The sequence below is a fragment of the Streptomyces sp. PKU-EA00015 genome, assembly GCF_013387495.1.
Taxonomy (GTDB): Bacteria; Actinomycetota; Actinomycetes; order Streptomycetales; family Streptomycetaceae; genus Streptomyces.
This window is the reverse complement of record NZ_JABZEE010000001.1, coordinates 1-57,297: the sequence shown is the minus strand read 5'-3', so window position 1 is coordinate 57,297 and position 57,297 is coordinate 1. Positions and strand designations below refer to the sequence as shown.

Below are 57,297 nucleotides of genomic sequence, written 5' to 3'. Positions count from 1 at the left end.
CAGATTGGCGTGCACCGGCTCCGGGTCGGCATCGCCCCACGGGTAGCGCCGGGAGCGTCCCGACCCCGGATCGTGCCGGGCCGCCTTCTCCCACTCCTCCTCGGTCGGCAGCCTGCGGCCGGCCCAGCGGGCGTACGCGTCGGCCTCGTACCAGCTCACGTGCAGCACCGGCTCGTCCGCCGGCACCTCCTCGGTGACACCGAAGCGCCGCCGCAGCCACACCCCGCCCTCGCGCCGCCAGAACAGCGGTGCCGCGATGTCATGGGCCCGGATCTGGTCCCAGCCCTCCTCGGCCCACCAGCGCCGTTCCGTGTAGCCGCCGTCGTCGATGAACGCCTGGTACGCGCCGCACGTCACCGGCACCGTGTCGATCCAGAAGGCGGGCACGTCCCGCCGGTGCGCGGGCCGCTCGTTGTCCAGCGCCCACGGTTCCGTCGAGGTTCCCATGGTGAAAGGTCCGCCGGGCACCAGGACCTCGGCCGCAAGAGGCTCCACGGGGTGGGCGGGCGGCTCCGGCGCGGTGAGCGCCGCGGGACCCTTGCGGAGCTGATGGGTGATCAGCATCGTCTCGTCGTGCTGCTGTTCGTGCTGCGCGATCATGCCGAAAGCGAAGGCGGCGTCGACCAGCGGAGCCCCCTCCAGCGGGGTGCGCTCCAGGATCTCCAGCACCCGGCCGCGTACGTCGGCGGCGTACACCCGCGCCTCGGCCGGAGCCAGCAGCGGCAGCGACGGGCGGGACGCCCGGGGGTGCTCGAAGGCGTCGTACAGGGAGTCGATGTCCGGTCGCAGCGCCTCACGGCCGCCGACAGCGCGGACCAGCCACTGCTCCTCCTGGTTGCCGATGTGCGCCAGGTCCCACACCAGTGGGGACATCAACGGCGAGTGCTGGGCCGTCAGTTCGCTGTCGTCGACGCACGAGGTGAGGACGGCGGTACGGGAACGGGCACGGGTCAGCGCGTCGAGTGCGTCGCGCCGCAGTTCGTCGGTCATGAGACAGGCTCCCAGGGCACGGAGGAATCGAGCTGGTCGTCGGCGGGGCACCGGCCCGGCAGGACGTGGCGCTCGTGGAATGCGGCGACGCTTCCGCGCACGGCCTCGGACGCGTCCATGCGGTCCAGGGCCTCCAGCGCGGCGGCGAAGCAGGTGAGGGCCGCGGCGTGCAGCTCGGGGTCGGCGAGCCCGTGCCGGGCGGCGGCCACCCACAGCGGGTTGCGCGGTGCCGGCAGCGAACCGGCGTACTCCGCCAGCGGTTTGACCGCCCGGTACACCGTCTCCGCGGCCTCCGGATCGTCGAACAGCGCGGTGGTGACGGCGAGCGGCACCATCCAGCCGTCCTCGCCCGGCTGGGCGTCGATCATGCGCAGCTCGAGGTGCCCGCGCGGCCGGACCGGCGGGAAGAGGGTGGTCAGGTGGTAGTCGAGGTCCTCTGCCGTCGGCGGCCGCGGCGCTCGTGAGCGCAGCCACTGCCGGAACGTGAGCCCTTCCGGGGAGTCCCAGTCGCCCTCCTCCCGGCGCAGGCACATCACCGGCGCGTCCAGGACGTGCGCGGCCCAGGCGGAGCGCGGTTCCCGCAGCGGGTCCGGGGCCATCGGGCGCACGGGGTCGAGGGCGTCCCACACGGCCTGCCGGGCCGAACGCCAACCGGTGCGGCGTCCGGCGCGAACGGAGGAGTTGGCGAAGGCGGCCACGAGAACCGCGCCCAGCAGATGGGCCAGCAGCCAGCGTCTGGCGTGTCCGAGCGGGCCGGGTTCCTCCTCGCCCGCGTCCAGGCAGACCTGCACGGAAGCGGAACTGCACATCATCGTGCGCCCGGCCGGACCGGAACGGTCCAGATGCCGTTCCATCGCGTCGTAGCGCGGATCGTGGAGGAGGCGGCGGGGCGGGTGCCAGGGATCGAGACCGTATCCGGTCGTGGCCAGACCCGCGGTGCGCAGCACGGCCCGTACGGCGCGCAGGTCGGCGGCGGTGGAGTCGATGCACTCCGTCAGGCTCGCGGCGGGGCGGGAGCTGAGCTCCAACTGGCCGCCCGGCTCGAAGGTCAGAGCCGAGTCCAGCGTCAGGGCACGTACCTCGTCGAACGCCGCCGCGAGGCGTCCGGACGGTACGGGTGTGCGGGGTCGGTCGAGATCATGGACCAGCCACTCGACCTCCACGCCCACGGTGCGGGGCGGGCCGGTCTTGAAGCAGATACATCGGAGCAGGTCCTCGGCTTCGTCCTCCGATATCGGATGCCCGAAGTCGCCGGTATCCGGTGGATGCATGAATCCACTCCTCCCGTCGCAGGCCCTCGGCAGGGCCTGAAGCTTCAACCTAAGGCCACCGCCGCCGGTTCGCACAAGAGTGCCCTTGAGGAGCGGAAATACGGTTGCCGGTGTCCTCACTGGTCACGGAGCATGCCGCCATGAGCGCACGACTGCGGGGGATCGCGAAACAGAACGAGGAGATCGTCGCGACGGGGGGATACCGCCTGCCGGACGGCCGTGAGATACGCCTGGGGGAGGCCGTCGCCGCCGCCGTCGAGGGAACGCGGCTGTACGGCCCCGAGCCCGTCGAGGTCACGCCCGACACCGGTCGCGTGACCGTCGTCGAGGTCACCGGCGAGAGCAGCACCCAGGCGGCCCGGCGGCTGACCGCCGCGGCGCCCGGACCCTCCTCAAGCCCTCGGCCCGGGGGATCCCCCTGTCCCGCTTCCGTCGCCGTGCTCAACTTCGCCTCCGCGCGCAATCCCGGAGGCGGCTACGTGAACGGCGCACAGGCGCAGGAAGAGGCCCTGTGCCGCGCCTCCGCGCTGTACACGACGCTGCTGCGCGCTCCCGCGTACTACGAGCACCATCGCGCGGACCGCAGCCCGTTCTACTCGGACCGCGTCATCCACTCCCCAGGCGTCCCCGTCTTCCGTGACGACCGGGGACAGTTCCTCGAAGCCCCGTACCCGGTCGGATTCCTCACCTCGCCCGCCCCGAACGCCGGAGTGATCACCCGCCGTACGCCGGAGGAGGCGCACCGCATCCCCGCCGCTCTCGCCGCCCGTGCGGAACGCGTCCTGGAGGTCGCCGCCGTCAACAGCTACCGCCGCCTCGTGCTCGGCGCCTGGGGCTGCGGGGTCTTCCGCAACGACCCCGCCGAGGTCGCCGGTGCGTTCCGTGCGCTGCTGGGCCCCGGCGGCCGGTTCGCGGGCCACTTCGACGAGGTCGTGTTCGCCGTCCTGGACCGCACGGCGGGCGAGAGAACCCTCGGGGCGTTCCGCCGCGTCCTCGGCGGCGAGTCCGCGTAGCGCCGCCTCCGGCGTGCCGGCGTGAGATCCGGCCCTCCGGCGCCGACGGGCCGCGGGCGCCCGGCGCGTGGTGACGACATGCGAGCGAGGCGGGGGGTGTCTAGCGTCGCCTGCATGAGTACTCAACCGCAGCGCTTCGGGATCCTGATCCTGCCCGAGCACGTCGAGGGCGACGACCCGGTCACCGCGGCCGACAGCGCGATCCGCTCGGCCGTCGTCGACGCCACCGGCGAGCTGGGCGCCTCCGGCTACCCGCGCTACGTCGGCGACGGGGTCGAGGCCGACATCGACCCGCTGACCCGCACGGTGGAGGCGCTGCTGGTCGACGGGGCCGAGCTCGGCTACGGGCTCACCGTACGGGTGGTGGACGCCGCGGACGCCTGAGCGGCTGCCGGCTCCCCGGTGCTGGTGGTGCAGGCGGTGCAGCGGGCGCCGGCGAAGGCGGACCGGCCGTTCGCCCGCGCGGACCCTGACGCGCACGAGACGCGGGCCGACGGCGGGAACGCCCGCGGGGCCCTGCCACGCACGAGACGCGGACGGCCGGGGTGCCGCGAGGGACGAGCCCTCGCGGCACCCCGGCCGTAACCGTGTGTGCCGGGCGCCGCTCCCGCCGGCCGGACCGCGCCGGGTCAGCCGGCTTCCGGTGCGCCGCCGTTCTTCTGCGCCTCCTCGATCGACTTGCGCACCTCGTCCATGTCCAGCGCGCGAGCCTGCCCGATCACGTCCTCCAGCGTGGCCTCCGGCAGCGCACCGGGCTGAGCGAACACGGCCACGTTGTCGCGGACGATCATCAGCGTCGGGATGGAACGGATCTCGAAGGCCGCGGCCAGCTCCTGCTGCGCCTCCGTGTCGACCTTGGCGAAGACCAGATCGGGGTGCCGCTCCGAGGCGCCCTCGAAGACAGGGGCGAACTGACGGCAGGGTCCGCACCAGGAAGCCCAGAAGTCGATCAGGATGAAGTCGTTGTCGGTCACGACCTGATCGAAGTTTTCCTTGGTGAGCTCGAGTGTGCTCATCGCCTGTCTACCTCTTCCTGGTGTCCGGTGGACTCGCCCCGCACAACGGCGCCCGGGGCCGTGCTATTCCTGCCCCTGCCCATGTGGCCAGGACGCACACCCGGCAGCAGACTGACCCTATGACCCAAGCTGTGGAGTACGACGTCGTAGTGCTCGGTGCGGGCCCCGTGGGGGAGAACGTGGCGGACCGGACCAGAGCGGCGGGCCTGAGCACCGCGGTCGTGGAGAGTGAGCTGCTCGGGGGTGACTGCTCGTACTGGGCCTGTATCCCCAGCAAGGCGCTGCTGCGGCCGGTGATCGCCCGCGCGGACGCCCGACGGCTCCCGGGACTGAGCGACGCGGTCCAGGGCCCCCTCGACACCCGGGCCGTCCTGGCCCGCCGCGACGAGCAGGTCTCCCACTGGAAGGACGACGGCCAGGTCGGCTGGCTCGACTCGATCGGCGCCCGCGTCTACCGCGGTCGCGGCAGGCTGCACGGCCCCAGAAAGGTCGTCGTCGACGGACCCGAGGGCGAGCACCACGTGCTGACCGCCCGGCACGCCGTCGCCGTCTGCACGGGCAGCCGCGCCGTCGTGCCCGACCTGCCCGGCCTCAGGGGCGCGCACCCGTGGACGAGCCGGGAGGCCACCAGCGCGCGCAAGGCGCCCGGGCGGCTCGCGATCGTGGGCGGGGGAGTCGTCGGCGTCGAGATGGCCACCGCCTGGCAGGCCCTGGGCTCCCAGGTGGCGCTGTTCGCACGCGGTGACGGGCTGCTGCCCCGCATGGAGCCGTTCGTCGGCGAACACGTCGCGGCGGCGCTCAAGGAGGCGGGAGCGGACGTGCGGCTCGGCACCTCCGTCGCGGCCGTCGACCGCCCCGGCGGCCGCACCGGGCCCGTGACACTGGTCCTGGAGGACGGCAGCAGGGCGGAGGCGGACGAGATCCTGTTCGCCACCGGACGCGCCCCGCGCACCGACGGCATCGGACTGGACTCCGTCGGCCTGGAGGACGGCTCCTGGCTGACCGTCGACGACAGCTGCCTGGTCGACGGAACCGACTGGCTCTACGCGGTCGGGGACGTCAACCGCCGCGCCCTGCTGACCCATCAGGGCAAGTACCAGGCGCGGGTCGCCGGGGCGGCCATCGCGGCCAGGGCCCGGCACGTACCCGTGCTGGAGAACGACCGCTGGGGAGCGCACACCGCGTCCGCCGACCATTTCGCCGTGCCCCAGGTCGTCTTCAGCGACCCCGAGGCGGCGGCCGTCGGCCTCTCGCTCGCCGAGGCCGAGAAGGCGGGCCACCGTGTACGCGCCGTCGACTACGACCTCGGCTCGGTCTCGGGAGCGGCGCTGTACGCGGAGGGCTACCGCGGCCAGGCGCGCATGGTCGTCGACCTGGACCGCGAGGTGCTGCTCGGCGTCACCTTCGTCGGCCCGGGCGTCGGCGAGCTGCTGCACTCGGCGACCGTCGCCGTCGCGGGCGAGGTGCCGATCAACCGTCTGTGGCACGCCGTTCCGGCGTTCCCGACGATCAGCGAGATCTGGCTGCGGCTGCTGGAGACATATCGGGGCTGATGCCGCGTCACGACTGCCCGGTCCGGTGCGTCCGGACCGGGCACCGCCGTGTCCGGGCCCGGAAATCCTTGTCCGGCACCTTGACGGGCGGCTCCTCGCCCCCGAGTCTGAGAGCGCTCTCACGGAGATGGCCGACCCCCACCGACATCGACGCCGAGGAGGTGGAACATGCGTGTTCCACGGAAATCGCTCGCACTCGCGGCCGCCGCCCTGCTGTGCGCCGCGGGCTTCACCGCCGCCGGGCCGACGGCCCCGGCCGACGCCACGAGCCCGGCCGACGCCCGGGCCGGCGCCGCGGTTCCCGAGACCGTGTCGCTGACCATCACCAACAACTCGGGCCGCAGCGAACCGGTCCACGTCTACAACCTCGGCACCCAGCTGAGCAGTGGCCGTCAGGGCTGGGCCGACGCCTCCGGCACGTTCCACGCCTGGCCGGCCGGCGGCAACCCGCCCACTCCCGCACCCGACGCCTCGATCGCCGGTCCGGCCAACGGCCGTTCGCTCACCATCCGCGTCCCCAAGTTCTCCGGCCGGATCTACTTCTCGTTCGGGCAGAAGCTGGTCTTCAAACTCACCACCGGCGGCCTCGTTCAGCCCGCCGTGCAGAACCCGTCGGACCCCAACCGCAACATCCTCTTCAACTGGTCGGAGTACACGCTCAACGACGCCGGCCTCTGGCTCAACAGCACCCAGGTCGACATGTTCTCCGCCCCGTACGCGGTCGGCGTGAAGGCGGCAGACGGCACGGTGAGGAACACCGGCCGGCTGAAGCCCGGCGGCTACCGCGGGTTCTACAACGCGCTGCGCGGCCAGCCCGGCGGCTGGGCGAACCTCATCCAGACCCGCTCCGACGGAACCGTCCTGCGCGCCCTCGCCCCCGGCCACGGCATGGCGGCCGGCGCCCTGCCCGCGGGCGTCATGGACGACTACGTCAACCGCGTCTGGAACAAGTACGCCGGCTCGACGCTCACGGTCACCCCGTTCGCCGACCGTCCGGGCACCAAGTACTACGGACGCGTCTCGGGCGGCGTCATGAACTTCACCGACGCCTCCGGTGCCGTGGTCACCTCGTTCCAGAAGCCCGACGCGGACAGCGTCTTCGGCTGCTACAAGAAACTGGACGCGCCCAACGACCAGGTGCGCGGCCCCATTTCGCGCACCCTGTGCGCCGGATTCAACCGCTCCACACTGCTGGTCAACCCCAACCAGCCCGACAGCAGCAACGCGAACTTCTACCGGGACGCGGTCACCAACCACTACGCCCGCAAGATCCACGCGCAGATGGCGGACGGCAAGGCGTACGCCTTCGCCTTCGACGACGTCGGCGCCCACGAATCGCTGGTGCACGACGGCAACCCGCAGCACGCCTACATCACGTTGGACCCGTTCGACTGACGGCCGCCGGCGCCCCGCCGGCCGGCGCAGCGGCCGCCCCGGGGCCGTGGTCCCGGGGCGGCCGCAGGATCTTGATCACGTTCAGGGGCGTGAGCCGGCCCGGACGCCGCCGCGGACAGCGGGCCGGGCGCCGACGGGAGCCGACGCGTCAGACCGGCTGCTCACCCGCCATCGCCGCCGCCATCCGCAGGTGCGGCGCCGCCTCGTCCGGCCTGCCCTGCCGTTCCAGCGTGCGGCCGAGCATCAGCCGCGCGTAGTGCTCGACCGGGTCGCGCTCCAGGACGGCACGCAGCTCGGTCTCGGCCCTGCCCAGCTGCGCCGAGTGGTAGTAGGCACGGGCCAGCAGCAGCCGGGGCGCCACCTGCTCGGGCACCTCCTCGACCAGACCGCGCAGGATGCGGACCGCCGTCATGTACTCCTTGGCGTCGAAGAACAGCTGTGCCCGGTTCCACCGCTCCGCGGCCGTCCCGAACTCGTAGTAGCTCTCGCTCACGTGCTCTCCTTCCCCGGTCACGCGCTTGCCGACCCCGTCAACAGCACGGCCGGTCCTTCCATTCCACCTCAGGAAGTCGGGCCCATGACCGGACCGGGACACCGGACAGGAACTAGGTTGGGCCCATGAGCAATCTCGATCGTCAGGCCGCCCCGTCCGTGTGCGGCGGCCGGGGCTTCGTCGTTGCCGAGCCCGTCCGCGAGCTCCTGAGCCCCCGCCGAGTCCGGCTCGGCGAGTCCACCGAGGTCCGCCGGCTGCTGCCCAACCTCGGCCGCCGCATGGTGGGCGCCTGGGCCTTCGTCGACCACTACGGCCCCGACGACATCGCCGACGAACCCGGCATGCAGGTCCCGCCGCATCCGCACATGGGCCTGCAGACCGTCAGCTGGCTGCACGAGGGCGAGGTGCTGCACCGCGACAGCACGGGCTCGCTGGCGACCATCCGCCCGAGGGAACTGGGACTCATGACCTCGGGACGGGCGATCAGCCACTCGGAGGAGAGCCCCCAGCAACACGCCCGCTACCTGCACGGCGCCCAGCTGTGGGTGGCGCTGCCGGACGCGCACCGGACGGTCGAGCCGCACTTCCAGCACCACGCCGAGCTTCCGCAGGTCACCGCCCCGGGCCTGACCGCGACGGTCGTGCTCGGCACCCTCGACGGAGCGACGTCGCCGGGCACGACGTACACCCCGATCGTCGGCGCGGACCTCGCCCTGGCCGGCGGCGCGGAGGCGATGCTGCCCCTCGACCCGGACTTCGAGTACGCGGTGCTGTCCATGTCGGGCGAGGCCCACGTGGACGGGGTCCCGGTGCTCCCCGGCTCGATGCTCTACCTCGGCTGCGGCCGCTCCGAACTCCCGCTGCGCGCAGAGTCGGACGCCGGCCTGATGCTGCTCGGAGGGGAGCCGTTCGAGGAGGAGATCGTGATGTGGTGGAACTTCATCGGCCGGTCCCACGAGGAGATCGAGGCGGCCCGTACGGACTGGATGGAGAGCTCCCGTTTCGGCGAGGTCCACGGTTACGACGGGGGCCGCCTCCCGGCCCCGGCACTGCCGCCGGTGGCGCTTAAGCCACGGGGGCGTGTGCGGTGACCTGGGGTTGCCGGTAGCGGTCTCGTCGCCCGAGGTGCGAGAGCAGGCCCTCTTCGTCGGTCGTGAGGAGCGGGCCTGCGGCACGAAGCGTAGGGAAGGGAGCAGCCGACCATGGGCCCGCCTGCGATGGGAAACCGACGAGTTCGCCGAATCTCATAGGACTCTGCTTGGGAACCGGCGGCGATTCTTCGCTGTTGCGGAGAGTCTGGCGTGGGTTCGGCTCGGGTGTCTGGGCGAGGCTGGCGACCGCAAGCACTGCTTGGTTCAGGGAACGGGGCGCAGGCCGTCGAGGGTGACGACGACCAGGCGGGTCACAGCCGCCTGGGACGTCAGGGCGGCCGCTGCGGTTAGGGCGTGAAGGCAGTACTGGGCGAGCTCGGCCGGCGGAACATCCGAGCGTAGGTCACCGGCGCCGGCTGCTTCGGCGAGGAGGTGCTGGAGCATGTCGTGCAGGTGCCGCTCTGCGTGGGTGACGTGCTCGCCCTGGTGCAGGAGGGCGGCGAGTTCGCCGCCGTGCCGCTGCCTGGCGATGCCCGCGTACGCCTCCAGCACCGCCGTCAGGCGCTCCACGGCCGTGCCATCCTGGTCGCGGATGCCCGCGAGCTGCTGAAGGTGTCCGGCAACCTGGCGCTCATGCCAGGCCAGCAGGACCGCTTCGACGTCGGAGAAGTACTTGTAGAGCGTCGCGCGGCCGATGCCGGTCCGCTCGGCGATCTGAGACATGGTCACCGACCGCAGCCCGCCCTCGGATACCAGCATCGCGGTGGTGTCCAGGATCGCCTCACGCACGGCGGCGCGGTGCGCGTCGATCGTCTCGCTCCACAGCTTCGGCACTCACCCAGGATACGGGCGTCCATAGGAGATACACTCGGTTTCAAGTAGAGACATACTGTCTCGTAAAAAATCCCGCAGCCGGATCCGTGGAGGGCGTCATGGCAGGCTCACCGAACCGTCCCGACGACGAGGGAGCGCCGCGCTGGGTGAAGGTCTCTGCGGCGATCGCTATCGTCCTGGTCGCGGTGTTCCTCATCGTGCACCTGGCGGGCGGCGGCATGACTGGGCATACGCCTTGACCCTGTTCCCGCCGCGGCTGCGCAAGTTGACGCTCACGCTTCACGTCGCCTGCTCGGTCGGCTGGCTGGGCGCGGTCGCAGCCTTCCTCGCCCTCGCCGTCACCGGGCTGACCAGCAACGCGCCCCAGACCGTGCGGGGCGCCTACCTGGCCATGGACGTGATCGGCTGGTACGTGATCGTCCCGTTCAGCGCCGCCTCCCTGCTGACCGGCCTGGTGCAGTCCCTGGGCACGGTGTGGGGGCTGCTGCGGCACTACTGGGTCATCGCGAAACTTCTGATCACCGTGGTCGCGACCCTTCTGCTGCTGGTCCACATGCAGCCGGTCGGCCACCTCGCTGACGCGGCAGCCCAGGCTGCGCTTGCGGGCGGCGAGCTGGAGGGCATGCGCATCCAGCTGATCGCCGACGCCGCCGCCCTGCTGGTGCTCCTGATGGCGGCCGCCCTGTCGGTGTTCAAGCCGCGGGGGGTAACCCGCTACGGGCGTCGCCGCCAGCGCGAGCAGATCCCACAGCCACGCTGACCCCCGCCGCCAGGGGCCGGCGTGCGCAGGCAATGCGGGCGCCGAGAGGGCCGCATCAGGTCTGGCAGCGGATCGATCCAGTCACCGACTGGTCAGACACTCGGGCCGCGCTGCTTCAGACTGCCGGATTTCGCTCTGGCTGTCCGCTCACGATCGGAGGCATATCGGCTCAGTGCTGGTGGCCGTCATCGTGCCCGGGCCCCTTGCTGGAGTGGGTGGCGTTCGGAGAGGCGGTGGGCTGGGAGGGTGGAATGGCCCTTCGTCACTTCCCTTCTCGGGCACGACATCGCTGTGACTGTGTCCCCCTCCGGACTCGGCCATGGTGGGGGCGATGTGGTGAAGCCCCAGGAAGGTGAGGGCGGTCACGACCAATGCCCAGCGGTATCAGCACGGCACAGCGTTCTGGGAGATCTGCGAAGTGCTGCATACCGCCGCTGAGCAGGCCGAGGCCGAACGAGAGCATCGTTGACCGAGCACGCGCAGTATGTGTGAAGGGGCTGCCTCTCGGTCGCGAGGACGATGTCGTTGAGGACAGTCGCGAGCAGGAAGACCGGTACGCCGGACGCGGCGATCATCGAGTAGCGGGTGGGGGCCATGGAGTGGTGGACGACCGCACCGCTGATGAGGTCGGCTCCCACGTAGCCGAGGTAGCGCCACGGCAGGGAGGCGCCTTCCCGTCTGCTGTGGGAGCGGCGTTGCGATTTCGGCTTCCGGCGGGGACGGATGATGGGGCGAGCGTCAGCCGAGGGCCGAGAACAGTTCGTTGCATGCCTGCTCGCAGCTTCGGCAGGCTTCGGCGCAGATACGGCAGTGCTCGTGCATGTCCGCGTGCCGTTCGCATTCGTCGCCGCAGGCCTTGCAGGCCATGGCGCACGCACGAAGGATGGCCGCCGTGATGTTGGCGTCGTAGCCGGTGTGCCGCGAGAGGACCGCGGCCGTGGCGGTGCAGATGTCGGCGCAGTCCATGTCGGTACGGATGCACTTGGCCAGGTCCGCCACCATGCCCTCGGACAGGCAGGCGTCTGCACATGCCGTACACGCCTGCGCGCAGGCGATGCACTCCTCGATGCAGCGGGTGAGCTTGGCCTGGTCGATGTCGCCGAGGTCGGCCGGGTAGGTGGCGAGCATGTCCTTGACGGTGCTGGACATCGTGCCTCCCTCTCCGCAGGGCCGGCGGAACCGGGACGGCCGCCTGGAAGCCCCGGGTACATCTCCAGCTAACGCCCCTGACCACGAACGTGCCCGGCCGCACCGTGAAGGTGCGGCCGGGGGGGCGATGTCGAGCGGGCTGTGGTCAGTGGTAGGCGTGGACGACGGCGTGGCCCTTGCCGCGGCCGATCATCCACTTGTTCACGGGGGTCGTGATGAAGAAGGCGACGACGAAGCCGCCCAGCAGCGCCGACCAGAACAGCCCGTCGGACAGGTGCGCGTCCATCGCGCCCGGCGTGAGAGCGATGATCGCGTTGTCGACGAACTCCATCACCGCGATCGAGACGGTGTCCGCGGCGAGGGCGACCTTGATCGCGGACTTGAGGTCCAGGCCCGCCCGCAGGACCGCGAAGAGGGTGAAGGAATACCCGAAGAGGAACGCGAGCGCGATCGCCAGGACCATGGTGGGCACGTTGCCCCACAGCAGGGCGGTGCCGATGACCATGCCGAGGATCTCGCCGATCGCGCATCCGGTCAGGCAGTGCAGCGTCGCCTTCGCCGCTGTCCCCCAGGAAGCGCCCCCGTGCATGTGCGCATCGTGGCCGCCGACCGTCTGGTGCGCGGCGTGGTCGTGAGCGGTGCTGGTGTGGTGTGCGCTGTGGTCCATGACCGTCATCCCCAATCCCGTCCAGTGTGACCCGACTCCGCGGACCCACACCACCCAACTGTATACCCACTGGGGGTATACACAAGAGGCTTTTCGGGTCACCGCATCCGGGCCTCTGACGCGCCGCACACTCCCGGTTGTGTCACCGGAAGGAGTTCGCGGGGGCATGAGAGACCTACGGTCGGTACGGACGCGCGGGTGTCGCCCGAGGACAGACACCGGGAGTCGCCAGGCACCCGACCAGGCCATGTCCTTGGTCTAGGGCCGCACCCGCCGCGGCGAGCTGGGGAAGATCATCAGCGAGGAGAACCGGCTGGAGGAACGCCTCGCCGAGCTGCGCGCCCGCAAGAGCGCGCCGCGTCCCGAGCCCGCCGGCGGCAAGCGCAAGCGCCATGAGCGGGACTACGAGCCCAGCGTGGTCCACGCGTGGCCCGCGAGAACGGCTACGAGGTGCCGGCCCGGGTCAGTGGCTATGGGACGTATGGCCATCCTCTGCCGGCTTGGCGGGTGCCTCGGCCGGGTGGTCCTGCTCAGCGGGAGCCTGGTCCTGCTCTGCAGGGGTCTGGTCCGGCTCTGCGGGGGTCTGGGTCGTGGAGCCGTGGTCGTGGCCACCGGAGCTAATGGTGCCGGCGAGGGAGATCATGCCCAGCCACGTGAGGGCCGAGATGACGACGACGACGGCCGCGAACGGGCTGACGAGGTGCCGCCAGCGGCCCTTGGAGTCTTTGGCGACGAACGCGACGTACGACATGAGCAGGCCGATGGGAGTCATCCAGGCGCTGCGCTCGGGGAACTGCTCGAAATGCTGGATGCCGCCGCCGACCATGCCTACACCAAAGGACAGCAGCAGGGAGAACGCGACCAGCGAGAACGCCTGGCTCACCGCCGGACGCTCATCGGCCAGCACGAACTCGTTGACGATGGTGCCGAGGAGGAACACTACGGCGCCGACCGCGCAGATGATCGCGTACAGCGAGGGATCGATCGGGTAGTGGACGACGGCGCCGGCAATGAGGGCGGCGCCCATGAAGTAGAGCATCTGCCCGCTGTAGCGAGCCGGGAGTGACTTCTTGTCGAAGGTGGGGCGGCGATGTTTCGAGGCGTGAGTCTGGTGGCGCTCGGGCTCGAGAACGGTGGTCATGCGGGTAAGGCCTTTCAGATCTTGCTGTGGGTGAGAGCAGGCAGAAGCCGCGCCGGCACCAGTGGTGCGGCGTCACGCTGGTGCAGCTCTCAGCAGCGCAGGATCGAAAGTCGGTGCAGGCACGGTGGGTCGCCGGTGCGGCTGATCCAGCGGTGCGTGGGTGCCGTCCATCGGCGGAGCACATAGACGCGGTTGGAGCCCCCGCGGGCGAACGCGAGCAGGGCGGCGGCGATGCACAGCAGCGCCAGGCAGATCTCTCCGGCTCCGCCGTGGTCGCAGGGGGATTCGCCGTCCGGGCTGTCCGGTGTTTTGGCGGCGTCCCCCGGGGCGACGTCAGAGTGAGCGTGCTGAGTCTTGCCCCCTGCGTCGATGAGCGGCAACGCGGCGGCGTGCCCGCTGTGGGCTTGCAGCAGATGTGAGGTCACGGCGTGCATCGCGAATACGGCAAGCACCACCGCGAAGACCGTTGCCAGCAGCAACGCTCCCCTGTGGTGGCCGCGACGGACCTTGCCTGAGATCACGCTTGACGACCATAGGCGGGCTTGAAAGCGAAATTGCCAACAGGAGGCGTCCCCACCCCACGATGAGAGGAAGATCACATCATCCTTCTGTGTCGCTACGCACCGCCATGGGGAAGGCCCGCCGATGGGTATCGGCGGGCCCTCTCGCTTTCCTTCTGGTCAGTTGCCGGCGTGCTGAGGCTGTGCGGCCCCCTCCGTGGTGGCGGTTTCGGCCGGCGGGCTCTGCGGCTTGCCGCGCATGAGGGCCAGGGTGGCCAGGGCGCCCGCGGCGGCGATGCCGGCGGCGGCGAGGAAGGCTGCGCTGAACCCGTCGGTGAGGGCGGGCAGGTCACCGAGTGCGCCCGCGCCCTGGGAGGTGGCGAGCGCGGTCAGGGCGGCGAGGCCGAGGGCGGAGCCGACCTGGTAGGTGGTGTTGACGATTCCCGAGGCGAGGCCGGCCTGCTCCTGCGGGGCGGCGGACATGGCCGCCATCAGGGTCGGGATGTAGGCGAGCGCCATGCCCAGGGCTGCCACCAGCGAGGCGGGCAGGACGTCGATGACGAAGGATCCACTCGGGCGGGCCGCCGACAGCCACACCAGGCCCGCGGCCAGGACCAGCAGGCCTCCGGCGATGAGCGGCTTGGGGCCGAAGCGGCCGAGCAGGCGGGCGCTGGCGGTGGTCATGAAGACCATCAGCAGGCCGGTCATCGGCAGCAGCGCAGCGCCCGAGGCGAAGGCGCCGTAGCCCAGGACCTGCTGGAGGTAGAGGTTGAGGAAGTACCACATCGGGATCCAGGCCGCCCCCAGCAGTGCCATCGCCAGGTTGGAGACGCCGAGTCCCGGAGTGCGCCAGATGCCGAGCGGCATCAGGGGCGACTTCGCGGACCGCTGGATGAGGACGAACACGACCAGCAGGGCGGCGCCTGCGATCAGCTGAAGGACTGTCTGCGGTGCTCCCCAGCCGGTCTCGGGGGCGCGGACCACGGTGAAGACGGTGAGCGCGAGCCCGGCGGTGACGGCCGCCGCGCCCAGGACGTCCACACCGCCGCCGCGGCGGGCGGCGACGGCCGGCAGCAGGCCGGTGGCGAGCAGGGTGGCGAGGCCGATCGGGATGTAGATGATGAACACCCACGGCCAGCTGGCCCACTCGGTGAACACCCCGCCGAGGAAGACACCGGCGGTGCCGCCGGCCGGAGCGGCCGCGCCGTACACGGCCAGGGCCTTGCCCAGCTCCTTGGGGCTGTGGCCGAAGAGCATCATCAGCAGGGTCATCGAGGCGGGTGCGATCAGCGCGCCGCCCACCCCCTGCACGGCCCGGCCGGCGACCTCCACCCACGCGCTCTGCGCGGCCGCGGCGACGACGGAGCCGGCGATCAGGACGCTCCAGCCGGCCACGAACACCTTCCGGGCACCCAGCAGGTCCGACAGGCGGCCGCCCAGCAGGAGCAGTCCGCCGAAGGCGATGACGTAGGCGTTGAACACCCACTGCAGATCACCCTGGGAAAACCCCAGGTCGCGCTGCATCTCGGGCAGCGCCACGCCGATGATCGACGTGTCCATGATCACCATGAACTGTGCGGCGGCGAGCACCCCTAGGGCCCACCAGCGACGCGGATTGACGGCTTCCATGACCGCTCCCCAAAGACAGTAGTCTTGACCTTCATACCCCCTGGGGGTATGACTTCGATTGCCCGAACGTTATACCCCCGAGGGGTATTCCTCAATAGGGGTCGTCGTTTCGGCCTTGCCTCGCCACCCGCCAAGGGGGCCGCTTACGATGCGGACATGGACGGCCAGGTGGTGCGAGCGGTGAAGCCCTTCGGGCTGCGCTCCTACCTGCTCCTTGTCCTGGCCGTACTGGCGGGGCTGACGGCCATGCACGGCCTGGGGCCAGCACCCGCGCCCGCAGCCGCACACGCGGCGGCCGCGTCCCACCACGCGCCTGCCGCCGGCCACGATGAGGCGATCGCCGGCGATGCCGCGTGCCAGGACGGGTGCGTCCATGCCGGCGATCCGGCCGGCAGCAGAGGCGGCGGACACGCCGAGCACGCCGATGCGACCTGCGCCGCCACCGGCACAGTCGGCGCCCCCGCTCTGCCTGCCCCCGCGGTCCTGCCCGGCCACGCCGAAGTCGAGGCGGTCCTCGCGCACGGGGTCACCCCCGGCGCCGGCGCCTGCGGACGGGCACCACCGTCATTGAGCGAAGTGCAACTCCTGCGCATATAGAGCGGCCCCGGCCTGCCCGGCCCCGCAGGGCCGGCCAGCCTTCGGTCCCGCCCTACTTCCGCACGCCCGCTGACACGCGCGTGCCCCACAGCAGGAGTTGCATCATGACCAGCAAGCGTTCCCTGATCCGCCGCGCCACCGCCGTGGCCGCGGCCGCCACCGCCGCTCTCGTCCTCGCCGCCTGCGGCGGCAATGGCAATGACAGCGGCGCGGCCCACAACGGGCGCGACACCGCTTCGCCGTCCGCCTCCGCCCCCGCGCAGCAGGGCGACCACAACGCCGCCGACATCGCGTTCGCGCAGGGGATGATCCCCCATCACCGTCAGGCCATCGAGATGGCCGACCTCGCCGCGACGCGCGCCGAGTCGGCCGAGGTGAAGAAGCTGGCCGACGAGATCAAGAAGGCCCAGGACCCGGAGATCAAGACCCTCTCCGGCTGGCTGACGTCCTGGGGCGAGCAGGTCCCGGCCGAGGGCGCCGGCCACGGCGGGCACGACATGTCCGGGATGATGACGGCCGAGGAGATGAAGCAGCTGGAATCCTCCTCCGGCAAGGCGTTCGACACCGCCTTCCTGACGATGATGGTCAAGCACCACGAAGGCGCCGTGGCCATGGCCAAGACCGAGCAGGCCGACGGCACGTACCAGCCCGCCAAGGACATGGCCGGTCAGATCATCACCTCCCAGAGCGCCGAGATCGCCCGGATGAACACCCTCCTCGGCAAGAGCTGAGCTGCATCAGCACACCCAGGGGCGGGCAGCCGTGCCAGCTGCCCGCCCCCTGAGCCGACGAGCTTCCTCCCCCCTCGAGCGTTCTGGACCTCACACATGACCATCCGCTTCCGCATGTCCGCGTTCGCGTCCGCCGGGGTGGCCGGCGCCCTGCTGCTGACTGCCTGCTCGACCACCGACACCGCGCCCGCGCAGGCCAAGACCGGCGCGACCAAGGCCGGTGATGCCGACCCGGGAACCGGGCACCTGCACGGTCTCGGCGTGGACCCGGCCGACGGCACTCTCTACGCCGCCGGGCACCACGGCGTCTTCCGCCTCACCCCCGCCGGTGCCGTACGGATCGCCGACCGCTATCAGGACACGATGGGCTTCACCATCAGCGGCCCGCGTTCCTTCCTCGCCAGCGGCCACCCCTCACCCACCGACCCCGCCGCGACCTCACCTCATCTGGGCCTGATCCGCAGCACCGACGCCGGAGCGACCTGGACCACCGTCTCCGCCGCAGGTGAAGCCGACTTCCACTCCCTCCAGCAGGCCGGCCCGATGCTTTACGGCCTCGACAGCCAGACCTCGCAGGTCTGGGCCAGCAAGGACGTCGGCGCCACGTGGGAGCGGCGCGCGAAGATCCCAGCCGGCGACCTCGCCGCCCACGCCGGGACCCCGCACGAGGTGTGGGCGACCAGCCGCGACGGGCTGCTGCACAGCACCGACAGCGGCGCCACCTTCCGGCCGGTTCCCGGCACACCGGCCCTGGCCGCCGTGGAGCAGCCGGTCCCCGGCCAGCTGATCGCCCTCACCGCGGACGGCAAGGTCCTCACTGGTGGCGACGGGACCTCCTGGACCGAACGGGGCCGCCTCCCGGCCGGCGTGCAGGGCGCCGTACTGACTGCGGCCGGCCCCGACCACCTCCTGGCCGCCGACAGCAACAACGCCGTCCACGAGTCCAAGGACGGCGGCCGCACCTGGACCACCGTGCACCAGGGGGGCCACACGAACACCGGACACTGACCCGCCCGCGCTGACCGCCGCCCCGACACCCTGCGGTGGTTCAGGAGCGGACCATGCGAGCGATCGCCTGGGACGCTTCGGCGATCTTGTCCTGGGCCTGGTCGCCGCCCTGCGCGATGGCGTCGGCCACGCAGGACTGGAGGTGGTCGTCCATCATCGTCAGGGCGAAGGACTGCAGCGCCTTGGTGGTGGCGCTGACCTGTGTGAGGACGTCGATACAGTACGTGTCCTCCTCGACCAGGCGCTGAAGACCCCGCACCTGGCCCTCGATGCGGCGCAGTCGCTTGAGGACGTCGTCCTTGTTGGCGGTGTAGCCGTGCACGGCGATCCCTTCCCTTCACTCTATACCCTGGAGGGGTATAGACGTAACGACGGGGTGCGGTGATGTGTTCCGCCGGCGCCGGGCCGGATATCGGCCTTGGGGAACATCGGTACAGCCGTTGGCGCTGAGAATGATCATGGGATCTAGCTGCGGATCTCCGCGTTCGGATGGGGCTGGGCCTGGAGGCGTTCTCGCAGGTCGATCTCTTCGGGAGTGAGCGGCTCCTCGGGTCGACGGATGCGTAGGGGCTTGGGCCGCAGCGGCAGGCCGTCGTCCACCTCGGCGTCCTCGTCCTCGGCGAGCGCCCGGTAGAGCGAGGCCACCGAGGGGTGCTTGCCCGCGTTCTTCCCGGCCTTGATGGTCAGCTTCTTCGCGATCTCGGGGACGGGGACGCCCTTGTTCTTCAGCGCGACGGCGAAGGTGAGCATGTCGTCGTCGATGACCCCCGGCCACGGCGAGCACGGCGAAGAACATGGCGCCCATGCCGTTGGGGTCTGCCGGCCAGCAGGTTGACCGCTACGGGCCAGCGTGCGGCCACCTCGGCGGCCGGGACCGCCGCCAGGCGGGCGGGCAGCGCGATGAGGACCACGACCAGGCTCATCGCCTTGTTCAGGATGACGGCCGAGAGCGCGGCGAACCCGAAGAGGCCGATCAGCAGCGGCAGACGGAACTCCGCGCCGCCCAGCCCGATCATCCCCCCGAGAACACCGATGGCCGCTCCGGCGCCGAACACCAGAGGAAGGGAGCCAGCGGGACGAGCGGTGATGAGGTTCTGGTCGGTGGCCATGGCTGGCATCCTTGCTGGCAGCGGCTCCACCCCGCTACGACAGGGCCCCATTTTGGGGAGAAGGCACCGGCTTCATCAGCCCGACTCGTCCAAACCTCCGAGCAGTGGCGCCGCGCCGTCCCGGGCGGTGATCAGGCGGGTTCGCGGCCCAGGGCGGCGGCGCGCTGGTAGTACTCGTAGAGCCCGTCGAAGACGGGGTTGGCGATGGCCATCGTGTGGCTGTCGTCGCCGGTCATGGACAGGCCCCGCAGGACGACGTCGAGGCCGGGGGCTTCGGGCGCGTGGAAGCGCTCGTCATCGATGTCGGCTTCGTGGACGATCTGCGCGATGCGTTGCAGGGCGGGGTCGTCGGTGAGGCGGTGGACGCGCAGGATGGTCTCGAAGCTGCAGTCGCCATGGTGATGGCCGAGTTCGGCGCCGCGCATGTCGAAGGGTGTTGCGTCGGCGGGGACGTGGGCGGGGTCGGTGACGAAGACGAACTCGGCTTCGGAGTCGATGAAGCGGCCGATCAGCCAGGCGCAGGCAGCGCGGTCGATGTGGATGCCGGCGCGGGTGGCCCACTTCATGGGGTGCTCTCTTCCGTGGTGTTGGCGGGATGCAGGGCCTCGACGGCCCTCTCGGCGGCGTGGCGGTCGGACGGTGGGAAGTAGTCGCGCCGCTGGATGCGCCGCAGTTCGGCGCGCAGTTTGGCCAGTACGCGCCGACGTTCGGCGTCGTCCGTGTCGCGTGCATATTCGGCCTGGGCGAGGACCTGCCGGTACTCGGCGGCCCGGGCCTGGGTCATGTCCTCCACGAGCTGCTGCTCGTGGCCGGCGGCGGCCGGGTGGGCGATCCACACGGTGGCGGTGCCGCCGGAGTCGGTGACCTCCTCGGCGATCCACTCCAGCTGCTCCTGGGTGCGGGCGCCTGCGGGCAGAGCGACCAGGCCGTCGCTGATTTGTCCGACTCCGAGGCGCTTGAGCTTGCGCCAAACGGTGATCCGCGGGGTGGAGGGCTCGCGCGGCAGGCGGTAGGAGAGCAGCGCCCACTGCCGCTCGGGCCCATTCACGCGCGGCTTCCCGGCCGGTCTGCTGCGGCCGCGGTCCGAGGCTGCAACGAGCTGTTCATGTCCATCCCTCGAGGCCTCCCTTCCGACGACCCGAAATCTGATGTAACCATGGTTACACAGCAGTGGGCGGGGTGACGGAACCCGGTCGCGTACGCCCGGGCCGTCCAGGCCACCGCCGTCCCGTACGGCTTCATCAGGACGAAAGAGAGTGCCGGTGACCGCCACCGACCAGCCCCCGAGCCCCCCGGGCGAAGCCGATCAAGCCCGTGCCGGTGGCGATGTCATTGCGCTGCGGCAGGCGACCCGGGCATGGTTCGCGATCTCCTGGCAGACCTTCGGCGGCCCGGCCGGGCAGATCGCGGTGATGCAGCGGGCCCTGGTGGAGGACAAACGCTGGATCGGCCAGCAGCGGTTCAACCACGCCCTGAGCTACTGCATGCTCCTGCCGGGTCCCGAGGCCCAGCAGCTCGCCATCTACACCGGATGGCTCCTCAACGGCACCCGCGGCGGCCTGATCGCCGGCACCCTGTTCGTCCTGCCCGGCGTCCTGGCCCTGCTCGCCCTGTCCGCCCTCTACGTCGCCTTCGGCTCGACCACGGCCCTCGTCGGTGTCTTCGCCGGCCTTGCGCCCGCGGTGGTCGCCATCGTCGTCCAGGCCGTCTCCCGGGTCGCCAAGCGCTCCCTGACCCACCCGCTCCTGATCGCCCTCGCCGCCGTTTCCTTCGCGGCCCTGGCGCTGTTCTCGGTGCCGTTCCCCATCGTCATCGCCGCCGCCGCCCTCGCCGGATGGCTCATCGGCCGCTACAAGCCGGACGCCCTCAAGCCTGCGGCCGCTCACGGAGCCGGTGACGGGCCTGCGCCGCTGATCCCGGACGACGCACTCCACCACGAGCAGCCCAGCCGTGGCCGCACCTGGCGCATCCTGGGAGCCGGTCTGCTGCTGTGGGCCGTCCCGGTGGCCGCCGTCGCCCTGCTGACTGGCACTGGGAGCGTGTTCACCACCCAGGGACTGTTCTTCTCCGGCACCGCCCTGGTCACCTTCGGGGGCGCCTACGCGGTTCTGGCCTTCGTCGCCCAGCAGGCCGTGCAGACCTACGGCTGGCTCAGCGCGAAGGAGATGGTCAGCGGCCTGGCCCTGGCCGAGACCACTCCCGGTCCGCTGATCATGGTGGTTCAGTTCGTCGCGTTCCTCGGCGCCTACCGCGACCCCGGCACCCTCGACCCGTGGGCCGCGGCCCTGCTCACCACCTGGGTCACCTTCGTGCCGTGCTTCCTGTTCATCTTCCTCGGCGCCCCCTACATCGAGCGCCTACGCGGCAACCGCAGGATCTCCGCCGCCCTGACCGGCATCACCGCCGCCGTCGTCGGCGTCATTGCCAACCTCGCCCTCTACTTCGCCGAACACGCCCTCTTCACAGACGTGGACGAGAAGAGCTTCGGCCCGCTGCGCATCGCCCTGCCCGACCTGACCACTCTGCGCCCCGCGGCCCTGGCGATCACCGTGATAGCGGCGCTGCTGATCTTCAAACTCCGCTGGAGCGTCCTGCGCACTCTCGGTATCTGCGCCGCCCTCGGGCTGGGCGCGGCCCTGACCGGGCTCCCCGGCATCTGAGCCGCCGATGAGGCAGGCAGCGTCGGCCCCGGTTTCGGCGCCAACGGCTGTACCGATGTTCCCCAAGGCCGGATATGCCGACGCCCCGCCCGGGTCGCCGGGCGGGGTGTCGGCAGGCGGGGCGGCTCAGCTGCCGGCGCGGAAGGAGCGCAGGCGCAGGCTGTTGCCGACGACGAAGACCGAGGAGAAGGCCATGGCGGCTCCGGCGATCATCGGGTTGAGCAGGCCGGCCGCGGCCAGCGGGAGGGCGGCGACGTTGTAGCCGAAGGCCCAGAAGAGGTTGGACTTGATGGTGCCCAGCGTCTTGCGGGACAGGCGGATCGCGTCGGCCGCCGCCCGCAGGTCACCGCGGACCAGGGTCAGGTCGCCGGCCTCGATCGCGGCGTCGGTGCCGGTGCCCATCGCCAGGCCGAGGTCGGCCTGGGCGAGGGCGGCCGCGTCGTTGACCCCGTCGCCGACCATGGCCACGCTGCGGCCCTCACGCTGGAGGCGCTTGACGACGTCGACCTTGTCCTCGGGCATGACCTCGGCGATGACCTGCTCGATGCCGACCTCGGCGGCGACCGCTTCGGCGACGGCCCGGTTGTCGCCGGTCAGCAGGATCGGTGTCAGCCCGAGGGCCTTGAGCCGGGTGATGGCTTCGGCGCTGGTGTCCTTGACTGCGTCGGCGACCTCCAGGACCGCTCGGGCGTGGCCGTCCCAGGCCACCGCGATCACGGTCCGCCCCGCCGCCTCGGCCTGGTCCTTGGCTTCCTTCAAAACGTCGGGCAGTTCGATCGCCCATTCGGCCAGGAGCTTCTCGCGGCCGACGAGGACGGCGTGGCCGTCGACGATCCCCTGGACGCCGAGACCGGGGATGTTGGCGAAGTCCTCCGGGGTCGGGAGTCCGCCCACCTTGTCGGCGGCCCCGGTTGCGACGGCCTGGGCGATGGGGTGCTCGGAGGCGTGCTCCAGCGCGCCCGCCAGACGCAGGACCTCGGTCTCGTCCGTGCCGTCGGCAGTGTGGACGGCCAGGAGGGTCATCTTGCCGGTGGTGACGGTGCCGGTCTTGTCCAGGACGATGGTGTCGACCTTGCGGGTGGACTCCAGGACCTCGGGGCCCTTGATGAGGATGCCGAGCTGGGCTCCGCGTCCGGTGCCGACCATCAGCGCGGTCGGAGTGGCAAGGCCCAGGGCGCAGGGGCAGGCGATGATCAGTACGGCGACCGCGGCGGTGAACGCGGCGGTCCAGCCCGCGCCGTTGCCCAGCCAGAAGCCCAGGGTGCCGAGCGCGAGTGCGATGACGACGGGCACGAAGACGGCGGAGATCTTGTCCGCGAGGCGCTGGGCGGCGGCCTTGCCGTTCTGCGCGTCCTCGACCAGCTTCGCCATCCGGGCCAGCTGGGTGTCGGAGCCGACCCGGGTCGCTTCGATGACGAGGCGGCCCCCGGCGTTCAGGGTGGCGCCGGTGACAGTGTCGCCGACCGAGACTTCGACGGGTACGGACTCGCCGGTCAGCATGGAGGCGTCGACCGCGGAGGAGCCCTCGATGACGGTGCCGTCGGTGGCGATCTTCTCTCCCGGCCGGACCACGAAGCGGTCACCGACCCGCAGTTCGCCGGTCGGGATGCGCTCTTCACGGCCGCCGCGCAGCATGGTGACGTCCTTCGCTCCGAGCTCCAGCAGCGCCTTCAGTGCGGCGCCGGCCTTCCGCTTGGACCGTGCCTCGAAGTAACGGCCCGCCAGGATGAACGCCGTCACACCGGCGGCGGCCTCCAGGTAGTTGTTCCCCGACCCGTCGGAGCGGGCGATGGTCAGCTCGAACGGGTGCGTCATCCCGGGCATGCCCGCCGTGCCGAAGAACAGCGCCCACAGCGACCACAGGAACGCCGCCGACGTGCCGAGAGAGATCAGCGTGTCCATGGTCGCGGCGCCGTGCCGGGCATTGGTGAACGCAGCCTTGTGGAACGGCCAGGCCGCGTAGGTGACCACGGGCGCGGCCAGGGTCAGGGAAAGCCACTGCCAGTAGTCGAACTGCAGGGCCGGAACCATCGCCATCGCGATGACCGGCACGGACAGCAGCACCGCGGCCACCAGCCGCTGGCGCAGCGGCCGCAGCCCGTCGTCCTCACCGGGCCCATCGTCGCTCGCACCCGTGCTCGCGCCGGAATCCGGCCGGGGCGGTTCGGGTTCACGGGCGGTGTAGCCGGTGGCCTCGACCGTGCCGATCAGATCCGCGACCGAGACCGAGGCGCCGAAGGTGACCTTGGCCTTCTCGGTGGCGTAGTTGACCGTCGCGCTCACCCCGTCCATGCGGTTGAGCTTCTTCTCGATCCGGGCCGCGCACGAGGCGCAGGTCATGCCGCCGATGGCGAGCTCGACCTCGGCGGCGCCGGCGGTGGCGACGGGGGTGGTGGCGGTACTCATGCGTGCTCCTGGTGGCGGCGGACGGCTGGGGCCTTTTGCGGGCTCCGGCGGCCCGGAACGGAAAGAGTAAGGGGGAAGGCGGGTCAGGTCGCGCGGCCGGTGACCTCGTAGCCGGCGTCGTCCACGGCGGCGGCGATCACCCGGTCGTCGAGGTCGGCGGCACTGATCACGGTGACCTGGCCGGAGGCGAGGTCCACCTCGACGCTGCTGACGCCGTCCACGGCGCCGACCGCCTTGGTGATCGCGTCCTTGCAGTGACCGCAGGTCATGCCCGCCACCGCGTACACGGTGCGGACGCCGTCCACGGCCACCGGCGAAGCGGCGGCGGTGGAGCAGGTGTTGTTCGGGGAGCAGCAGGACGAAGACATGAGGTCCTCCAACCAGAGAAAGTAGGGTACCCCTAGGGGGTATATGACTGACTCAGGTATACCCCCGGCTGGCATTGAAAGCAAACGACCTTCATTCCGTTGGATTAATACCCCCAGGGGGTATCCTCGGATCCGTCGAACCCTCCAGCGCGCCGCTCCGGCCCATGCACCACACGGGAGACCACCATGAACACCACAGCCAAGATCGGCCTCTACGGCGCAGCCCTCGCCCTGACCTTCACCAGCGCCTACGGCATAGGAGCGGTAGCCGACCCGCTCACCGGCAAGACCCCCAGCGCCCCGCACGCCGCACATCAGGAGAGCAACGCGATGAACCACGGAAACCGGCACACCGGAGCGACGCCGCCCCTCCCCGGCGGGCTGCAGATCTCGCAGGACGGTTACACCCTGAACCTGCTGACCCCGCGCCTGGCCGCCGGCCAGGAAGCCCCACTGCGCTTCGCCATCAAGGACGAGGCCGGCAAAGCCGTCACCGACTACGCCAGGGCGCACGACAAGGAACTGCACCTCATCGTCGCCTCACGCGACTTGAACACCTTCCGCCATCTACACCCCTCCCTCGGGACGGACGGGATCTGGAGCACCCCCGTCGACCTGCCCGCGGCAGGCGACTACCGTGTCTTCGCCGACTTCTCCCCCGCCAAGCAGGGCGCCAAGCCCCTCACCCTGGGCGCAGACCTCGCCGTCGCTGGCCCTTACCAGCCGCGAGAGCTGCCGCCCCAGAAGGCCACGGCCGAAGTCGACGGCTACGCCGTCACTCTCGACGGCACCCTCGCGGCAGGCAAGATGACCGGCCTGACGCTGAGCGTGGCGAAGGACGGCAAGCCGGTCACCGACCTCGAGCCCTACCTCGGCGCCTACGGCCACCTCGTCGCCCTGCGCGCCGGAGACCTCGCCTACCTCCACGTCCACCCCGAAGGCGAACCCGGCGACGGCACCACCCAGCCCGGCCCCTCCATCTCCTTCATGGCCACCGCCCCCACCAACGGCGCCTACCGCCTCTTCCTCGACTTCAAGCACCAAGGCAACGTCCACACCGCCGCCTTCACCCTCCCCACCACCAACCGCACCACCCCCGACGCCACCACCACACAGCACGAAGAGCACACCAGCACCGAACACCACTGACCTCAGTAGCTGCGGCTCCGTGGAGGACGACGTCGAGGAACTGGTCGGCGCCACTCGGATTCACCACCGTCCGCAAGGGGCGGACTCTGGTCGACACCGCAGCAAGCGCCACCTGCTCTACGGGGCGAGGGGGCCGCTCTGCCTCTCCGGGTGCGCGGACAGCACGTATCGGGTGGCGGAGAGGTTGGACAGGCCGAAGAGCTCCATCAGCCGTACGGGATCAGCGCTGTGGCGCGCCTCGTCGACGATTCGATCCACGCGCAGGCGGCCGGCAGGCAGGCCGACTCGCTGGAAGAGCTGCTGGACCACGCCGGCGCTGATGGGCGGGCCGCAGTCGTCGACGGCGGTGTTGCGGGTGACGAAGAGGTGCGGGTTGGAGCTGTCGGGCCAGCGTCGGTGGCGCTGGAGTTCCCACGCTGTGGCCAGGCGCAGGGTGAGGGCGTCGAGGTAGATGAAGTGGTCCATACGCCCCGCCCGGCGCAGCCGAAGCTGGCCCCGGCTGCGGTCGAGGTCGGTTCGCTGGAGGTGGACGAGTTGTCCGGGCAGGAGAGCGTAGATCGCGACGAGCGCGACCATGAGGCGGTCGCGGGGGTCGTCGAGACGGTCGAGGAGGCCGGCGACGCGGTCGGAGGGAAGCGCGGTAGGCACCGATCGGCTGCTGGTGAGGGAGATGCCGCGGGCCGGATCGCGGAAGACGAGGCGTTCGCGCTTGAGGGCCCTGAACAGGGAACGCAGTGCTGTGTGCAGGCGGCGGGCCTGGTCGCCGCGGAGCGGTTCCAGGGCGTCCTCGATGTGCTTCTTGGTGATCTCGCGGGGATCGGTGAGCCCGTCCGCGATCCAAGCTTCGAGCGTGTCGAGAATGGCGGCCACGTAGTTCTCGCCGGTCTTGGGCTGCGGGCCCGGCTGGGGGTGCTGCCCTGGCCGAGGAGTACGTCGATGAAGGTGTGCACCGCGGCGGCGAAGGCCGGTTGGCTGATGGTGCAGGCATGGTGTCGGGCGCGGGCGATGCAGGGGTCGCTGGGCGGTTGGACACCAAGGAGGCCGCGCAGGCGGAGGTAGTTGACAACACGGGCGCCTTGGAGATTGGCGCGTACGGAGGCCAGAGCCCGGATGTCGCTCTCCTGGATGGGAACGTCCGTGCCGAGGTGTCCCGTCACGATGCGCAGGGTGCGGATGCTGCCGCTGAAGGAGTCGGTGTTCCATCCGCGGCCGCGCATGTAATCGGTGAAGTCGGCGACCAGGCTGGCGGCCGCCGTGGTGAGGGCGGGTGGTTGGGCGGTGTCCAGGCGGGTCCAGTCCCGGGGCGCGGCCGGGAAGAGCTCCAGCTGGGCGGGATCGAGGAGATGCTCGGACAGTCGGCGCGCGGACCTCGCCCGGGCGCGGGCGCGGCGGCGTTTGAGGGCGAAGCGGCCTTTGAGCGCCGCGGTGCCGGGCAGCAGGCGCCCGACTGCCAATCCCGCGGCGTGGGGGCGGGCGAACCACAGCTGGTCGCCGTTCTCCATCGCGATCTGGGCGGTGTCAACCTCGGTTTCCGCGACGACGATCCGGCACATGCGGCACATCCCGCCGCTGAGCATCAGCGTGCGGTGGCAGCGGTCGCACTCGGCATCGCTGCCGCCGCGCTTGCGGAGCTCGTAGCACCAGCTGGTGCACGGCACACACAGGGTCCGGCGGTCGTTCGCCCAGGCCAGACAGTGCGCGCACTGCCCCCGCAGCTCAGGGTCGCGCTGGCCGCCCTGCCGGGTGGGGCCGGTGCCGCGCGGCGCGACTACCCGGCGAGGTGGAGGCGGTGCGAGAAGACCGGCCCTCTCCAGGGCCTGTCCGAGGATCGGGCCGTTGTAGAGGAGGTCCCTCAGGGCCTCGGCGGCAACCTGGTGCTGATCGGGGTCCCGCGCCGCCAGGGCCAGGCGGGCGAAGCCCTCCAGCCGCCAGATCCACACGGTCCTGGCCCGTATCCGGCGCTGGTCCGCCATCTGCCGCAGTTGCTCGGAGACGGCCTCGAAGCCGGGGATGTGCCGGTCGCTGATGCGGGCCGCGTGGGTGCGGGAGAACTGGCGGGCCGGGGTGGCAAAGAGTCCAAGTTGCCCGGGAACCTGGGGCGTACAGATCCGGGGATCGTCCTGGACCGGCTCGGGAAACCGGGCCCGTAACCACGAGGGGATGTTGTAGCGCCGCCCCGGTTTGCTCTGTGGCATCCGTACCGGCCTCGCCTCGGGCAGGGCGATTCCCTCGATGTCCAGGGCAAGCTGTCGCGGCCGGCCCGGGGCGAGGGGGTCATCGTGGAGCTCGCCCCAGACCCAGGGATCGTCCTCGCCAAGGCGGGCAGCCAGGAGACAGGGCGCGCACACGCCCGCCCGCGTCACCGGCACGGTGCAGGCGCAGCGGCGGCACGGAGCTTCGCTCCAGCCGTCCCGCCCCGAGGGCACGCGGATCCACGCCCACGCGCACCTCGGGCACATGGCGTTCCCGTTCACCGCGCCCCAGCCCGCGCACGTCCCGCACGAACCGAGCAGCCCAAAGCCCCTTATCACCGTTCACCCCGTTTCAGTTCGGAGGCAGCGGGCGCCGGGCGCCGCCGCTGCCACGCCGGGGAATCGGGCGTGCAGGCCCGCTCTCGCCGACGGCCCGCTGCTCGGTCTCCGGGCGTCCCTCGGCCGCCGCCACCGGCTCGGCTTCCATCAGGTCCGCGACCGTGCACTGCAGGGCGGCGCAGATCATGTCCAGGTCCTCCAGCCGAACGGTGACCGGCTTGTTCGACCACAGCGCGGCCACCTTGCTCAGGGACGGGGTGAACCCCACTTCCCGAAAGGCCGCCTGCAACTGGGTCGGGCGCCAGATGTCGCGCTTGGCCGCGGCCCAGCGCAGGTTCCACTTCAGCGGATCACGCCTCCGTGCTCAGCCGGCGAACCGCTCGCCGGGAAGACTCCAGGCTCTCCCGCTCCGGGTCGCCCTTCGCGGTCGCGAGATAGCCAACCGTGGTAGATGCCCAGACATGGCCGAGCAAGACCTGCACGTCCCACAACGGCATCCCCGCCTCATAGTTGTGGGTCGCGCACGCGTGTCGCAGCAGATGCGGAAAGAGCTCGCTGACCGGCCCCCGCAGATGCTCGCGCGAGGCCATCTTCAGCGCGCGTCGGAACGTGTCGGGCACGACCGGCGGCGCGAGCAATCCCTCCATGCCGGCCAGCGACTTCGCCAGCCGCTCGGAAGGGAACAGCGGCGCCCGCGGGTCGCAGGGGTCATCGGGGAATTCGCCCCGCACCTGTTCGACGTACCACCACAAGAGCGCGCGACCCTCCTGAAAGAGGAAGGCTTCTCGGTCCCGGGGGCCAGAGCCGCCGGCCCCCTTGCCATGGACCAGAAACCGTCCCCACTGGCCGTTCTCCCAGTGCACGTCCCCGAGCTGCACCTGACACAGCTCCGCCGCCCGGACACCGGAGATGTACGTGAGCTGCGACATCACGTAGTTCCGGACCGCCACCGGGTACTTCCGCGCCCGCGGCAGAGCCTCCCGCCACGCGGCGAAGAACTCCTTCGTCGCCCGCGCCGACGGCGGGATCCGCAGCCCGAAGTCCCCGCGGTGCACCGGCCGGTTGAACGCATCGACCGGCGACTGGACCACCGCGCCGAACCGGCGGTGGATCTCACCGGCGTACCGCTGTTCCAGGAAGGCGTAGTAAAGATCAATCCGATTGATCTTCGACCGGATCGTGGTGTGCCGCGCCCGCTTGCCCGGACCCGCAAAGTACTTGTCCAATTGCCGCGAGCTCAGATGCCAAGGCATGACGTCGTAGTACGAGCAGATCTCCAGAACCGGCTGAACCAGCGACTCCAGAGTCCGCGGTGACAACCCCGCAACATCCCGGGCCCACACGTACTCGGCGAGGGAATCCTGGTAGAGCGCCCGCTCGGCTTCCGCCGATGCCAATGCCGCGGTCTGCCGTTGGAGCGTCAGAACGTCGGCCAGGCCCGGCTCCGGCGCCTCTTGCCCGCCAGGCCGGTCCTTCACAGCTACGTCGCCACCCGTGATGAGGGAGAAGCGGCGGGTCCCGGAATCCGTCACAGGCAAGAAAATTACGGAGAGAACTCCTGAAATCTGCGAGGAATCGTCAGATCCCCACACGATCGAGTGAAGCGTCTACCCGCAGCTCCGACCTGTATGAACAGCCGCAACTCCCGCACGGAGCAGCGGAACGAACCCGTCGGCGCTCCAGTTACCGGCAGGCAGTACGTGGCTGCAGGCCCGCGGGGACCGGCTTGCCGGACCCGGTCCCTGCGTCCCGCGCCGCCGAGGGCCCGGGCCGTGGTGGCGAGACCTGTGTCGGGCATCCGCACGGGTCCCCGCCCCCCGGCCGCTACGGGTACGTCACCAATGTGCCGAGGAATTCGCCTCGCCCCCGTCCCACGGCCCGGTCAGGCCCCCGCCCGGTCGAGGAAGTGGAAGCCGGGCCGGGGGTGCATGAGGAAGTCGTGGTGCGAGATGTTCCACGCGTAGGCACCCGCGAGGGCGAACGCCACCCGGTCCCCGGCGCGCAGACCCGGTGCCGGGACGTGACGGGCCAGGAGGTCCTTGGGGGTGCACAGCTGGCCGGTCAGCGTGACCCGGTCCTGCCGGGCAGCCGGACGGGGCCAGGGGTGGGGCCAGGTGTCCACCGGGAGGACGGAGCAGGGCTGGTCGTGACCCTTGGTCGCCGGGGTGCGCAGGTGGTGCGTGCCGCCGCGGACGACGGCGAACTCCTCACCGTGGCTGTGCTTCACGTCCAGCACCTCGGTGGCGTACCAACCGCAGTACGCGGTCAGGGAACGGCCCGGCTCGATGCGCAGGGTGAGGGCGGGGTGGGCGGCCGCGAGGCGGGCGAGCCCGGCGCCGTACGCCGTCCAGTCGAAGCGCTGGTCGGGCGCGGCGTAGTCGACGGTCATGCCGCCGCCGACATTCACCTCGGCGAGGCGGACGCGGTGGCGGGCGGCCAGTTCCGTCGCCCACGTCACGATGGATTCGGCGACCGCGAGCTGTTCGGGGGCGCGCAGGCCGCTGGCCAGGTGGGCGTGGACGCCGCGCAGCCGCAGATGCGGGTAGGTGCCGTCGCTGAGCAGGCGGACGACCGTGTCGGCGTCGGCCGGGTCGAGGCCGAACGGGGTGGGCCGGCCGCCCATCGCCAGCGAACTGTCCGCCAGCGAGCCGTCGGACACCGCGAGGTTGAAGCGGAGCAGGACCCCGGCCTTCGCGTCCGCCCGCCGGGCCAGCTGCGCCAGCATGTGCAGCTCGTACACGCTCTCGACGTGGAAGCGTTCCACGCCCAGTTCCAGGGCAGAGGCGATCTCGGCCGGCGTCTTGCCGGGGCCGCCGATGGCCAGCGGGCGGCCCGGTACCGCCTTGCGGACGTGGGCGAGCTCCCCGCCCGAGGCGACCTCGTAGCCGTCGACGTACGGGCCCAGCGCGGCGAGGATCTCCGGCTCCGGGTTGGCCTTCGCGGCGTAGTACAGCTCGACGTGTTCGGGCAGGGCTGTCCGTACGGCGGCTGCGTGCTCGCGCAGCGCCGCCAGGTCGTAGACGTACGCCGGGAGCTCGTCGGCGGCCAGGGAGATGACGCGGTCACGCACCGCGGCGGTCAGGGCGGTCATCGGGCGTTGCTCCAGGTGTCGTGGTCATGGACCGTTTCGGACAGCACGTTCTCGGCGAGCGGGGAGGGCAGGCGGACGTAACCGGCTTCGCGGTCGGCCTTGCGTTCCCAGCGCGTCAGCAGGTTGGCCTTGGCGGGCAGCGGTACGCCCGCGAGCAGCGCGGCGAGCCTCGGCGGGCAGCCGTACCGGTCCGCGTACGCCTGGAGGGTGGCCCGGACCTCGGCCCACAGGGCGCGCTCGGTCTGCGGGTGCAGGTCGGCGACGGCGGCGAGCATTTCGGCGACGTGGTTGACCAGCAGGCAGTAGACGACCCGGTCCCAGCCGCGCTCGGCGTCGTACGTCATGGGGCCGGCGACCGCGGCGGGCAGCCCGGCGAGGGCGTCGGCGTGGTGCTCGGGGACGAGCTTGGTGCCCTCCAGGTCGCGGAAGAGGACCTGGGCGGGCATGCCCTCTACGTCGACGCAGACGAGGACGTTCTGCAGGTGCGGCTCCAGGACCAGGCCGTGGTCGAAGTACGCGGCCAGGACGGGTGGGACGAGCAGCTTCAGGTACGCCGACCACCAGTCGAGGGCGGCCCCCGGCCCTGCCCCTTCGAGGAGCCGGGAGATGTGGCCGGGTCCGGTCGGGTACTCGTCGGCGACGGCCGCCGCGAGCAGCGGCGTGGTGCCGGGCAACAGTCTCGCCGCAAGGCCCTCGCGGACGATCACGCCGAAGCCTTCGAGCAGGGCGCGGTCCGGGGCGCCGTCGGGCCCCGGCAGAAGCAGGCTTCGGTAGGCGGGCTCGCGGAGCACGGCGCTGCCGGGGAAGCGGGTGGCCATGGCGTTCAGGACCGGCTCCAGCAGTCTGGTCATGGCCACCGCGCCGGACAGCTCGTAACTGGCGTTCTTGCGCAGGCAGTTGGTGATGCGGACGTTCAGGCTGAACTTCAGGAACGTGTCGCCGTCGTACAGGGTGCGTACGGACGCGGTGGCGGCGAACCGCTTCCCGGCCAGGGGCAGTTCGAGGATGTCGCCCCGTTCGACGGCCTCGCGCAGCCCGGGGTGTCCGCTCAGCATCTCGTACTGCCACGGGTGGGCGGGCAGCAGCCGGTAGCCGGCCGGGACGTCGGAACGCAGCCGGTCGAGCACGTCGGCCGAGCCGCGCTCGGCGGTCTCCTGCGCGATGAGATGCTCGCGCACCGCGAGGTGGCGGAGGGGGAAGGAGGCCCCGGTCTCGGGCGCGTACGACAGCCATGAGGCGGTGTCGCCGCTGCGTGCCTTGGGGGTGGGGTGGAAGCGATGGCCGAACAGCAGCGACTGCTCGGAAGCCAGATAGGTGGCGAGCCCGTCCGGGACGCCGGCGCGCGGCTTCGGCCGTGCGGCGCGTACGCCGAGGGCGGCCGTGACCGCCTGGTGGCTGGAGGCGATCTGGTCCGGGAACTCCTCGTTGCGCACGCCCGTGCGCGATGTCAGCTCGTCCTGGGTGTACGCGGCGAGGCGCCGCCAGTCGATCTCCGTCCAGTCGCCGTCGCGCTGCTCCCGCACCGGCCCCGTGAAGCGGTGCGCGCCCAGCAGCGACGTACGGCGCAGGGCGACGCGCAGCAGTACGCCGCGGCGGGGCAGACGCAACAGCAGGTGGCCGTCGGTGACGGCGGTCTGGTGCTCAGTGCCGGGCATCTCCCGCAACAGGCAGTTGAGGAGGGTGTGGGCCACGACGTCGTCTGCGGTGGGAAGCCCGCTGGGGGTGGCGGAAACGGAGGTGGCACCGATCGAATCGGTCAGCGGCATAAACGGCTCCAGCGGATGCGGAGAGAGCGGAGGTTCAGGGACGGAGGGCGGCGATTCCCGTGGTCGGCCGGGGGCTTGGGGGCGCGGGGGCGCTCATCGTGCCATCGCCGCCCGTAGGAGGTAGTTGGGGCCGGTGGTGTAGTGCTTGTTGATGTCCGCTGCCCCCGAACGCTCCTTGGTGAGCAGCGTTCCCGCGGTGACCATCGCCTTGACCGGCAGCTCGTGGGCGTCGAGCACATGGGCGCGCAGGATCCCGCCGGGCTCCCCAGCCCCGGTACCGAGCCGGTCGACGGCCTCGGTGAGCCGGTCGCGTACGAGGTCCAGCAGCGTTTCCAGCGGGGCGCGGCCCTGCCGGGCGAGCCCGAAGGCGTAGGCCCCGGTGCACAGGTGGACGGTGATGGTGGTGAACAGGTCGGTGACCGGCCTGTCGTCCTCGGCGAAGATCCGGGCGTCGTCGAAGTCGGACGGCTCCGGGGCGTCGGCTCCGAGCGTCTCTCGCATGCGGGCGGTGTTGATCCGCGGCCCGTCGTTGTCCTTGAGCAGCAGCCGTAGACGGGTTCGGCCGTTCCCGTCCCGGTCCAGGACGACGGAGATGTTCTGCTGGTGGGACTCCAGCGCGATGCCGTAGCCGAAGAGCGTGGTCTGCCAGTCGAAGAGCAGGGTGAGGCAGGCGTCGAGCAGCGCGATCGGGTCGCCGCCGTAGAAGCGGTCGGCGAGGTGGTCGATCACCATTGCGCCGCTCGGTGCCTCGCTCAGCAGGGCGGCCATGGGCGTGACGACGGCGGCGTCGAGTCCGGCGGGGTAGCGGCGGGCGAGTACGGCGAGGAGTTCGTGCCCGGCGTGGGCGTACACCGTCTCGTCGGCGTGCAGAATCGTGTCGCAAAAGCGCGGCTCGCGGGCGACCACCGTTCCCAGGAGGCGCTGGCAGGCGGCGCCGTCGACGAGGGTGCCCGGCTTGATGGTGCGGCGGTTGCGCAGGCCCAGGGTGGCGGTGGTGAGCGGCAGCTTGAGGTGGAGGGCCGGGTCGGCGGCGAGAGCCACCGTACGCATCGACAGGGTCGGCACGGCCTCGAGATACGGGTGGTCGGCGAGCACGGCGCGGTCCTGGAGGCCCGTCGCCCGCAGTGCCTCGCGCAGGGGCGCTCCGACGGTGAGCGGGTGGACGGGGAGGGCGATATGGCTGTGGAAGAGCTCCGGGAGGCCGAGGACCGCCGGCGTGGGCCACCGGTCGGGAAGCCGGGCGGTGCCACCCGGGACGGTGAGGGCCTCGCGCGGCACGGCGATCCAGCGCAGCGCGAAGCGCGGGTGGAACTCGGGGGCATAGGCGCGCAGTTGCTCCTCGTCCAGGCCGGAGCGTCCGCGCGCGGTGGGGTAGACCGGGTGGTCATGGCGGGCAGCGAGGGTGTCGTGGGCGAGTCCGCCGGCAAGGCCTGTCCAGTCTGCGGGGTCGGCGCCGTGACGGTCGGTGATCCGGCCGGTGACCTCCTCGCGGGTGCGGGCGTGCAGCCGCATGGTGGCCAGGGTCTGGCGGCACTCCTCGGCGAAGGCGCCGAAGCCGGCCCGGTCGGCGGGGTGCGCGTGCGTGCTCAAGGCGGCGAGGACGTCGTCGTGGGAGGCGAGCTCACGGCCGTCCGACTCCCGTACGAGCAGCGGCAGTCGCGCGGTGTACCTGCTCTGGAAGCCGTCCTCGACGACCGGGAGCAGCAGGGCGTCACCGTCCGCGTCGTGGGCGAGCCGCAGCCAGAGCCCGTCCTCCCGCTCCACCGGCGTGGAGCGGGTGCGCAGGCCCGCGACGTCCTCGCGCAGCAGCGCACCGAGCACCCGCAGCAGCAGGTCCGCCTCCGTGCCGGCGGCTGTCAGGGTCACCGTCATGGGGTGAACTCCCAGCGCTGAGCGGCGAGGAAGCCGGCCACGACCCGGTCGACGGTTTCCTGATCGGTGCCGATGGCTCGGACCACGCCGAGGTAGTCGCGGTTCGTGTGGTACAGACCGTGCCGCTCACCGACCTCGCGCAGCGGCCGGTACGTCAGGTTCACACCGTCCACGACGAGATCGGCGGCCGCCGGGGCTGATGTCAGCGTGCCGGCCCTGTCGACGCAAGGGCATGCGAGCCGGGCTGCGCCGTCGGTACGGGCGCCCAGGTCGGCGGGCAGCGGCTCGCCCAGGTGCGTACGGAGTATGTGCTCGAAGAGCGGGATGTCCAGCAGTTGGGCCAGCAGCAGGTCGCACTGGTCGCCGATGGCACGGTAGTTGACCTCGATGATGCGGGCGCGGCCCTCGTGGACCACGAACTCGGTGTGGCACGCGCCGAAGCCGACGCCGAGCGCGTCGAGCTGGGCGAGGATCTGCTCCACGACCGGCTCGGGGTGGGCGGCCACGAAGGCCAGCCGCTCCTCGATGAAGTACGGCGGGGCGGACAGCTCGGTGTGGAAGCCGCCCAGGACGTGGCGTACGCGACCGTCGCCGAGTGTTTCGAGGGTGTACAGCTCACCGGCGAGGTACTCCTCGACGACCAGCGCCGCTTCCGGGCGCCGCTCCTGGATCTCCTTGCAGCGCAGCAGGAGATCCTCGGGGCCGTCGGCGAGCACCACGTCCTCGCTGGCCACGCCCTCGCGGGGCTTGACGACGCACGGGAACGGTACGTCGAGGCCGGTGAGTACGGCCGGGTCCTGGCCGGCGGCCAGCTCGGTCGACCACACCGTGTCGGCCCCGGTCGCGGCGAGGTGGCGGCGCATGTGCGCCTTGTCCTTGGTACGCAGCGCGGCCTGCCAGGGCTTGGCGGGGAGCCCGAAGTAGTCGGCGGCGAGGGCGGCCTGGGTCTGCAGGTGGTCGCTGTTGGTGAAGACCGCGTCGGGTGTGTGGTGGGTCGCGAGCCGGGTGATGACCGCGCGGAAGTCGCGTACGTCGCACTCCAGGACCTCGATGTCCGGGTACGTGCGGCGGTGGGCCCGGGGCTGGTCGGTGAGCACGGTGACGTCGAGCCCGAGCCGGGCTGCGGCCGGGAGGAAGCCGTCGGTGACCGAGTCGGTGGGGTTCAGTGCGAGCAGGTACAACCGCATGGGCGGTGGCCCCTTCCGAGTCGAGGACGTGGGGACGGCGGCGTGGGGAGAGGTCGGCGGCGGCGCAGGCGCCGACCGGCCTTCGCCCTCGGCGCGGCAGCCGAAGTTAGGCAACCCTAAGTTATCAACTTCCGTGCGACTCGCGGAAATCGCCCCCCTTGATCGCCGGGGTGGGCGCTCGACTAAGGTAAGGCTTACCTTTTCGTCTTGTGACACCCGAGCTACCGTGCCGCTCCATGAAGGACTGCCGATGACCATGGCCACAGGGACCGCGACAGCCGGCCCCGGCGTGACCCCGGCCGCCGCGCTCGCCCGCACCTACCTCGAACTCGTGGCCTCATGCGAAGCACTGGACGTGCGGATCGCTTCCACGGCAACCGAAGCGCTCCTCGACGGGGCCGAACTGACGCGGAGCGAGAAAGCGCTGGACGCCTTCGTCGACGCCGAGTCCGCCCGCATCCGGGAACAGCACGGACATGCGCCCCGCAGGGACGTCGCCGCCTCCCGCGCACTGCACGACTACCTCTGGTCCGTCGGTCTGCTGATGAGCGGCCCCTGGTACTTGGAGCGGCGCGTTCCGCGCATCGCCCCGCAGGATGTCCGCATCGACGTCGCGGCGGCGGCGTTCGAGATCGTCCCGGGCTCCGACTTCGCCTGCCTGCCCGACGACCCGGCGGCCGGGATGCCCGGTGTCCGGGTGGTGGCACACGAAGAGGCGCTGCGCGCCGAACTGCGCGCCGCCGTCGCCGACCACGCAGGACCTCTGCTGGCGGCTGTCGGGCCCCATGCGCGCCGCAGGCCAAGGGCCTTGTGGGGCATGGCCGCCGACGACCTGGTCTCCGGGATCTGGTACCTCGGCCGCATGCTCGACCAGGAGGACCGGGCGATCCGGGCCGCGACCGAGCTGCTTCCGACCGCCGTCCCGCCCTTCCCGGGCGGCGCCGACTTCCGCCGGCTGGCAGGTCAGGACGGGCGGCGGCACCCGACCCGCACACGTCTCGGCTGCTGCATGTACTACACCTTCGCGGCCGCCCAGGCGTGCTCGACGTGTCCCCGGACCTGTGACTCGGAGCGCTTGCGGAGGCTGGAGGACGGGGGCTGACCGCGGCGGAGTGGGCAGCGTGACGAGCCGTGGCGCCGGTGTGCGATCACGGCCCGTCACATAGCGGCGAGGCCGGCAGTCGGCGGGCCTTTCCGACCCGCCGCGGTGTCAGGTGGACCAGACGGCTTTGCCGTTGTGAAGAATGACGACCTTGCCGTCCGCCCGCAGGACCAACTGGGCGTTCTCGTGGCCGTGGCTCCTGGAGGCCCAGATGGGGCGGTCGTCGGCGTTGTGGATGACGAGGTTGCCGTCCTGCTGGAAGATTGCCCGGTGGTTGGCGCCGAACGTCATGGCCGCCCAGATGGGCTTGCCCTCCTCGTTGTAGACGACGAGGTTGCCGTCGCTCTGCATGATCATGCGGATGCGGTTGGTGGACCAGGCCTGTCCGACCTGCAGGACACTCGTCGCGTAGACGGTCTTGGTGCCCCAGTCCGGCTTCGGGGTCGTCTTGGGCTCGGGCTTCGCCTGGACCTTCTTCTCGGGCGAGCTGCTCGCCCTGGGGCTCGGCGAGGGCGCGGCAGGCTGGACGACGACCTTCGGAGCCTCGCTCTTCTTCGGCTTCGCCTTGCTCGGGGACGAACTGGGCTTCTCGGTCACGTAGTCGTCGAGCACGGCGGGGGCGGAGCTCGCGTTCAGGACGGTGTCGGAGTCCGCGGCCGGCCCCTTGGCGGAGTCGGGTCGCTCGTCGCTCGCACTCCCCGCCAGCAGCAGGGGTATGGCGACCAGGACGGCGCCGGCGATCGCGGCCCCCGCCAGGATCGGCTTGCGGGGGCGTCCTGTGTCGGTACCGGTGTCGGCCTTGACGTCCGGCGGCGCCGTTCCGACGGCCGCCGCCACGGCGACGCCCTCCTCGGGCTCCTCGGCGGGCTTGGCGGCGGTCGCGGGCGGGACGGCGGCGGTGGTGGCCGCGGCAGCGGTCTCCCCGCTCGGGGCAGTGCCTGATTCCGCCTTGGGGGCCGCGGCGGGGCTCGGGGCCTGCTCGTCCGGTGCCGAGGACGGGGGTGGCGAACCCGCCTCCTCTGTGCGGGCGGCGGCCGCCTCCGCGTTCGCGCCGGGGGTGTGGTGCTGGGGGGACATGCGGTACTCCTCCTCGGTGGCGGAGCTGTCGGTGGTGGGCACGGGCCCGCACAGCGGCCGGGCCGCACGAACGCCGGTCAGCGCGGCGGGATTTGGGCAAGCGGCGTCGAGTGAGCCGGTTCGGCTCTCGGTCCTGGTCGTCGAGTTCCGCGTGCCCCTCCGCGGCGGCGGCCGCGGACCGGTCCGGGCTCTTCCGGGCCGCGAACCTTCCCGAGCCGCGAAGTCCTCCCGTACAGCCCTGGCTTGGACGTCCGGGCGGAAGGCATGTGTACGTCGACGGGTCCGATGGCACACCCAACTTAGCCCGTCACAGGGGCGACAGCAGCATCCTCAGCCCCAACCGCCCCCACCGCTTTGTCCACCCACGCCTCACTGGTCCCCAAAAGTTCACCACCCGGGCAGCAAACAGGCACACCGGCCCCTGATACGGACATGACCCGGTCGCCCACGGGCGGGGCGCGTGTGGCATCCTGTTGGCTCCCCGATCTGTTCAACGTCGAGGTGCGCGCATGGCGCACCACACCCAAGAATTCGTACAGACCGAAGAGTTCAGGTGAAAATGCGGCCCGGAGAACGGCAAGAGGGCAGGCATGATGCCTTGTCCGTGGTGCCCGACGGCTCCGGCCCGACCGCCGCTTCCGAGCCAGTCGTTGCCGACGTCACCGAGACCACCGAATTCGCGGACACGCCCGAGATACCCGAGGCCGTGCGGGCCGCCGCCCGCCGGGCGCCGGGGCACTGGATCGGCGTGGTCGACCCGGAGTGGACCGAGGAGCGAACGCCGCCGGAGTGGGCGGTGCTGGGGGAGTGGCAGTCGGACGAGGACGGGGGCGTGGGGAACTACCGCGCCAACCCGGCGTACCGGCCCTCGGCCCGGGTGCTCGGCTGGCCGGAGCCCAGCGACCCGGTGGACGCGGCGGCGCAGCGTGCCGCCACCGGTTACGGCTCGGTGGACGAGGCGCTCGCGGCGCTCGCGGAGGCGGAGATCACAGTGGTGCGCGGGCCGGACGGCGGGCCGCTCACGGCCACCGGCCTGGACGGGGCACCGGTGGTGCTGTTGTTCACCTCGCCGGTGCACGAGTTCATGTCCGCGGCACTTCGACATGACACGCTTCCCGCACGCGAGTTGGCCCGTTCACTGAGTGATTCGGGCACCCGGTTGCTGGCGAACGCCGGAGCCGCGGCCCCCTTGCTCGTCCCGGCGGACAGTCTTCTCGATCCCGTACGTGCGCCGGGTGCCGAGGGCGTGCCCGCAGCAGAGGCCGTGACGGTGGAGAACTCCGGCGGGCTCTCCGGCTCGGCTGACCGTACCGGCCCTGCGGCCGCGACCCGGACCGACAGCTCTCCTGAACCCTGGCCCCACACCACAGGGAGGACCACGTGACACGTTCGGCCCCGCAACCCCCCATCTCCCCGGGTGCCGAGCCCGGTCCCGACGGCGAGGAGACGGCCGCGACCGCAGCCGCCGCCGAGCCCGCACCCGCACCCGCACCCAGGACCGAGCCCAACTCTGAGCCCGCGGAGGCGAAGAGCGGAGCCGAGGCCGGTACGAGACGTGCCGCGGCCGAGGAGACGGCCGCACAGGGCAGCACCACAGAGCCCGAAGGCGGCGCCGGCTCCGAGACCGGCGCCGGCTCCGGGACCGGCGCCAACTCCGAGAGCGGGGCGGCCTCCGGCAGTCAGTCCGAAGCCGAAGGCGACCCCGGTGCCGCCGCGGCCGCCAAGAGCCGGCTGCCGGCGCTCGTACGGACCCTGACCGTGACCGCGATCGACCGGCCGCAGCAGCAGGCCGGACCGGTGGGGCGGCCGGGTAGGGCGGTGCTGGCCGGGGCCGCGGTCGCGGGGGCGCTGCTCGTATCGGTGCCGTTCATGATGCTCGGCGGGAACGACGACAAGGACGGCAGCGGGCCGGCGTCGGCGGGAACGGTGCTCGGCGGGAACGCGCAGGAAGCACCGGGCGAGTTCGCTGCGACCACGCCCGACACGGGTTCCTCCGGCGACGGCAAGAAGGACCCCGACCAGCAGGGCAAGCAGAAGGAGCCGGTGAAAGAGGCTTCCTCGTCCGCCCCGGTGAAGGGCGGGGACAAGGTCGAGGGCCGGCCGAAGGACGCCGGTGAGAAGGACGAGCCGGAGAAACAGAGCGGCGGGGAGCAGTCCGACGACCGCAACGACGAGCCCGCGAAGGCGCCTTCCGGCGTGACTCTCAGTGCCCCCGTCTCCCTGCGCAGTCACCTCTCGGGCCGTTGCATCGACGTACCGGGCGGCGACTTCAGCGACGGCAAGCAGCTGTTCGTGTGGGACTGCAACAACGGCCCCGCGCAGAAGTGGCAGTTCGCCTCCGACGGCACCGTCCGCATCGGGGGCAAGTGCCTGGACGTGGCCAACGCGAACTACAACGACGGCACCCCCATCCAGATCGCCTGGTGCAGTGGCAACGCCGCCCAGAAGTTCGTCCTGAACGCCAGCCACGACCTGGTCAACACCGTTGTCGGCAAGTGCGTCGACATCAAGGACAACAACCCGGGCAGCGGGGCCTGGCTGCAGCTGTGGAGCTGCGCGGGGACCGACAACCAGAAGTGGAGCGTCTGACAGCACGCCCACAGACCGAGAACACCGCTCTCGGCACTCGCCCGCCCCCAGGGCGAGGCATGATGGCACCGTCGGCTCGCCGACACGCGCCCCCGGACGAGGGGGCGCCCGCTGCAGACGCCCCCGTGGCAAGGAGGTTGGTGCGTGTCGCGCCAGGTACTGACCGTCGGACCGGGGGACCGGGACCGCTACCGGACGATCGGTGAGGCACTCGCGGCCGCCCGTACCGGCGCACTCATCAGCGTCCGGCCCGGGACATACGCGGAGAACCTGGTGATCAACACCAGGGTCACCCTCACCGCCGCCGAAGGGCGGGGGACGGTGGAGATCCGCCCGCGCTCGGGCAGCGTGGTCGCGCTGCGCGCCGACGCCGTGATGCTCTCCGAACTGACTCTGCGCGGCGGCGACGCCGAACTGCCGGCCGTCGACGTGCGGCGCGGGCAGGCCGCCCTCGACGCCTGCGAGGTCGTCGGCGCCGCCTGGACCGCGATGCTGGCCGGCGGAACGGGTTCACTCGCACTGCGGGAGTGCCGGGTGAGCAACCCGCAGGGCGCGGGCATCGTGGTCACCTCGACCACGCCGACCACCGTGGAGTCCTGCACCTTCGAACACCTGGGCACCAGCGGCCTGGTCATCGCGGAGCAGGGCGAGGCAGGCATCCGCGGTTGCACGGTCCGCGACGCCCGCGGCAACGGCCTGCTCGCCAACGGCGAGGCCCGCGGCACCGTCGAGGACTGCGACATCTCCTCCACCGACAAACCCTCCATCGCCCTGGAGCAGAACTGCTCCCTCTCGGTGGTCCGGACCGTGGTGCACGACACCAGCACCGGCGTGCACCTGAGCAGCGGGGGCCGTACGACGCTGGAGGACGTCCGCGTCACCGGAGCGTCCGGGAACGGCATCACCCTGGCCCAGGGCACCGACCCGGTACTGCGCCGCTGCCGCGTCTCGCGTACGCGCGGCCACGGCGTGCTCGTCACCGACCGGGCGCGCGGCACCTTCGAGGACTGCTGGGTGGACGGCGCGCAGGGCGCGGCCCTGCGGGTCGCGGGAGCCGCCTCCCCGGCCCTGACCGGCCTGACGGTCCGCGACTGCGACCGGACCGGGCTGCTCCTGGAGGAGGACTCGGCGCCGGAGCTGGACCGCCTCGAGGTGATGGGCGGCTCGCCCGCGATCGCGGTGCGCGGCGGTGCCAACCCGCTGCTGCGACGGGCGCGGCTGATGGAACCCTCCGGTGACGGCATCTCAACCGCCAAGGACGCCCGCGGCCGCGTGGAGGACTGCGAGATCGTCCGGCCGAAGGGCGCGGGTGTACGCGTCGCCTCCGGCAGCACCCTCTACCTGGCCGGTGGCGGAGTCTCCGACACGGCCACCAGCGGTCTGGTCGTGGAGGACGGCGGCAACGTCACCGTCCGCGACTTCCGCGTCGAGATATCCGGTGAGGAGGGTGTGGTCGTCGCCACGGGCGGCGAGCTGACCGCCAACCGCACCGCGGTGCACGCCCCCAAGGGCCACGGTTTCCTCCTCCGCGAGGGCGCGCTCGCCTCGCTGAGCGGCTGCGAGGTCTCCGGCGGCGCCCAGGACGGCTTCCGGGTGGAGTCCACCGCGCCGGTGTCCCTGGTGAACTGCCTCGCCCGAGAGAACGAGGGCGGCGGCCTGGTGCAGACCGCGCCCGGCGACCGGCTGGCCGTCGAGGGCCTGAACAGCACCGGCAACGGCAAGCGGGACGCGTGGGGCAGCGGCAGCGCCGAGAACACCGACCCGGCCGGCTCCGGCGCCGCGGACGCGCTCCCGCCGGACCGCGCGGACGGACCGCTCGGCGCCCTGAACGCGCTGATCGGCCTGGAGAACGTCAAGCAGCAGGTGCGCACCCTGGTCAACCTGACGCAGCTCGCCCAGCGCCGCGAACAACTCGGCATGTCGGCCCCGCCGATGAGCCGGCACCTGATCTTCGCCGGTCCGCCCGGCACCGGTAAGACCACCGTCGCCCGCCTGTACGGGGCGATCCTCGCCGAACTGGGTTCGCTGCGCAGCGGGCACCTGGTGGAGGTCTCCCGAGCCGACCTGGTCGCGCAGGTCGTCGGCGGTACCGCGATCAAAACCACCGAGACCTTCCAACGGGCTCTCGGCGGTGTGCTGTTCATCGACGAGGCGTACACGCTCGCCTCGGACAGCGGCAACGGCGGCGCCGACTTCGGCCGTGAGGCGGTGGACACCCTGCTGAAGCTGATGGAGGACCACCGCGACGACGTGGTGGTGGTCGCGGCCGGCTACTCCCGCGAGATGGAGTCCTTCCTCGGCTCCAACCCCGGCTTGGCCTCCCGCTTTTCGCGGACCGTCGAGTTCGAGAACTACTCGGTGCCCGAACTGGTCGCGATCATGGAGAACATGTGCGCCCAGCACCAGTACGAGCTGGGCGAGGGCACCGCGGCGGCGCTGGCCGCGCACTTCGAGGCGATGCCTCGGGACAGCGGCTTCGGCAACGGCCGTGCCGCACGCGGGGTGTTCGAGGAGATGGTGGACAGACAGGCGGTCCGGCTCGCCACCCTGCAGCAGGTCGGTGAGCACGACCTGCGGCTGCTGCTGCCGGAGGACGTCTCCGCCACCGCCGGCGCGTCGGCCGCCGAGACCGCGGCCCCGGCCGACGACCCGCTGACCCGCCTCGGCGACATGATCGGCCTGGCCGAGGTGAAGCGCGAGGTCGCGGACCTGGTCAACCTCATCACCACCGCCCGCCACCGTGCCGCCGCCGGACTGCCGGTGCCCTCCCTCAGCAACCACCTGGTCTTCACCGGTCCGCCCGGTACGGGCAAGACCACCGTCGCCCGCCTCTACGGGGAGATCCTGACCCAGCTCGGCATCCTCGACCGGGGCCAGCTGATCGAGGCGGCCCGCGCCGACCTGGTCGGCCGCTACATCGGCCACACCGCCCAGCTGACCCGCGAGGTCTTCGAACGGGCCCGCGGCGGCGTGCTGTTCATCGACGAGGCGTACACCCTCACCCCGCGCGGCGGCGGCGCCGACTTCGGTCAGGAGGCCGTGGACACCCTGCTGAAGCTGATGGAGGACCACCGCGACGAGGTGGTCGTCATCGTCGCCGGCTACACGGACGAGATGGAGCGCTTCCTCGCCTCCAACCCGGGCCTGTCCTCCCGCTTCCCGCGCCGGATCTCCTTCGCGGACTACTCCTCCGAGGAACTGGTCACCATCGTGCGGGCCCAGGCCTCGAGCATGGGCTACGAGTGCGGAGCCGGCACCGGCCCGCTGCTCAAGGAGTACTTCGACTCGCTGCCCCGGGACCGCTCCTTCGGCAACGCCCGCCTGGCCCGTCAGGTGGTCGAGTCGATGGTCACCCGTCAGGCAGGGCGGCTCAGTTCACTGGCCGCACCCACTCTGGACGACCTGCGCATCCTGCTCCCCGAGGACGTCGTGTCCGCGGCGCCGAAGGCGGCTCCGCGATGACGACGCCCGCCCGCGGGGTGGCCCGCCTGCTGTCCGGCACCGGACTCGCCGCCGCGCTGCTGCTGCCCACGGCCGTCCCGGCCCAGGCGGCACCCCCGTCGCGCCTGCCGGCGGCCGACGGGGAGAAGAGCCAGAAACTGCCCGGCATGCCCTCCGCGCTCGATCCGGACGCGGATGCGGTCGCCTGCACCCCCGCGTCCCGCGAGAAGGCGAAGAAGCAGGACTGGTCGCGCCAGCGCCTCGACCTGGACCGGCTGCACCGGTACAGCACCGGCGCGGGCGTGACCGTCGCCCTGATCGACACCGGTGTCGCCCCGGGCGCCGCCGGGCTCAGCGGCAGGGTCACCGCCGAGGGCACGGCCGGCGACGACTGCGTCGGCCACGGAACCTTCATGGCCGGGCTGATCGCCGGGTCCGGCGACGGCGGCTCGCGTCTGACCGGTGTCGCCCCGGGCGCGAAGATCCTGGCCCTGCGCGGTACCGACCAGCGCGGTCGGGCGAGCGCCGGCCTCGTCACGCAGGCGCTGCGCGAGGCGACCGAGGCCGGAGCCGGCGTCATCGCCGTCGCGGCGGCCCTGCCGCGTCGTGACGCGGAACTGACCCGTGCGGTCGCCGACGCCCGCCGGGAGGGCGCGCTGGTGGTCGCCGCGGCCACCCCGGACCCGCCCCGGGGCGGCACCGACGAAATCCCGTCGCGCACCTACTGGCCGGCCGGTGAACCGGGGGTCCTCTCGGTCGCCGACATGCTTCCCGGCGGCGTCCGCCCGGACAACTCCCTGGCCACCAGCGGCATCGACCTGGCCGCCCCCGGCGCCGGGGTGGTCTCCGGCGGCCCGCGCGGCGACGGCCACTACCTCGGCGCCGGCGCCTCGGTGGCCACCGCCTATGCCGCAGGGGCCGCCGCGGCAGTCCGCGCCGTCCGGCCCGACGACTCGCCCGACGCCGTCGCGCGCCGTCTCATCGCCACCGCCTACCCCGCAGACATCCCCCAGCTGGACCCGTATGCCGCCGTCACCACGGTCCTCGGCGACTCGGGTACGGCTGCCGGCGCCGAGCGCGCCGCGGACCCCGTGGCCGTCCGCGACACCTCGGCCGCCGACCGCGCCACCGACCGAGCCACGCTTTTCGTCCTCCTCGGCACCGCAGGCGTCCTCGCCATCCTGTGGGCGGCCTTCGCCCTCCCCAGGGCCCGCGCCAGGGGCTGGCGTCCGGCCGGAGCGGGCGGCACGGACAAGGTCTGAACGGAGCTGCGGGCGGGGTGCCCCTTGGCGCCCCATCCGCAGGCCGTACGGCGGGCCCCGGCGGCTCGCCGGTGCCGGCCGTACGTTGTTCCCGACCAGTTGCCGAAGCCGAAACGCCGGATCGCCGGTCGCCCATCCCTCGCGGCCGTCCACCAGCGCCGTACCACCGGCCCGGAACCGGCAGCGGGGGCCACGTCAAGTGGCCCCCGCTGCCGGTTCCGTACGTGCCCTTCGCGCTCGTGGTCCCTCAGTCCGCCTGACCCCGGGGCTCCTCCACCAGTGCCGTCTGCATCAGCTTCGCCCGGCGGCGGGCGATGTGCAGCGCTCGGCCGGGAGGGAGGTTCCGGGGCTTCGCGTTGCCGAAGAGACGGCCCTCCGTGGGCGGGCAGGAGAGGAGGACGGCGGGGTTGTTGGCCTCGTCGAGGCGGCGGACGAGTCCGTCGCTGAGGCCGCGGCCGGCGCCCATGGCACTGCGGGCGACCACCAGGTGCAGGCCCATCTCGAATCCGAGCGTCAGGTACTCGAAGAGCGGCTCCATGGGGCTCTGGAACGAGTTGCCGGAGACCATGTCGTAGTCGTCGATCAGGATGAACAGACGCGGTCCGGTCCACCAGTCGCAGGTGCGCATGCGGCTGGGGGCGATGTCGGCGCCGGGGACGCGGGTCTTCATCGCCCTGGCCGCGCCCTCGACGGTCTCCTTGAGGTTGTCCAGGGAGATCACGTGCCCGATGCGGTACTCCTCGGGGACGGTGTCCACCAGGGTGCGGCGGTAGTCCACCACGATGATCTTCGCTTCGGCGGGGGAGTAACGGGCGGTGATGCCCGCGGTGATGCTGCGCAGCAGGTTGGTCTTGCCGCTCTCGGTGTCGCCGACCACGATCAGGTGCGGGGTGCGGCTGAAGTCGTGCCAGACCGGTTCCAGGGCGTCCTGGTCGATACCGAGAGGCAGGCGCATGCCACCGCCCTCGGTGGACTCCGGCGCGGGGAGTTCGGCGAGCGGGAGCCGGTGCGGCAGCATCCGCACCTGCGGGGCCGGTGCGCCGGACCAGTGCCGGGCGACCTCGGTGACCAGGTGGGCGACACCATCGCCGAGGTCCTCGAGGGAACCGCTGCCGTCCAGCCGGGGCAGGCCGGCGAGGAAGTGCATCTTGCTGTCGGCGGTGATGCCGCGACCGCCGCTGCGCGGCACCGAGCGGGCCTTGCGGGTGTCGATCTCGGAGTCCATCGGGTCGCCCATCCGCAGTTCCAGGCGGGTGGCGGACTGGTCGCGCACCTGCGCGGACAGCTCCACCCAGCGGGTCGTGGTGATGAGCAGGTGAATGCCGTAGTTGAGGCCGCGGGCGGCCAGTTCGTTGAACTTCGGGATCAGGTCGTCGTAGTCCTGGCGGACCGTCGACCAGCCGTCGACCACCATGAACACATCCCCGAACGGCTCGTCGGGGAACTCCCCGGCTGCCCTGCGGCGGCGGTAGGACTGCATGGAGTCGATGGTGTGGTCCACGAAGAACTGCTCGCGCCGGGCGAGCAGCGTCATCACCTCGGCGACCGCCCGGTGCACCCGCTCCGGGTTGAGCCGCGCCGCGACGCCGCCCACGTGCGGCAGCGCGGCGAGCTGCGAGAGGCCGCCGCCGCCGAAGTCCAGGCAGTAGAACTGGATCTCGGCGGGCGTGTGGGTGAGGGCGAGGGCGCCGATCAGGGTGCGGGTGAGCGTGGACTTGCCGCTCTGCGAACCGCCCGCGATGGCGACGTGGCCGCCTGCCCCGGACAGGTCCACGATCAGCGGGTCGCGGCGCTGCTCGAAGGGCTTGTCCACCAGGCCGACCGGCACCCGCAACTTGCCGGTGCCGGACCAGCCGGCAGCGGTGAGGCCGCGCTCGGGGTCCGGAGCGATGCCGGGCAGCAGGGCGTCCAGCGGGGACGGCTCGTCCAGCGGAGGCAGCCACACCTGGTGGGCGGCGGGGCCCGAGTCGCGCAGCCGGTCGAGAGCCACGGCGAGCAGCGTCTCCTCGTCCTCCTCGCTCTCCTCGGTCTCCGGCTCCGGCTCGGGCGCCGCCTCCAGCGTGCGCGGCACCACCCAGCCGCTGGTCCACGGCACCACCTGGCTGGCCACCCGTGCCTGCACCACCGCGCCGGTGCGACGCCGGTAGGTGCCGGAGGAGTAGGCCGCCCGGAAGCGGGTCAGTGCCTCCACACCGGACTTCAGATAGCCGCTGCCGGGCTGGGCCGGGAGCTCATAGGCGTCCGGAACACCGAGCACGCCGCGGCTCTCCATGGCGGAGAAGGTGCGCAGGCCGATCCGGTACGACAGGTGGCTCTCCAACTGGTGCATGCGGCCCTCGTCCAGGCGTTGCGAGGCGAGCAGCAGATGCACCCCGAGGGAGCGGCCGAGGCGGCCGATCATCACGAACAGGTCCATGAACTCCCGGTGTGTGGAGAGCAGCTCGCTGAACTCGTCGACCACCACGAACAGGCTCGGCAGCGGGGTGAGGTCGGCCCCCGCGGCGCGGGCCCGCTCGTACTCCAGGGCGGAGGTGTAGTTGCCGGCCGAGCGCAACAGCTCCTGGCGGCGCATGAGCTCGCCGTGCAGGGCATCCTGCATGCGCTCCACCAGCGCCACTTCGTCGGCCAGGTTGGTGATGACGGCGGAGGTGTGCGGGAGTTCCTCCAGGCCCAGGAAGGTGGCGCCGCCCTTGAAGTCGACCAGGACGAAGTTGAGGGTCTCGGAGGAGTTGGTCAGCGCGAGGCCGAGGACGAGGGTGCGCAGGAGCTCGCTCTTGCCGGAGCCGGTGGCGCCGATGAGCATGCCGTGGGGGCCCATGCCGCCCTGCGCGGACTCCTTGATGTCGAGTTCCACCGGGCGGCCGTCCACACCGACCGCGACCGGAACCCGCAGCCGCGCGGCGCCGGTGTGCCGGGCGAAGAGCGTGGCCGGGTCGTGCCGGTGCAGGTCGGGGATGCCGAGCAGGGTGGTCAGTTCGACGTCGCTGTCCAGCGGCTGCGCGATGTCGGTGCCCAGACTGATCCGGCGGGGGGTGAGCAGCCGGGCCAGCGACTCCGCGGCGAGCGGGCCGAGCCGGTCCGGGCGGCCGAGCGGCACGGAACGCTCCTTGCGGCTGCGGTCGGTGCGCACCAGGCTCACCTGGTCGGGACCGACGGTCAGCCGCAGCGTGTTGCGACCGGGCCGCCAGCGCAGCGCCCCGGAGACGTCGAGGACCACGGCGTTGCGGTAGCCGTGCCCCTCCCAGCGATGGCCCTCGGGGACGGTGACGCCGTCCAGGACGACGACCGTGTAGGGCTCGTCACGACCGGGGCGGGCTTCCGCATCGAAGCCGGGGCGCTCCGCGAACTCGGCGCCGAGCAGGTCGTCCAGCTCGGTGAGGTCGGCGGTGATCCGGCGGACCTGACCCGCGCCGTCCTCCTCGTGCGGGTGCAGCGCGTGCGGCAGCCACTTGACCCACTCCCAGTCGGGCCGCCGCTCGTCACTGACACAGACGGCGATCCACAGCTCCTCGGGCGCGTGGAACACCGCGAGCTGGCCGAGCGCGGCGCGCACGAGAGCGCGTACGGCGTCGGTCGGGTCCTCCACCGGGGCGCCGCCCTCGGCCCGGGCCCCGCCGGTCTCCCCGGCCGGCGGGACGACCGGCTCGGCGGTCGCCCGGCCCGGAGTCTCCTCGGGGCGCAGCAGGATCCGGGCCGAGGAGCGCAGATAGAGGCCGAGGGGCTGTTCCGGGACGGTGGAGTAGGCGCGGATGAAGCGGCGCAGGGCGTGGGCGCAGAGCGGTTCGAGGTCCTCCACCGGTCGGGTGGAGACCGGTTGCAGGGTGAGCGCGAGCTGCTGCTCGCCGACCGCGAGCCGGGCCTCGCCGAAGTCCTCGTCGGTCGGACGGCGCTCCCACAGCCGCGAGGTGCGGGCCAGCGAGCGCAGCGAGGCGGGGTCCGGGTGGCGCCAGGCGAGCGCACGCTGCTGCTCCACGATCGTGGCACGGACCCGCTTGCGGGTCTGCGCCAGATAGCGGAGGTAGTCGCGGCGCTCGCCCTTCAGGCGCTGCTTGCGCTCGCTGGAGCGGCGCATCAGCTGCCCCAGCAGCATGGCACCGGCGGAGAGCGCCATGACGCCCATCGCCAGATACATGAAGACGCCGTTCCCGCCGCCGGGGCGCAGGAACATCAGCATCATGGACACCGACATCAGCGCCATCGGCAAATAGGTCCATATCGCCGAGGTGTCGGGCACGGTCTCGGCGAGGACCGGTGGCTCCTGAAGGGTCAATTGACCCTCGGGCATCTCCGGTCCGCGTCTGCGGGCCGGCCGGCGAAACAGCACCACACTCACGGAACAGAACCTCCGGTTTCACTGCCTTTGTGGCCCGCACCGAATACCGGCACGCCCGGTAGCGGGAAAGACCGCACCGAGCCGATTCTCCGGGTGCCGCATGACGCGGTGAACGCCGGGGTGAGTGCTTCGAGCGGATAGCGAGGACGGTCAACTCCCGTGGAGGACAACTCCATACCGGACGATGAGTCCGGTCCGCAGCACGATCCGGCGGGGGTAGGCAGTAGTCTGCATTCACGGAACGCGACCTGTCCACGGGGGAGAGGCGGTCGCCGGCCGCGCGGACGCAATTCCCCAGCCCGTACCCCCCGTTCCTGGCCGCGCCGGCCCTCCGTACTCTTCGCAGGTCCCCTCTCCCGGGGAAGTCCTCCTGTCAAAGCCCCAACGGAAGACGAGAGTTCAGCTGATGACCGACAGTGCGGTGGCCGAGCTGTGCCGCCTGACCGTACGTGCGCCGAGCGTCTCCGTCGATTTGGCCGTGCCCGCCGACGTGCCGGTCGCCGATCTCCTGCCGACGCTGCTCCGTTATGTGGGCGAGGAAGCCGAGGAGGCCGGTCTCGACCATGCCGGCTGGGTGCTCCAGCAACTCGGCGGCGCTCCGCTCGACGAGGAGACCACCCTCGCCCACGCCGGGTTCGCCGACGGCGCCGTGCTCTACCTGCGCCCGCACACCGAGGCGCTGCCCGAGGCCCGGCTCGACGACCTGGTGGACGGGATAGCCGACACCGCGGGCCGGAAGCTGCACACCTGGCACCCCGAAGCGGCCCGCGGACTCCTGGTGGGCACCGCGGTGGCGACCGTGGCGGCCGCCCTCGCGCTGGTGCTCTGGCCCGGGGCGACCGGCTCCGAATCCACCCAGGTCGCTTTCGCGGCCGTGACCGGGCTGCTGCTGCTCGCGGGCGCGGGCTCGGCCAGCCGCGCGGTCGGCGACCGCCTCTCCGCGACCGCGCTCGCCCTGCTCGTCGCGCCCTGCCTGGCGCTGGCCGGCTGGCTGCTGCCGGGCGGAGACCTGACCGGCCCCGACGCGGCACAGGTCGCGGGCGCACGGCTCCTCGCGGCAGGCGCGGCCGGAGCGGGCGGCGCGGTCCTCGCGCTCGCCGCCACCGCGGTCGGCGCCCCGGCCCTCTTCGCCACCGCGCTGGTCTCGGTGGCGACCGCGATCGCCGGGGCCCTGATGGGCTACACCGGTCTGGACGTACCGGCCTCTGTGGCGCTGGTGGCGACCGCGGTCGCCCTCGCCGCCGGAGCGGTGGCACCGTTCGCCTTCAAACTGGCCGGGATGCGCCTGCCCGCGCTGCCGTCCTCCGCAAGCCAGCTCCAGGAGGGCATCGAGCCCTACGCGGGCGACGACGTCGCCGAGCGCACCGAACTGGCCGGGCGCTGGGTCACCGCACTCTTCGCCGCCACGGGCATCATCGCCGCGGCCGCCCTGGTCGTCCTCACCGACCACCCGAACCTGCCCGAGGTGCTGACCTCCGTCGGGCTGAGCCTGCTGCTGCTCCTGCACTGCCGCGGCCTGGTGCACATCGGGCAGCGGCTGACCCTGGCCGTACCCGGTGTCTGGGGGCTGCTGCTGCTCGCCCGCTCCTGGGCGGTGGACGACCACGGCGACGGACGCGTACTGGTCTTCGTGGTGCTGCTCGCCGCCGCGGCCGCACTCGTGATCGCCGCCTGGACGGTGCCCGGCCGCCGGATGCTGCCGTACTGGGGTCGCGCGGCGGAACTCGCGCACACCGGCTTCGCGGTGGCGCTGCTGCCGCTCGCCCTCTGGGCAGCGGGGCTCTTCGGCTGGCTGCGCGGCCTGTTCGGCTGAGCACACCCCTACGCCGCGGCATGGAGAAGGAGTTGAGGAGAGGCCGTGCAGTCCAAACGAGACCAGGTACACGCCCACACGTTCATGATGGGCAGGCTCAGCTCGAGCCTGCTGATGGCCGACCCGGACGCCCCGGAGAGCCCGCTCGGGCGCACTACCCGGGGCGTGGTCTTCGGTGTACTGGTCACCGTCCTGATCGGCGCGGGCGCCACCGTCTACGGCCTGCTGCGCCCCGGCGGGAACGACAGCTGGCGTGACGGCAAGCACCTGGTGGTCAACCGTGACACCGGCGCACGATATCTGTGGACCGGCACCGACGGCGTACTGCACCCCGTGCGCAACTACGCCTCGGCGAAGCTGATCGGCGGCTCCGACCTGGCGACCGCGGACGTCCGTACGCCCTCGCTGCAGGGCGTCCCGGTGGGCGCCCCGGTCGGTATCCCCGGCGCCCCCGACGTCGTGCCCGAGGCCGGCCAACTCGAGGACGGCGCCTGGCACATGTGCGTCACCGGTCCCGACGGGGCGCTGCCCAACACCTCCGGCGTCGTGACGACCAGCGGGGTGGACAAGCCGGGCGCCACCACCGTGGCGGCCGGGAAGCCCCTGGACTCCCGAGGCATCGGCCGCGACCACGGTGTGCTGGTACGCGGCCCGGACGACACCGAGTACCTGGTGTGGCGGGGCAGTAGGCTGCCGCTGGACCGTGCCTCCGACGCCCGCAACGCCCTCGGTTACGGCTCACAGCAGCCGATGCGGGTCTCGGCGGCCTTCCTCGACGCGCTGGCACCCGGCCCCGCCCTGAAGCCGCCCGCGGTGGCGGGGCGCGGCGATGAAGGCCCCGAACTCGGTGGTGAGGCCAGCCGGATCGGCCAGCTGTTCAAGGTCAGCGTGCCCGGCGGGGGCAGTACCTACCACCTGCTGCGCAAGGACGGCCTGGTGCCATTGACCCGGCTCGGCGCCGCCCTGGTGCTGGGCGACCCGGCCACCCAGAAGGACGCCTACCAGGGGCAGTCGCCCGAGGTGCGCACGGTCGGCGCGGACGCGCTGCGCGAGCACCGGGCGAAGGATGCGGGCTCCGCCGGATCCGCGGAGCTGCCGGACGCGCCGCCGCTCCCGCAGTCCGCGGAGCGCGGCACCGCGCTCTGCGCGCAGGTGGACGGCGACAACGGCGGCGTGCGGATCAGGTCGGTGCTGGTCCCGCTGACCCAGCTCGCCCCGGTCGCCGTGTCGGAGGGCACGGCCCAGCCGCTGAAGCCGGCCTGTGTCCCGACGGACGTCACGGTGGTACGGCCGGGGCACGGCGCTCTGGTCCGGGCCCTGCACGCGAGCGGTGCCGCGCACGCCGGAACCACCTACCTGGTGGCGGACAACGGCGTGAAGTACCGCGTCTCCGCCAAGGAATCGCTGGCAGCACTCGGGTACGAGGCCGCGGACATCGGCTCGGTCCCGGCACCGCTGCTTGCGGCCCTCCCCACCGGCGCGGACCTCGACGCGACCGCCGCGGCCGGCGCCACCGAACCCAAGGTGACGGCTCCCGAGTGCGGCGCCGCCGATCAGTCGGAGCAGCCCGGGAAGACCGAAGAAGCGCACAAGGCGGATAAGGCAGGAAAGGTGGACGCAGCGGGCGCCGCTTCACAGAGCTGACACCACGCACCGATTCCGGCCAGGAACACATACGGCGCCGAGGGAAAAGAAAAGAAAAGGACGCGCGGAGGGAAACGTCAGCCCGAACTCGGCGCAGGTGGCGCGAAGTCGCCGAGTCGGAGGAGTTGTCGCGGTGCCGCATACGAAGGCGAAACCTCAGGAGAAGCTCAAGTAATTCGGACCGGCGTACCCGGGAAACTCCACGGGTACGCGCGCATTGCCGGTGTGGTCCGTCCCGATGACCGTTCGGTCTCTTCGTGTGCCCGTTTTTCGCCCGCACGGGGGTTGACCTGCGGACGGTCCACGTCCTGCGTGCCCGTCGTCCGGGCGTACCTGTTCATCCCGCTGCAACGTCCGCACAACTCCGTTGCCACACAGGCGAATTCCTCCGAACCGGCCGTTGCTCACATCTTCCCCGAACGCGTTGCGCGGACCCCTGTTCTCTCTTTAGCCTCAGCGGGCAACGGTGCGACGAGACGCGCCTGACCGAAGGGAGCGTGACATGGCGGACAGTGCCGCGAGGAAAGCGGATTATGCCAAGGGCTTGGGGGGCGTCTCCTCTCTGGAGTCGGCCCGGAGCCAGGTCGAGAAGATCCAGGACAACGTTGCCCAGATCGCCGCACGTTCGGGCGTCGGTGGCGACGAGGGCCAGGCCCTGCTGAAGCTCTTCCGCAGCTGGAACACCGAGGCACAGAAGGTCGTCGTCCAGATCAGCACGATGATCGACGCGCTCCAGGAGAACGTGACCTCCGCCAACCGCCTGGCGAAGGAGAACCAGGACCTGACCGAGGTCCTCAACAGCAAGACCAGCCAGGGCGTCTTCGAAGCACTGCGCTGAACCACCCGCAGTACCGGCCCTCTTCGACGGGGCCGGACTTCGTGAGCTTCCCGGGCCCGGCGCCCGGCCTTCGAGAGGAGACGTCATGGCCGACGGCATTATTGACGTGCAATACCCCAAGGTTCAGCAGGCCATCGAGGAGTTGATGGAACAGACCCAGGGGATCATCACGACCCTCAACAACCTGGAGGACGAGCTGAAGCCGCTCGTCACCTCCTGGGAGGGTGCGGACCAGGAGAAGTACCGTGAGGTCCAGGCGGAGTGGGACAACGCCACCAAGAACATGGCGCGACTGCTCGGCGACAACGGCGAGCTGATCCGGACCATCCACGACAACCACTCCCGTGACGAGCGCAAGAGCGCCGACAACTGGGGCAGTGTGCGGGCCCGTTAGGCCTGGGCCCCCGGGCCCGGCCGGGGCTTTCGCCTCGTCCGTCCCGAGGGGCGGGACCCGGCGTCGCGTGCGTGATGTCGAAGGTGCCGAACCGTCCGCATGGCAGCCCCATGCGGACGGTTGCGACAGGTTGAGGCAACAGGCCGCGCCCCTGCTCCAGGACTCCGGGAAGGACGTGCCGGACGCCGCCGAGCAGGCGAGAGTTCGCGACGGAGACCCGGTGGGCCGACCCCCGCACGCAGGCCCGCCGATCCGTCCCTCGTCCGTACGCCACATACCCACCGGGTCATCCCGTATCCCCGTCCGGCAACCAAGCAGCAGGAGATCGTCCCATGGCCGGTGAGAAGGCCGACGTCAAGCATTTCGACCTCAAGCAGATGGAGAACTTCCGGGACAACGAGGTACAGCCGGTCTACACCGCCGCGAAGAAGCACCGCGAGGACGGCGACGGCTCCACCATCCGCCCGCTCGGCCGGCTCATCGACGGGCACACCACCGCGGAGAACCTCGACCAGAACAAACAGCTCCTGCGCATCGGCAAGATGGTCACCGAGCCCCTGGTCTCGGGACCGAAGCTGATCGAGGGCGTGCGCGCCGCGGCCGAGTCCATCGACAAACTGCTCGGTGACCAGATGGAGCTCTTCAAGGAACTGAAGGAGGCGCTCACGGACACCATCGAGGAGGCGAACAAGACCAAGGACAAGAACCTCGGGGCGATCGACGCGCAGACGCTGCTGCAGACCTTCGAAGAGGTCGACACGCTCACCGCCGGCACCACCGGCGAACCGGAAGACGACTGAGTCAGAGCCTCGCGCGCCGGTAGCCGCTCGGCGCGCCGCCGTGACAGACACACGCCTGCCCATCCGTACGAAGACGCGGTGCGCCGGCACGGACGACAACCGACCAGAAAGGGCGCCCGGTGGCCGATCGGTACGATCCCAACTCCGTCGCCAATCTCGACAAGTTCGACAACGCCGGCGACCCGTCGAGCGACACCTGGGCCACCCTGGTCACCCACATCACCGGCTATCCGGTGCCGGACAGGAACACCGTCTTCGACACGCTCCGATCCGATCACGGCGGCAAGCTCTTCCGGATGGACATCAAGGAGCGCAGCCTCGGCCTGCTCGTCAAGGACTCCGGCTTCCTGACGAACAAGGGCGAGGACTACGACATCTGGTTCTTCGACAGCGGCAAGAAGCAGTCGATCATGCAGGCCCGGATCGTCTTCGAGGGCCGCGTGAAGGACGGCGAGGAGATCATCTTCGCCGGCCCGGGTTCCGACAACGTCCACGACGCCCAGGTCCGTGAGGGCAACGAGTTCACGGACTACAACAAGGACAAGATGAGCACCATCCCGCTCGCCCGGTACATGAACGGGCCGCGGGCGGCGCTCCTTGCCCTGCTGCGAGGCAGCAGCCAGGATGCCCGGTTCAGCAACCTGGGCGTGGCCGGGGGCGACGCGGTGGACCTGAACTCCTTCAACACCACCGGGGACTCCTTCGACTTCGCCGCCAAGTTCTTCAGGGACCACGCGACGGTGCTGAAGGACTGGGAGGACCGCTTCGGCCGGGACGACGCGAGCTGGAAGGGCGAAGCGGCGGAGGTCTTCCGCAGCCTGATCAAGAAGATCCGGGAGAACTACGACAGCTACGTCGAGACCTTCGACTCCTCGGCCGGCACCGGCGACGAGACGGGCACCGGCAACACGGTGTACTCACGCGCCCTCTCGCTGGGCCGCAAGTACCTGGAGGACTCCGCCACGAAGCTGCTCGACGCGTGGCTGACCTGGGCAAAGTCCTCGTACTACGACCCGCACCAGGTGCTGCGCTACGTTCTGGACGACCTCGCCCAGTGGGTGGACTCGAACAACGTCGCCAAGACGGACATCACGTCCACCACCAGCCGCTACGGCACCACCGTCAGGCACAGCCCGCAGGGCGGCTTCTCGCAGGTGCACCCGGAGTACGGCGACCTGACCGACATCGCCAACTGGGCGAAGGTCGGCGACAAGGCCGTCAGGATCTGGAGCCAGGGCGTCGACGAGTACCTGGGCAAGCCCGCCGCCCAGGTGCAGTCGGACCTGAACAACCACTTCATCGACCTCGGCAAGGACTTCTCGGAGAACGTACCCAAGCCGAAGTCCACCAGCACGGCCTCGGAGGAGTACGAGGAGAAGAAGCTGAAGGAGGAGAAGGAGGAGATCAACAGGCAGAACGAGGAGAACCGCAAGTACCAGGATGAACTCCGAGAGGAGCAGAACCGGCAGCGCGAGGAGGACCGCAGGTACCAGGATGAACTCCGCGAGGAGCAGAACCGGCAGCGGGAGGAGGACAAGAAGTATCAGGACGAACTGCGCGCGGAGCAGGAGAAGGAGCAGGAGGAGGCCAAGCGCCTCCAGGACGAGTTGCGGAACGAGCAGAACCAGCAGCGCGACGAGGACAAGAAGTACCAGGACGAACTGCGTGAGGAGCAGAGGCGCGAGCAGGAGGAGGCCCAGCGCGAGGCCGAGGAGCAGGCCAAGGCCATGCAGGAGAGCCTCGGCGGCCTCAACGATCCCAACGCGGTCACTGCACAGAACCTCGGCAGCCTCGACGACCTGCTGAACCAGAACAACCCGGTCACCGAGAGCCCGGGCGACATCGGCGACGTGAACAGCCGGCTCGGTGACGGCCAGGGAGTCCGGACCGACGCGCTGATCACCACGCCTCTCGGCAACCTCGGCGGGTTGAACGCCGGGGGCGGCGGCCCGCTCAAGACCCCGACCGGCGGGACCACCCAGGCCGACGGCGGCAAGCTCACCACCGACTTCCCGGACGGCAGCAGC

General features: G+C 71.4%; 50 protein-coding genes (1 of these 50 only partly in view). 24 read left to right on the top strand and 26 right to left on the bottom strand.

Annotated features, from left to right (window positions below; all coding sequences use genetic code 11):
• Window positions 1–990 carry the 5' portion of an ergothioneine biosynthesis protein EgtB gene (gene egtB / locus HW130_RS00250; RefSeq protein WP_177147270.1) on the bottom strand. The gene continues 327 nt to the left of window position 1, outside the view, so 990 of the gene's 1,317 nt are visible here — the first part of the coding sequence; its start codon is at window positions 988–990; the stop codon falls past the left edge of the window.
• The gene (gene egtA / locus HW130_RS00245; protein ID WP_177147269.1) at window positions 987–2,261 is read right to left on the bottom strand and encodes an ergothioneine biosynthesis glutamate--cysteine ligase EgtA; all 1,275 of its coding nucleotides are present in this window, start codon (window positions 2,259–2,261) and stop codon (window positions 987–989) included. The genes egtB and egtA overlap by 4 nt, the downstream gene beginning before the upstream one ends.
• Window positions 2,262–2,401: 140 nt before the next feature.
• Between egtA and HW130_RS00240 the strand changes: the two genes are divergently transcribed.
• Entirely contained in the window at window positions 2,402–3,274 is an 873-nt protein-coding gene (locus HW130_RS00240; protein ID WP_177147268.1) for a TIGR02452 family protein, read from the top strand.
• Window positions 3,275–3,388: 114 nt separating this feature from the next.
• The gene (locus HW130_RS00235) at window positions 3,389–3,658 is read left to right on the top strand and encodes a hypothetical protein (RefSeq protein ID WP_177147267.1); all 270 of its coding nucleotides are present in this window, start codon (window positions 3,389–3,391) and stop codon (window positions 3,656–3,658) included.
• Window positions 3,659–3,903: 245 nt separating this feature from the next.
• Here HW130_RS00235 and trxA read toward each other — a convergent pair whose 3' ends face one another.
• On the bottom strand, window positions 3,904–4,290 hold the full coding sequence (trxA, locus tag HW130_RS00230; protein WP_177147266.1) for a thioredoxin: 387 nt from the start codon (window positions 4,288–4,290) through the stop codon (window positions 3,904–3,906).
• Window positions 4,291–4,409: 119 nt separating this feature from the next.
• Between trxA and HW130_RS00225 the strand changes: the two genes are divergently transcribed.
• Both HW130_RS00225 and HW130_RS00220 read left to right on the top strand, forming a co-directional pair.
• Window positions 4,410–5,843: an NAD(P)/FAD-dependent oxidoreductase gene (locus HW130_RS00225; RefSeq protein WP_177147265.1), complete on the top strand. Its 1,434-nt coding sequence runs from the start codon at window positions 4,410–4,412 to the stop codon at window positions 5,841–5,843.
• A 168-nt stretch (window positions 5,844–6,011) separates the two neighbouring features.
• Window positions 6,012–7,238, top strand: coding sequence for a glycoside hydrolase family 64 protein (locus HW130_RS00220; RefSeq protein WP_177147264.1), 1,227 nt, complete (start codon window positions 6,012–6,014; stop codon window positions 7,236–7,238).
• Between the two features lie 148 nt (window positions 7,239–7,386).
• Here the strand turns inward: HW130_RS00220 and HW130_RS00215 are convergent, their stop codons facing one another.
• A complete protein-coding gene (locus HW130_RS00215) occupies window positions 7,387–7,731 on the bottom strand; it encodes a tetratricopeptide repeat protein (protein ID WP_177147263.1) in 345 nt (114 codons plus the stop codon).
• Between the two features lie 125 nt (window positions 7,732–7,856).
• Here HW130_RS00215 and HW130_RS00210 point away from each other — a divergent pair, with 125 nt between their 5' ends.
• Window positions 7,857–8,822, top strand: coding sequence for a pirin family protein (locus HW130_RS00210; protein ID WP_177147262.1), 966 nt, complete (start codon window positions 7,857–7,859; stop codon window positions 8,820–8,822).
• 264 nt (window positions 8,823–9,086) lie between these two features.
• Here the strand turns inward: HW130_RS00210 and HW130_RS00205 are convergent, their stop codons facing one another.
• Window positions 9,087–9,656 carry a TetR/AcrR family transcriptional regulator gene (locus HW130_RS00205; RefSeq protein WP_177147261.1) on the bottom strand — a complete coding sequence of 190 codons (570 nt, stop codon included), beginning with the start codon at window positions 9,654–9,656 and terminating at the stop codon, window positions 9,087–9,089.
• 98 nt (window positions 9,657–9,754) lie between these two features.
• Here HW130_RS00205 and HW130_RS00200 point away from each other — a divergent pair, with 98 nt between their 5' ends.
• The gene (locus tag HW130_RS00200; RefSeq protein ID WP_177147260.1) at window positions 9,755–9,895 is read left to right on the top strand and encodes a hypothetical protein; all 141 of its coding nucleotides are present in this window, start codon (window positions 9,755–9,757) and stop codon (window positions 9,893–9,895) included.
• Complete coding sequence (locus tag HW130_RS00195; protein ID WP_256355712.1) at window positions 9,892–10,416, top strand: hypothetical protein; 525 nt, start codon at window positions 9,892–9,894, stop codon at window positions 10,414–10,416. The genes HW130_RS00200 and HW130_RS00195 overlap by 4 nt, the downstream gene beginning before the upstream one ends.
• A gap of 738 nt (window positions 10,417–11,154) precedes the next feature.
• Here HW130_RS00195 and HW130_RS00190 read toward each other — a convergent pair.
• The 5 genes from HW130_RS00190 to HW130_RS00170 form a co-directional block, all read right to left on the bottom strand.
• Window positions 11,155–11,565: a four-helix bundle copper-binding protein gene (locus HW130_RS00190; protein ID WP_177147259.1), complete on the bottom strand. Its 411-nt coding sequence runs from the start codon at window positions 11,563–11,565 to the stop codon at window positions 11,155–11,157.
• A gap of 145 nt (window positions 11,566–11,710) precedes the next feature.
• A complete protein-coding gene (locus HW130_RS00185) occupies window positions 11,711–12,232 on the bottom strand; it encodes a DUF4396 domain-containing protein (protein ID WP_177147258.1) in 522 nt (173 codons plus the stop codon).
• A 463-nt stretch (window positions 12,233–12,695) separates the two neighbouring features.
• Window positions 12,696–13,373: a DUF3784 domain-containing protein gene (locus tag HW130_RS00180; protein WP_177147257.1), complete on the bottom strand. Its 678-nt coding sequence runs from the start codon at window positions 13,371–13,373 to the stop codon at window positions 12,696–12,698.
• A gap of 89 nt (window positions 13,374–13,462) precedes the next feature.
• A complete protein-coding gene (locus HW130_RS00175; RefSeq protein WP_177147256.1) occupies window positions 13,463–13,894 on the bottom strand; it encodes a DUF6153 family protein in 432 nt (143 codons plus the stop codon).
• A 159-nt stretch (window positions 13,895–14,053) separates the two neighbouring features.
• Window positions 14,054–15,502, bottom strand: a complete 1,449-nt coding sequence (locus HW130_RS00170; RefSeq protein ID WP_177147255.1) for an MFS transporter — start codon at window positions 15,500–15,502, stop codon at window positions 14,054–14,056.
• Window positions 15,503–15,658: 156 nt separating this feature from the next.
• Between HW130_RS00170 and HW130_RS00165 the strand changes: the two genes are divergently transcribed.
• The 3 genes from HW130_RS00165 to HW130_RS00155 all read left to right on the top strand — a co-directional run bounded on the left by HW130_RS00165 (window position 15,659) and on the right by HW130_RS00155 (window position 17,838).
• Window positions 15,659–16,099, top strand: a complete 441-nt coding sequence (locus HW130_RS00165; protein ID WP_177147254.1) for a DUF6153 family protein — start codon at window positions 15,659–15,661, stop codon at window positions 16,097–16,099.
• A gap of 104 nt (window positions 16,100–16,203) precedes the next feature.
• Window positions 16,204–16,830 (top strand): DUF305 domain-containing protein, encoded by a 627-nt coding sequence (locus tag HW130_RS00160; protein WP_177147253.1) that lies wholly within the window; start codon window positions 16,204–16,206, stop codon window positions 16,828–16,830.
• 96 nt (window positions 16,831–16,926) lie between these two features.
• Window positions 16,927–17,838 carry a F510_1955 family glycosylhydrolase gene (locus tag HW130_RS00155; protein WP_177147252.1) on the top strand — a complete coding sequence of 304 codons (912 nt, stop codon included), beginning with the start codon at window positions 16,927–16,929 and terminating at the stop codon, window positions 17,836–17,838.
• A 40-nt stretch (window positions 17,839–17,878) separates the two neighbouring features.
• Here HW130_RS00155 and HW130_RS00150 read toward each other — a convergent pair whose 3' ends face one another.
• From HW130_RS00150 to HW130_RS00130, 5 genes are all read right to left on the bottom strand, one after another.
• Window positions 17,879–18,166, bottom strand: a complete 288-nt coding sequence (locus HW130_RS00150; protein ID WP_256097046.1) for a metal-sensitive transcriptional regulator — start codon at window positions 18,164–18,166, stop codon at window positions 17,879–17,881.
• A gap of 137 nt (window positions 18,167–18,303) precedes the next feature.
• Window positions 18,304–18,588, bottom strand: coding sequence for a hypothetical protein (locus HW130_RS00145; protein WP_218182962.1), 285 nt, complete (start codon window positions 18,586–18,588; stop codon window positions 18,304–18,306).
• Window positions 18,564–18,947: a hypothetical protein gene (locus HW130_RS00140; protein WP_256355711.1), complete on the bottom strand. Its 384-nt coding sequence runs from the start codon at window positions 18,945–18,947 to the stop codon at window positions 18,564–18,566. The genes HW130_RS00145 and HW130_RS00140 overlap by 25 nt, the downstream gene beginning before the upstream one ends.
• Window positions 18,948–19,078: 131 nt before the next feature.
• A complete protein-coding gene (locus tag HW130_RS00135) occupies window positions 19,079–19,513 on the bottom strand; it encodes a chromate resistance protein ChrB domain-containing protein (RefSeq protein ID WP_177147251.1) in 435 nt (144 codons plus the stop codon).
• Entirely contained in the window at window positions 19,510–19,995 is a 486-nt protein-coding gene (locus HW130_RS00130; protein WP_177147250.1) for a Chromate resistance protein ChrB, read from the bottom strand. The genes HW130_RS00135 and HW130_RS00130 overlap by 4 nt, the downstream gene beginning before the upstream one ends.
• A 214-nt stretch (window positions 19,996–20,209) precedes the next feature.
• Here HW130_RS00130 and chrA point away from each other — a divergent pair, with 214 nt between their 5' ends.
• A complete protein-coding gene (chrA, locus tag HW130_RS00125; RefSeq protein WP_177147249.1) occupies window positions 20,210–21,607 on the top strand; it encodes a chromate efflux transporter in 1,398 nt (465 codons plus the stop codon).
• Window positions 21,608–21,733: 126 nt separating this feature from the next.
• Here chrA and HW130_RS00120 read toward each other — a convergent pair whose 3' ends face one another.
• Complete coding sequence (locus HW130_RS00120; protein WP_177147248.1) at window positions 21,734–24,013, bottom strand: cation-translocating P-type ATPase; 2,280 nt, start codon at window positions 24,011–24,013, stop codon at window positions 21,734–21,736.
• 83 nt (window positions 24,014–24,096) lie between these two features.
• Window positions 24,097–24,381 (bottom strand): heavy-metal-associated domain-containing protein, encoded by a 285-nt coding sequence (locus tag HW130_RS00115; protein WP_177147247.1) that lies wholly within the window; start codon window positions 24,379–24,381, stop codon window positions 24,097–24,099.
• A 186-nt stretch (window positions 24,382–24,567) separates the two neighbouring features.
• On the opposite strand from HW130_RS00115, the gene HW130_RS00110 reads away from it, so the two are divergent.
• Entirely contained in the window at window positions 24,568–25,530 is a 963-nt protein-coding gene (locus HW130_RS00110) for a hypothetical protein (protein WP_177147246.1), read from the top strand.
• Between the two features lie 117 nt (window positions 25,531–25,647).
• Here HW130_RS00110 and xerC read toward each other — a convergent pair whose 3' ends face one another.
• Window positions 25,648–26,400 (bottom strand): tyrosine recombinase XerC, encoded by a 753-nt coding sequence (xerC, locus tag HW130_RS00105; protein ID WP_177147245.1) that lies wholly within the window; start codon window positions 26,398–26,400, stop codon window positions 25,648–25,650.
• A gap of 155 nt (window positions 26,401–26,555) precedes the next feature.
• Between xerC and HW130_RS00100 the strand changes: the two genes are divergently transcribed.
• Complete coding sequence (locus HW130_RS00100) at window positions 26,556–27,680, top strand: hypothetical protein (protein ID WP_177147244.1); 1,125 nt, start codon at window positions 26,556–26,558, stop codon at window positions 27,678–27,680.
• A 394-nt stretch (window positions 27,681–28,074) separates the two neighbouring features.
• Here the strand turns inward: HW130_RS00100 and HW130_RS00095 are convergent, their stop codons facing one another.
• The 6 genes from HW130_RS00095 to HW130_RS00070 all read right to left on the bottom strand — a co-directional run bounded on the left by HW130_RS00095 (window position 28,075) and on the right by HW130_RS00070 (window position 35,977).
• A complete protein-coding gene (locus HW130_RS00095) occupies window positions 28,075–28,407 on the bottom strand; it encodes a helix-turn-helix transcriptional regulator (protein ID WP_177147501.1) in 333 nt (110 codons plus the stop codon).
• Window positions 28,408–28,411: 4 nt separating this feature from the next.
• Window positions 28,412–29,593 carry a tyrosine-type recombinase/integrase gene (locus HW130_RS00090; protein ID WP_375256490.1) on the bottom strand — a complete coding sequence of 394 codons (1,182 nt, stop codon included), beginning with the start codon at window positions 29,591–29,593 and terminating at the stop codon, window positions 28,412–28,414.
• A gap of 350 nt (window positions 29,594–29,943) precedes the next feature.
• Window positions 29,944–31,152 (bottom strand): type III PLP-dependent enzyme, encoded by a 1,209-nt coding sequence (locus HW130_RS00085; protein ID WP_177147243.1) that lies wholly within the window; start codon window positions 31,150–31,152, stop codon window positions 29,944–29,946.
• Window positions 31,149–32,918, bottom strand: coding sequence for an IucA/IucC family siderophore biosynthesis protein (locus HW130_RS00080; RefSeq protein ID WP_177147242.1), 1,770 nt, complete (start codon window positions 32,916–32,918; stop codon window positions 31,149–31,151). The genes HW130_RS00085 and HW130_RS00080 overlap by 4 nt, the downstream gene beginning before the upstream one ends.
• Window positions 32,919–33,011: 93 nt before the next feature.
• Entirely contained in the window at window positions 33,012–34,790 is a 1,779-nt protein-coding gene (locus tag HW130_RS00075; protein WP_177147241.1) for an IucA/IucC family protein, read from the bottom strand.
• The gene (locus HW130_RS00070; protein WP_177147240.1) at window positions 34,787–35,977 is read right to left on the bottom strand and encodes an acetyl-CoA carboxylase biotin carboxylase subunit family protein; all 1,191 of its coding nucleotides are present in this window, start codon (window positions 35,975–35,977) and stop codon (window positions 34,787–34,789) included. The genes HW130_RS00075 and HW130_RS00070 overlap by 4 nt, the downstream gene beginning before the upstream one ends.
• Before the next feature lie 250 nt (window positions 35,978–36,227).
• Between HW130_RS00070 and HW130_RS00065 the strand changes: the two genes are divergently transcribed.
• Window positions 36,228–37,079, top strand: a complete 852-nt coding sequence (locus tag HW130_RS00065; RefSeq protein ID WP_177147239.1) for a (2Fe-2S)-binding protein — start codon at window positions 36,228–36,230, stop codon at window positions 37,077–37,079.
• 108 nt (window positions 37,080–37,187) lie between these two features.
• Here the strand turns inward: HW130_RS00065 and HW130_RS00060 are convergent, their stop codons facing one another.
• Window positions 37,188–38,156 carry a mannose-binding protein gene (locus HW130_RS00060; RefSeq protein ID WP_177147499.1) on the bottom strand — a complete coding sequence of 323 codons (969 nt, stop codon included), beginning with the start codon at window positions 38,154–38,156 and terminating at the stop codon, window positions 37,188–37,190.
• Between the two features lie 559 nt (window positions 38,157–38,715).
• On the opposite strand from HW130_RS00060, the gene HW130_RS00055 reads away from it, so the two are divergent.
• The 4 genes from HW130_RS00055 to HW130_RS00040 all read left to right on the top strand — a co-directional run bounded on the left by HW130_RS00055 (window position 38,716) and on the right by HW130_RS00040 (window position 45,448).
• Window positions 38,716–39,540 (top strand): type VII secretion system-associated protein, encoded by an 825-nt coding sequence (locus HW130_RS00055; RefSeq protein ID WP_177147238.1) that lies wholly within the window; start codon window positions 38,716–38,718, stop codon window positions 39,538–39,540.
• A complete protein-coding gene (locus tag HW130_RS00050; protein WP_177147237.1) occupies window positions 39,537–40,745 on the top strand; it encodes a ricin-type beta-trefoil lectin domain protein in 1,209 nt (402 codons plus the stop codon). Before HW130_RS00055 ends, HW130_RS00050 begins: the two co-directional genes overlap by 4 nt.
• Before the next feature lie 144 nt (window positions 40,746–40,889).
• The gene (locus HW130_RS00045) at window positions 40,890–44,207 is read left to right on the top strand and encodes a right-handed parallel beta-helix repeat-containing protein (protein WP_177147236.1); all 3,318 of its coding nucleotides are present in this window, start codon (window positions 40,890–40,892) and stop codon (window positions 44,205–44,207) included.
• Complete coding sequence (locus HW130_RS00040) at window positions 44,204–45,448, top strand: S8 family serine peptidase (protein ID WP_177147235.1); 1,245 nt, start codon at window positions 44,204–44,206, stop codon at window positions 45,446–45,448. Before HW130_RS00045 ends, HW130_RS00040 begins: the two co-directional genes overlap by 4 nt.
• A gap of 247 nt (window positions 45,449–45,695) precedes the next feature.
• Here the strand turns inward: HW130_RS00040 and eccCa are convergent, their stop codons facing one another.
• Complete coding sequence (gene eccCa / locus HW130_RS00035; protein ID WP_177147234.1) at window positions 45,696–49,733, bottom strand: type VII secretion protein EccCa; 4,038 nt, start codon at window positions 49,731–49,733, stop codon at window positions 45,696–45,698.
• A 454-nt stretch (window positions 49,734–50,187) separates the two neighbouring features.
• On the opposite strand from eccCa, the gene eccD reads away from it, so the two are divergent.
• From eccD to HW130_RS00005, 6 genes are all read left to right on the top strand, one after another.
• On the top strand, window positions 50,188–51,594 hold the full coding sequence (gene eccD / locus HW130_RS00030) for a type VII secretion integral membrane protein EccD (RefSeq protein ID WP_177147233.1): 1,407 nt from the start codon (window positions 50,188–50,190) through the stop codon (window positions 51,592–51,594).
• A 45-nt stretch (window positions 51,595–51,639) separates the two neighbouring features.
• On the top strand, window positions 51,640–53,238 hold the full coding sequence (gene eccB, locus HW130_RS00025; protein ID WP_177147232.1) for a type VII secretion protein EccB: 1,599 nt from the start codon (window positions 51,640–51,642) through the stop codon (window positions 53,236–53,238).
• Window positions 53,239–53,740: 502 nt separating this feature from the next.
• A complete protein-coding gene (locus HW130_RS00020; RefSeq protein WP_177147231.1) occupies window positions 53,741–54,076 on the top strand; it encodes a hypothetical protein in 336 nt (111 codons plus the stop codon).
• An 85-nt stretch (window positions 54,077–54,161) separates the two neighbouring features.
• Window positions 54,162–54,470 carry a WXG100 family type VII secretion target gene (locus HW130_RS00015; protein ID WP_177147230.1) on the top strand — a complete coding sequence of 103 codons (309 nt, stop codon included), beginning with the start codon at window positions 54,162–54,164 and terminating at the stop codon, window positions 54,468–54,470.
• Between the two features lie 332 nt (window positions 54,471–54,802).
• Window positions 54,803–55,270 (top strand): type VII secretion system-associated protein, encoded by a 468-nt coding sequence (locus tag HW130_RS00010; RefSeq protein ID WP_177147229.1) that lies wholly within the window; start codon window positions 54,803–54,805, stop codon window positions 55,268–55,270.
• Between the two features lie 119 nt (window positions 55,271–55,389).
• On the top strand, window positions 55,390–57,297 hold a 1,908-nt coding region (locus tag HW130_RS00005), incomplete at its 3' end, for an AAWKG family protein (RefSeq protein WP_177147228.1).

Coding starts and splice junctions, on each gene's coding strand:
- egtA (WP_177147269.1), bottom strand. CDS start 2,261: ATGCATCCACCGGATACCGGCGACTTCGGGCATCCGATATCGGAGGAC.
- HW130_RS00240 (WP_177147268.1), top strand. CDS start 2,402: ATGAGCGCACGACTGCGGGGGATCGCGAAACAGAACGAGGAGATCGTC.
- HW130_RS00235 (WP_177147267.1), top strand. CDS start 3,389: ATGAGTACTCAACCGCAGCGCTTCGGGATCCTGATCCTGCCCGAGCAC.
- trxA (WP_177147266.1), bottom strand. CDS start 4,290: ATGAGCACACTCGAGCTCACCAAGGAAAACTTCGATCAGGTCGTGACC.
- HW130_RS00225 (WP_177147265.1), top strand. CDS start 4,410: ATGACCCAAGCTGTGGAGTACGACGTCGTAGTGCTCGGTGCGGGCCCC.
- HW130_RS00220 (WP_177147264.1), top strand. CDS start 6,012: ATGCGTGTTCCACGGAAATCGCTCGCACTCGCGGCCGCCGCCCTGCTG.
- HW130_RS00210 (WP_177147262.1), top strand. CDS start 7,857: ATGAGCAATCTCGATCGTCAGGCCGCCCCGTCCGTGTGCGGCGGCCGG.
- HW130_RS00200 (WP_177147260.1), top strand. CDS start 9,755: ATGGCAGGCTCACCGAACCGTCCCGACGACGAGGGAGCGCCGCGCTGG.
- HW130_RS00190 (WP_177147259.1), bottom strand. CDS start 11,565: ATGTCCAGCACCGTCAAGGACATGCTCGCCACCTACCCGGCCGACCTC.
- HW130_RS00185 (WP_177147258.1), bottom strand. CDS start 12,232: ATGGACCACAGCGCACACCACACCAGCACCGCTCACGACCACGCCGCG.
- HW130_RS00180 (WP_177147257.1), bottom strand. CDS start 13,373: ATGACCACCGTTCTCGAGCCCGAGCGCCACCAGACTCACGCCTCGAAA.
- HW130_RS00170 (WP_177147255.1), bottom strand. CDS start 15,502: ATGGAAGCCGTCAATCCGCGTCGCTGGTGGGCCCTAGGGGTGCTCGCC.
- HW130_RS00165 (WP_177147254.1), top strand. CDS start 15,659: ATGGACGGCCAGGTGGTGCGAGCGGTGAAGCCCTTCGGGCTGCGCTCC.
- HW130_RS00160 (WP_177147253.1), top strand. CDS start 16,204: ATGACCAGCAAGCGTTCCCTGATCCGCCGCGCCACCGCCGTGGCCGCG.
- HW130_RS00155 (WP_177147252.1), top strand. CDS start 16,927: ATGACCATCCGCTTCCGCATGTCCGCGTTCGCGTCCGCCGGGGTGGCC.
- HW130_RS00145 (WP_218182962.1), bottom strand. CDS start 18,588: ATGCTCACCTTCGCCGTCGCGCTGAAGAACAAGGGCGTCCCCGTCCCC.
- HW130_RS00140 (WP_256355711.1), bottom strand. CDS start 18,947: ATGGCCACCGACCAGAACCTCATCACCGCTCGTCCCGCTGGCTCCCTT.
- HW130_RS00135 (WP_177147251.1), bottom strand. CDS start 19,513: ATGAAGTGGGCCACCCGCGCCGGCATCCACATCGACCGCGCTGCCTGC.
- HW130_RS00120 (WP_177147248.1), bottom strand. CDS start 24,013: ATGAGTACCGCCACCACCCCCGTCGCCACCGCCGGCGCCGCCGAGGTC.
- HW130_RS00115 (WP_177147247.1), bottom strand. CDS start 24,381: ATGTCTTCGTCCTGCTGCTCCCCGAACAACACCTGCTCCACCGCCGCC.
- HW130_RS00110 (WP_177147246.1), top strand. CDS start 24,568: ATGAACACCACAGCCAAGATCGGCCTCTACGGCGCAGCCCTCGCCCTG.
- HW130_RS00085 (WP_177147243.1), bottom strand. CDS start 31,152: ATGACCGCCCTGACCGCCGCGGTGCGTGACCGCGTCATCTCCCTGGCC.
- HW130_RS00080 (WP_177147242.1), bottom strand. CDS start 32,918: ATGCCGCTGACCGATTCGATCGGTGCCACCTCCGTTTCCGCCACCCCC.
- HW130_RS00075 (WP_177147241.1), bottom strand. CDS start 34,790: ATGACGGTGACCCTGACAGCCGCCGGCACGGAGGCGGACCTGCTGCTG.
- HW130_RS00070 (WP_177147240.1), bottom strand. CDS start 35,977: ATGCGGTTGTACCTGCTCGCACTGAACCCCACCGACTCGGTCACCGAC.
- HW130_RS00065 (WP_177147239.1), top strand. CDS start 36,228: ATGACCATGGCCACAGGGACCGCGACAGCCGGCCCCGGCGTGACCCCG.
- HW130_RS00060 (WP_177147499.1), bottom strand. CDS start 38,156: ATGTCCCCCCAGCACCACACCCCCGGCGCGAACGCGGAGGCGGCCGCC.
- HW130_RS00055 (WP_177147238.1), top strand. CDS start 38,716: ATGCGGCCCGGAGAACGGCAAGAGGGCAGGCATGATGCCTTGTCCGTG.
- HW130_RS00040 (WP_177147235.1), top strand. CDS start 44,204: ATGACGACGCCCGCCCGCGGGGTGGCCCGCCTGCTGTCCGGCACCGGA.
- eccCa (WP_177147234.1), bottom strand. CDS start 49,733: ATGCCCGAGGGTCAATTGACCCTTCAGGAGCCACCGGTCCTCGCCGAG.
- eccD (WP_177147233.1), top strand. CDS start 50,188: ATGACCGACAGTGCGGTGGCCGAGCTGTGCCGCCTGACCGTACGTGCG.
- HW130_RS00020 (WP_177147231.1), top strand. CDS start 53,741: ATGGCGGACAGTGCCGCGAGGAAAGCGGATTATGCCAAGGGCTTGGGG.
- HW130_RS00015 (WP_177147230.1), top strand. CDS start 54,162: ATGGCCGACGGCATTATTGACGTGCAATACCCCAAGGTTCAGCAGGCC.
- HW130_RS00010 (WP_177147229.1), top strand. CDS start 54,803: ATGGCCGGTGAGAAGGCCGACGTCAAGCATTTCGACCTCAAGCAGATG.